Below are 57,671 nucleotides of genomic sequence, written 5' to 3'. Positions count from 1 at the left end.
ATATTCAGGAACAACTGGAGCAGGGCGATTTTTATCTGATTGACGTCAAAGTCGAAGAGATGGCCAATGGTCTTGGTTTGTCCGCAATTGGTCTTGATCGAGATGTCGCAGCTCTAAGTGGTGGACAACGTACCAAGGTGCTTCTTGCCAAGCTTCTGCTCGAGAAACCTACAGCTCTACTACTGGATGAGCCGACCAACTATCTGGATGTAGAGCACATTGAATGGCTGTCACGTTACCTGAAGGACTACCCGCACGCGTTTCTATTAATCTCCCATGACACGGAATTCATGAATGAAGTGGTAAATGTCATTTATCATTTGGAATTTGCCAAATTAACGCGATATGCAGCGAACTATAATAAGTTCCTGGAGATGGCTGATATGAATAAAGCTCAGCATATTGATGCGTACGAGAAACAGCAAGAGTACATCAAGAAGCAGGAAGATTTCATTCAGCGTAATAAGGCACGTGCTTCAACTTCAGGTCGAGCGAAGAGCCGGGAGAAGCAGCTGGACAGAATTGAACGTATTGATCGTCCAGATGAAGCGGCTAAACCAACGTTCAAATTCAAGGATGCCCGCGCGAGCAGCAAAACGGTCTTTGAGGGTATTGATTTTGAAATTGGATACACGTATCCTTTGCTGCCTAAGATGACGATGACGATTGAACGTGGTGAAAAAATTGCCATCGTTGGTTGTAATGGTGTGGGTAAATCGACACTGCTGAAAACCATTCTGGGCAAAATATCTCCACTCAGTGGAAAGACCTTTTTGGGAGATTACCTCGAAACGGCCTATTTTGAGCAGGAAGTCCGTGCTGGAAATATCACGCCGATTGAGGATGTCTGGAATGAGTTTTCACATTTGACCCAGAATGAGGTTCGGGGTCATCTCGCTCGCTGCGGGTTGAAAAATGAGCACATTACCCGTCCGCTTAATATGCTGAGTGGTGGAGAGCAAGCCAAGGTTCGTTTATGCAAACTCTTGATGCGTGAAAGCAACTGGATTTTATTCGATGAGCCGACAAACCATCTCGATGTCACAGCCAAAGCGGAGTTGCAGCGTGCTTTGAAAGAATTCAAGGGAACGGTGTTACTGGTATCTCATGAACCTGATTTCTACGAGGGTTGGGTTACCAAAACATGGAATGTCGAAGAGTGGTCTGAGAAAAACTAGATGATTTACGACAATGTTTAACAGAAATGACGGTGACAAAAAAATCCGTCTATGGTAACATAAACTACAACTTCATATGAACACTAGGGGGGCCGCACGATGCGGCTGAGATGGAAGAATGCGATTCCGGACCCTTTGCACCTGATCTGGATCATACCAGCGTAGGGAAGTGGCAAGCGCGTTTCAGTGAATGACATGAGCAAACGGCAACTCGAGAGTCCTTTCAATCGTCTGCTTAGCGAATTGAAACATGCAGTTCCGCGTTTAATGGTATGGCTATAAGTTTTATAGCTTTATTAACACGAACGAATTGAACTGTATGCATCAGTCAGTCATCTGATCCTAGCATTAATACGCAGCCACTCCCCTACGGGAGTGGCTTTTTTGTATTTTTATAGAATTCACACCTGGAAGGAGAGGGATGATACGGCATTTTCTCATGAACATGTTCACGAATTATTTGAATTGCATGTTGTATCTACGGGTGCAGGGGATCAAGCATCTTTTGTAAAAGCTGCAAAGGACGTTTGGCCATGGGTGGACTATATTCACATACGAGAAAAACAACTCACCTGGCAAGACAAGATCGGTTGGGCTGAAAGTCTGCGCAGCATTGGCGTTCCATCTTGCCGGATCGTCATCAATGGTTCAGAGTTGCCTTCACAGAATGACATCTATGGCGGTGTACATTGGGGGCAAGATGCGATACGAAACTATAACCCTGCTGTTATAAGCAATGTGCAACTCCTTCGTCTGGGTGTATCTGTTCATTCCATCGATGAGGCAAAAATCGCTGAAGAACGGGGAGCCGATTACCTTTTCTTCGGGCATGTCTACTCAACCAACAGTAAGCCTGATCTTGAACCAAGAGGATTATATGCTCTGGCTGAAGTGTGCTCTGGTGTCTCCATTCCTGTCATGGCGATTGGGGGCATCGAACCGGGAAACATTCACGCGATTCGCTCTGCAGGCGCACAGGGAGTTGCTGTGATCTCAAATGTATGGGCGAGCGATTCCCCGGATCGGGCGGCTGCATTATTAAGCCAGGCTATCGTTGCTACAGAAAGTCTGAGCCGCTGAATCAAGGAGATGAGAGGATGAAAAAGATCATTACTGATAAACCGGATAAGATTTATGCAGAAACGATTATTGTAGGTGGAGGCGTTGTTGGTTGTGCCATTGCGTATGAGCTGGCTTCCCGTGGACAGGATGTGCTGTTGCTGGAGCGTTCGGCGATTGCGGGAGGCACTTCTTGCGCGGCGGCTGGAATGCTGGCGGCAGATAGTGAGGATTTTGCTCATCCTTTGATGGCTAAGCTCGCCAAGCAGAGTAGACAGTTACTTATCGAGCAACAGGTGCTAATGGCTACACTCAGTGAGGTAGAGACTGGCCTGCAACGCCAGGGATTCCTAACTCCTTTTCGTTCATACAGTGAATTAAGTAGTTATAAGGACAATCGGAAGTCTGCGTTGTCTGCTTCTGCTGATGAGGTGTGGTGGGATCGTTCCGTTGTGCAACAGGAGGCATCATGGCTTAACAGAGATACGTATGGAGCCTACTACAGACCTTATGAGAGTGAGATTCTTCCAGTCCATCTAACGAAGGCATACGTCGAATCCGCTCAAGCATTGGGAGCACGGGTTATGGAGGACATACAGGATATACGTGTGCAAGCAAACGAACACGGCGTGCAGGGGATCACCACATCGATCGGCGAATTGAAATGCAAACATGTCATTATAGCGGCTGGACTACAGAGTGAAGAATTGATGAGATATGTGAATCTGAGCTTGCCTGTGTGGTCGGTAAAAGGAGAAATAGCTGCCGTTCGGTTCTCAGATGAACATGCAGGGTACAGACCTGACAGAACGGTGTATGCAGAGGATATCTATATTGTTCCCAAAGCCAATGGCGAAGTTTGGCTCGGGGCAACCAGTCTGCCAGGCAGAACGGATTTGAACGTTTCTGTACAGGCTGTTCGGAAGCTGCTAACAGCGGCTACTCACTGGGTGCCTGGGATGAAAGAAGCGCAATTTATACGAGCGTGGGCAGGCGTAAGACCGGCAACTCCAGATGGACTGCCTTATATAGGTACATGCAAGAGTATACCCGGGTTGTTCGCCGCCTTTGGGCATTACCGCAATGGTATCTTGCTTAGTGCCATAACAGGCAGGCTTATCGCTGAGTTGCTCGCTGGCAAAAGCTCAGAAGAACTCGGAATTGAGGCACTGAGCCCTGAGAGATTGAATAGAAAGGGAGTGGTGCAGTGAATATCATCGTTAATGGTCAACGGATGGAGATCGAAGACAGATTGAATCGTGTGGATAAATTGCTCCAATCTTTTGACCTGCAAGTCAAGACTGTCGTTGTTGAGCTGAACAGGCATATCTTAACGCGTGAGCACCATGAGTCAACGGCATTAAGAGAAGGCGATCGAATTGAGATTGTACATTTTGTAGGAGGCGGTTGATGATGTTGAACATTGGTAAATATGCGTTTGAGTCCAGATTGTTGCTCGGAACAGGCAAGTTTTCGGATCTGGAAGTGCAAAATCAGGCTGTGGAAGCATCTGAAACGGAAGTTTTAACCTTTGCTGTTCGTCGTCTGAATCTGGAGGAACGTAATCAGAAGCATTTCCTGGATACGTTGGATCTGGACAAATACACGCTTCTTCCGAATACGGCAGGGGCTTCCACTGCGGAAGAAGCGGTGCGGATTGCCGAGCTTGCGCGGGCTTCAGGACTTTGTGATATGATAAAAGTCGAAGTCATCGGAGATGGAATGACGTTACTCCCAGATCCGATTGAAACGTACAAGGCTTGCGAAACTTTGCTTGAAAAGGGCTTTACGGTATTGCCTTATATTTCGGATGATGTCATTCTGGCCAAAAGGCTACAATTGCTTGGCGTACATGCTGTAATGCCTGGCGCTTCTCCCATCGGAGCTGGCAGAGGCATCATCAATCCCTATAACCTTGAGATTATCATTGAGCAGGCCGTTGTGCCTGTAATTGTGGATGCAGGATTGCGCTCCCCAAAAGATGCTGCTTATGCGATGGAACTTGGTGCTGATGGCGTATTGTTAAATACAGCGGTATCCGGATCAGGGGATCCAGTGAGCATGGCTAAAGCGATGCGATTGGGGGTAGAGGCAGGTAGATTGGCATATGAGGCAGGCATGATTCCCGTAAAGCGTTATGCAGCAGCCAGTAGTCCGGTGGAAGGAATGGTTCATACATGACAGATCAATTAACATCCTCAGAACAGGCCGATCGTTATTCCAGACAGGAACGTTACGCGCCACTTGGCAAGGAAGGCCAGGCCAGATTAAAGGGCAGCAGGGTTTTAATTGTAGGCGCTGGTGCACTCGGAACAGGAATTGCAGAAACGTTAGTACGTTCAGGAGTTGGACACATAACGATTGTGGATCGTGATTATGTGGAGTGGAGCAACCTGCAGCGACAGCAATTATATGTAGAGCAGGACGCGATAGAGCGGATGCCGAAGGCGATGGCAGCGGAAAAACGTTTATCTGCCATTAATTCCACGGTTCATGTGGAAGGGAAAGTGTTGGACGTCAGAGTAGATGAGTTGGAAGAACTCGTTCAGCATACAGACTTGATCATGGATGCAACGGATAATTTTGATACCCGACTACTCATTAATGATATGGCACAGAAGCACTGTATTCCTTGGATTTATGGTGGATGCGTGGGTAGTTACGGCATCACCTATACGTTTATGCCCGGAGATACGCCATGTTTAAATTGTTTGCTTGGTGAAGTCCCTCTGGGTGGAGATACCTGTGATACGTCTGGCATCATACCTCAAGCGGTACAGATGGTGACGGCGAATCAGACAGCAGAAGCGATGAAGTTACTTAGCGGCAATGCACATGCATTGAGACGTAAGTTATTGTCATTTGACGTGTGGAGGAACGAATACATATCCATCAATGTGGATGGTGCGAAAAAGCAAGACTGTCCTTCCTGCGGTGCTTCGGCAACGTATCCATATCTTTCTGTGTCCAATCTGGAGAAAACCGATGTGTTGTGTGGCAGGGACACCGTTCAGATCCGACCTGCACGGCGAATGAATCTGGATCTTCAACATACAGCAGATCGCCTGAACAGGCTCCAAGAAGGAAGAGTGGAATCCAATCCGTTTCTGGTTTCTTTTACAACAGGAGTCCATAGAATGGTTATTTTCCAAGATGGACGTGTCCTCGTACACGGAACAAAAGACACAGCTGAAGCGCGTACACTCGTTCATCGCTATTTTGGTTAAAGCAAGAAAGAAGCAGAGTCTGTTCCCTTGAGGGAATGGACTTTTTCATTTTACGGCATGCTATCTGTACCAACCATTGCTGCGAGCAGTGGGGATAGAGACAGGCCGGGTGAAAAAGAGTGAAAACAGCCATTTTGCTGATTGGAGCAGGAGAGCAGGTCAGCCTTATTCAGGATGTTTTATGTAGCGAAGGGTATGAGGTGCAACGAATGGAGTGGTCCGAACTAAACCAATCCGTCGAGCCTTCGTTGCTGCATATTAACCTGATCATCCTGGTAGACCGGGAAGAGGGGAAGAAGAATTGTGGCCAGGATCAGAAATTAGAGTTAAAACGATGGATTGATAAAGGTAAAGTTATACCTCTACTGGTTATTACTTCAAATGTATCTCCTCAGTTCATCGTGGAATGGCTGGATTACGGAGCTAATGACGTGATGGAGGAACCTATCCACATGACCGTGATGCTTGCCAGAATACGGAATTTATTGCGTGTTTTTGCGAATGCAACACCAGAGGGTGAGGAAGTAATTGCAGTTCATGATCTTAAAGTGAATTTGCGTTCAAGACGGGTGAATCGTGCGGGTGAATACCTGACATTAACGCCAAAAGAGTATGAATTGCTGGAATTCCTGGCCCTACATGTGAATGAAGCATGTACCCGAAGTGATATTTTGCGGGAAGTATGGGGATATGAGTATGCCATGGATACCAACGTTGTTGATGTTTATATCAAACATCTGAGGGTTAAGGTGGATAAGGGAAGAAGTGTGAAACTGATTCATACGGTGCGTGGGATCGGTTATATGCTGCATGATAAAAATTAGATTACGAAGTTAGTTCCATGAATCACCAGTTTAGAGTGTGGCAAAAAGAGGGTAAAAATAAAAGACCGGATAATAACCTCCGGTCCTTACTGATTAGCTATGATGTGAATCTACAGTACACGACGAGCTTTAACATACGTTCTCTTCCAAGTACCAGAGTCAAGATCAGATAGGGTTACGCCTGGAGATCCGTACGTATGCAGAATCTTACCATTTCCGGCATAAACGCCTACGTGAGTGACATTGGAACCGGTAGAACGGCTACCACTGGAGAAGAATACCAGATCTCCGACTCGCAGATTAGCTTTAGACACAGCTTTACCTTCTTTGGATTGTTTCACGGAAGTGCGCGGCAAATCTACACCATACTTTTTGAAAATATATTTCATAAAAGAAGAGCAGTCAAAAACTTTGGTTGTTGATGTTGAAGCACCAAATTTATATGGAGTTCCAGTAAATTGTTTACCATAGTTAACAATCTGTTGACCTGTGGATACAGAAGCAGTTGCTGCCTGTGCAACAGGGGCGTTAGTCATTAATACAGCTCCAAAACCTAGTGTAGCGCACAACCCGACGGTTACGGCCTTTTGGACAAAGATGTTTGTTTTCATGTTAGTTAGTACCTCCAAAATTCGTTTTCGTTAAGTTGCTAGAGCGAGTATAACAGCTTTGTAACAGCCTAGAAATTGGATAGGGAAGTGTAATCCCTTGCGCCACAGTGGTTTGGGTATGTTTATTAAAATATGATTAAAAATGTCAAAAAATTAATCATTGACGGATGATAAACCAAAATGAAATAGAAAAGACCCTTGATATTCAAGGGTCTTTATGATGTGTGAACCTATTTTCTTATCGAAATCACTAGTTACAAAAACGTAATAAATAACTATGAACATACGAATAGATTCAATCTTTGCTCTGAATAATGAGTAATAAGCCGCTATCGATAGTGACTGTACCGGAGGAGCCCAAGAGCTGGTTGCTTACACCCAAGGATTGTCCCATGCGAATGGTGGCTTGATCTAGCGGATACATAAAACCATCTAGAGTTATTCCTGTAACTTCATGAGTCAAGGGGAGCAGAGAAACATATTTATAGTCGCGGTGCTCAACTACAGCTTTGGATGTGGTTAGTGTCATGTAATTGTGCTTGTCCTGAATGGCACAGGAGATATGATGCTGCATCGCGCGAACCATGATATGTACATTGGCGAGTGTGTGATCCATACGTGTACCTGTAGCACCTAACATTAAGATGTGAGATGGTTCGTAATCTAGCGCTGTCTCAAAAGCCATTTCTGTATCAGTAAGATCCTTATGAACAGGATCACATGTAATGAACCGAATACTATTGTTGCTTACGATGATACGTTCATCTTCGGTAATGGAGTCGAAGTCTCCAACTGCAATGTGAGGCTGAATGTCGTGTTCAATTAAAAATAACGCACCGCGATCGGCCGCGATGATCATATCATCTTCTCGTATTTCCTGAAGTAATTCTACAGATAAGTTTCCGCCTGTAAAAATAACTATCCGTTTCACCGTCATTTTATTTCATCCTTCCTAATTCAGAGAAAAATAGGTCATTGTTCAAATATAATGTTGGAACCTGTACAAATATATTCACCAAACCAGTATAATCCACAAAATGTGGTTGCACAATTTCGGTGCTCGCGGATACAATGGGTAGAGCGACATGGAGATGACTTGAAAAGTGAGGTTTGAACAGGTTGGACTTACACATTTTTGAAGTATTCAGTATTATAGGCACTATAGCATTTGCGATGTCCGGTGCCTTTGTGGCAATGGAAGAGGAGTATGACATTTTGGGTGTATTGGTACTTGGACTTGTCACGGCATTCGGAGGCGGGATTATCCGGAATGTACTTATAGGTATACCTGTAACGACACTGTGGAGTCAGGGATCACTTATTATGTTAGCCTTAGTATCTGTAGCGATTGCGTTTATATTGCCTCTCAAGTGGATTAGTCACTGGAAGCGAACAGAGGCGTTGTTTGATGCAATCGGACTCGCAGCATTTGCAATTCAAGGGGCGCTGTACGCGGCGAACATAGGACATCCCATTAGCGCAGTTATCGTTGCAGCAGTAATGACCGGTATTGGTGGAGGCGTTATTCGAGATGTGCTTGCTGGACGTAAACCGCTTGTATTGCGTGACGAAATTTATGCTGTATGGGCAATGACAGCCGGTTTTGTTATAGGTATGGGCTGGTTAACAACGAATGCCGAATTATTGCTTTGTTTCGCGGCCGTTGTCTTCTTCCGGATGTGTTCTGTACATTATAAATGGAAACTGCCACGTCGTTCGCTGGTACCATCTGAGACGGGGAACGTTAGTCCTCAACCGGAGAGCATTGTGACACAGCCAACATCGTCGGTACTTCAAGGTACGCTAAGCAAGGGGGATTAATATGATTAACGTTTTGTTTGTATGTCTGGGCAATATATGCAGATCACCAATGGCAGAAGCCGTTCTGCGTCACAAAGTCCTGGAGAAGGGGCTTGAACACCAGATTCGTGTGGACTCTGCGGGTACTGGGGACTGGCATGTTGGTAAACCTCCGCATGAAGGGACTCGAAAATTGCTGGATTCGTACCAGATTTCTTACGCCAACATGGCAGCGAGACAATTCGCCAGCGAAGACTTTACTCAATTTCATTACATTGTGTGTATGGACAATTCGAATGCAGATAATGTGCGCAACGTTCCAGGCGGAGCTGAGGCAGACATCATCAAGTTCATGGACATGCTTCCCGAGGAAAAACTCAGAGAAGTACCTGACCCATATTACACGGGCAATTTTGAAGAGGTGTACAAGCTGGTTAACGCAGGCTGCGATGTTCTGCTGAGAAAGATTGAAGAGGAACATTCCTTAGCCTAGTAAATAAATATGATCTGATATGTAACTTGTAATCGGACAAAGAAGCAGGAGTAGGTACTCAAGCAAGCAGGATATCCTGCTTCTTTTTCAGGTTGCAATTGTAAGCGGTATCATTGAGATGAAAAACAATAGCGGCATTTCAGCCGCCTGTTAATGTGGTCCTTTTATCTTTCTTGGAGAAAATAAAGTAATGCTTCGGGCAATTCCTTCTGCCAAAAACCCCATTGGTGTTTTCCGTCTTTCTCCTGGTAGGAGACGAGGGCACCACGTTTTTCCAGCAATTCTCGAGTATCCCGGTTTAATTGAACAAAATCATACGTACCCGTGTCTGCCTCGAAATCAGTCTCCTGCAAACCAACGATCATCCAGATCGAGAGCCAAGACAGATCTTCAGCTGCGGCATAGATTTCCTGTGAAGCAGAGTAGAAGGCGCCAGACATGCTGATCACACGTGTGAACAGATTCGGATATAACAGAGCAAGATGAAGCGAAACACTGCCACCGAGTGAGTCTCCAGCAAGAATGCGTTCCTGCGGAGAACGACGCACAGGATATTTCTCTTCTATATAGGGAATAATCTCTTCAGCGAAGCAAGCGGTATATGCCTTGAACCGATCTCCAAATGGGGCATATTCCTGCGTTCTCACAGGCACATCGACCTGAACCCCTACAATAATGAAAGGTTCGGCTCCTTCGTCCAAAATAATTTGGTTAGCTGTTGTGGCAATTCGTCCGAAATTAAAAAATTCTTCGCCATCCTGACAATATACGACAGGGTAGCTAAGCAATTCGTTATAGCCCGGAGGAAGGTAAATACGGAGCGTTCGCTTCTCTCCAAGATAGCGACTTTCAATCTCTTTCTTCACAATCGTGCGTTTCAAATAGCGGGAATCTGTCATAAAACGTCACCTTTCTCGGTTAATTTTTTGCATTCGACCGCGCAATACGGTAAGATTACCCTTGTGCGGGGTTAGGTCAAACACGCAATCATGTATTATGCTGTTATACCAATATTAATCCCCTGTTATACATACAATCCGGCAGGAAACATAAAAAAATTACGGATTTCTTTGACGTATGGAGTGAAACAGGTGTATAATAATATTATAACAGCGGAACTTGATATTCAAATTTTTTGTTGAGGTGAAGAAAAAAATGAGCAAGGTTCCTTATGAAGTGTATACAGAGGATGTAGAAGCTCTGTCCGTGCTGTCTCCTGACGGCGAAATTGTTAACAAAGACATGATGCCTACACTTTCCGATGATCAATTAAAAGAAATTATGTACCGCATGGTATTTACCCGTACTTGGGATGACCGTGCAGTAAACCTGGGCCGTCAAGGTCGTCTTGGTTTCTATGCTCCAGTATCTGGTCAAGAAGCTACAATGGTTGGTAGTGAATTTGCAATTGAAAAAGAAGACTTTGTATGTCCTGGCTATCGTGACATTCCGCAACTCGTATGGCATGGACTTCCTCTTTATCAAGCATTCTTGTACTCCCGTGGACACCAACATGGTGGACAAATTCCAGATGGCGTTAATGTATTGATGCCACAAATCATCATTGGTGCACAAATTCTGCATGCAATGGGTATTGCTATGGGTTACAAACTGAAGAAACAAAAACAAGTTGTTATCACGTACACAGGTGATGGCGGTTCTTCTGAAGGTGACTTCTATGAAGGTCTGAACTACGCTGGTGTATACAAACTGCCTGTTATCTTCTTCGTACAAAACAATGGTTATGCCATCACAACTCCTTTTGCTAAACAAACAGCAGCTCTGTCCATCGCTCACAAAGCGGTAGCAGCAGGTATCAAAGGTGTTAAAGTTGACGGTATGGACATCTTCGCTGTTATCAAAGCTGTTCAGGAAGCTGCTGAGCGTGGACGTAACGGAGAAGGCGCAACATTGATCGAAGCAGTAACATACCGTTTCCGTCCTCACTCCCTTTCGGATGATGCTTCCAAGTATCGTACAAAAGAAGAAGAGGCAGAATGGTCTGCTAAAGATCCTATCGCACGTTTTGCTAAATATCTGGAGAAAAAAGGTCTTTGGACTGAAGAAGATACAGCACGTGTGAAAGAAGAAGCAAAAGCTAAAGTAAATGAAGAGATCAAAAAAGCGGAAAAAACCGAGAAAATGACGATTTCAGGCTTGATCGACAGCATGTTCGAACAAACGCCTAAGCACTTGGAAGAGCAAAAAGCTGATTTCCAATAAGTTTTTTCCGATAAAGCATAAACATCCGAGACTTTAGTGTCCCGGTATACATGTACGAATTCAAATGTGAACTGTCAATGTTTAAGGAGGAAATGAAGCAAATGGCACAAATGAACATGAAAGAAGCAATCCGTGATGCGCTTCGCGTGGAGTTGAAACGTGATCCTAACGTTCTGCTTTTCGGTGAAGACGTAGGTAATGTAGGCGGCGTTTTCCGTGTAACGGAAGGTCTGCAAAAAGAGTTTGGCGAAGAGCGTGTATTTGATACACCACTGGCTGAATCCGCTATTGGTGGTCTGGCTGTAGGTCTGGGTGTACAAGGCTTCCGTCCGGTTGCTGAGATCCAATTCGTTGGTTTTATCTTCGAAGCCCTTGACCAAATGGTAGTGCAAGCTGCTCGTATGCGTTTCCGCTCCGGTGGAAAATACAATTCTCCAATCGTATTCCGTACACCATTCGGTGGCGGTGTAAAAGCGGCAGAATTGCATACAGATTCCCTGGAAGGTCTGCTCACGCAAACACCAGGTATCAAAGTCGTTGTTCCTTCTAACCCTTACGATGCAAAAGGACTGATGATCGCTTCTATTCGCGATAACGATCCTGTATTCTTCATGGAGCACTTGAACCTGTACCATGCTTTCCGTGCAGAAGTGCCTGAAGAAGATTACGTTGTTGAACTGGGCAAAGCGAACGTTGTTCGTGAAGGTTCCGATGTAACAATCATTACTTACGGTATGATGGTTCATACTTCTGTGAAAGCAGCAGAGGAACTCGAAAAACAAGGAATCAAAGTTGAAGTTATCGACCTTCGTACGGTTAGTCCGATCGACATCGATACCATCGTTGCTTCTGTTAAGAAAACAAACCGTGCAATTGTTGTTCAGGAAGCTCAAAAGAGCGCAGGTGTTGCAGCTGAAGTCATTGCCCAAATCAATGAAAAAGCAATCCTGCACTTGGAAGCACCGGTTCTGCGTGTAGCTGGTCCGGATACTGTATATCCTTTTGCACAAATCGAAGACACATGGCTGCCTAACCCGGCACGTATCGTTGCTGCGGTTAATAAAGTCGTAAATTTCTAATTTAATCATCTGACATGCCGCAAGGCGCAGTATGGTGATTCACACCGCAGCGCAGGCTGCACTGTAAACAGCCATTAGCCCCTTGAGTAACAGTTATTTGCATTAGCAGTAACAGTTGGTTCTTGGAGTTAAGGGTTGTTTTCAGGATTGAGCACATAATCAAGGAGGTTTTTCAGTTGGCTAAATTTGAATATAAATTCCCTGAATTGGGCGAAGGCCTACACGAAGGCGAAATCATCAAGATGCACATCAAAGTCGGTGATAAAGTAACTGACGACGATATCATCATGGAAGTACAGAACGACAAAGCGGTAGTAGAAGTACCTTGTCCGGTTAACGGAACAGTTACAGAAGTATTCGCTAAAGACGGCCAAATCTGCCACGTTGGTGAAGTTGTAGCGATCATTGATGCTGAAGGTGAAATTCCTGAGCAAGACGACGCTCCTGCTGGCGATCAAGGCGAGCAAGAGAAAGATGCAGCTCAAGGCGGAGCTGATACAAGTGGTTCTTCTGCAGCAGCTTCCAGCTCGGATGCAGCTAAAGAAGGCGGCAACAACAGCGTTCCGGCAGTACCTGCCAAAGACGTTCTGGCAACACCAAGCGTGCGTAAATTTGCTCGTGAACAAGGTGTAGACATCGCTCAGGTTAACGGCACTGGCAATAACGGTAAAGTAACCAAAGAAGATGTTGAATCCTTCAAAAACGGTGGCGGTTCTTCCGCAGCGGCATCTTCCGAAGCTCCGGCTCAAGAAGAGAAAAAATCCGCAGCACCAGCAGCATCTGCAGCTGATCAATACCTTGAAGAAGAGCGCGTACCATTCAAAGGTATCCGTAAAGCGATCTCTAATGCAATGGTTAAATCGGCTTACACAGCACCTCACGTTACAATCATGGACGAAGTGGACGTAACTGAATTGGTTGCTTTCCGTACTCGCATGAAACCAATTGCAGAGAAAAAAGGAACAAAAGTTACTTATCTGCCATTCATCGTTAAAGCACTGGTTGCGGCTTCCCGCCAATTCCCGGCTCTGAACGCTATGATTGATGAAGAAGCTAACGAAATTGTTTACAAAAAATACTACAACATCGGTATCGCAACAGATACAGACAACGGCTTGATCGTTCCTGTTATCAAAGATGCTGATCGTAAATCCATCTGGATGATCGCTGATTCTATCCGTGATCTGGCAGCTCGTGGCCGTGACGGCAAATTGAGCGCGAATGAAATGAGAGGAAGCACAATCTCCATCAGTAACATCGGTTCTGCTGGCGGTATGTTCTTCACTCCAATCATCAACTTCCCTGAAGTTGCTATTCTCGGAACAGGACGCATCAGTGAAAAAGCAGTGATTAAAAACGGCGAAGTAGTTGCAGCACCTGTAATGGCTCTTTCCCTGAGCTTTGACCACCGTATCATCGATGGCGCAACAGCACAAAACTTTATGAATTACATTAAACAGCTGCTCGCTAACCCTGAGCTGCTTGTTATGGAGGTGTAAGATATGGTAGTAGGCGACGCTTCTCTCAATATCGACACATTAGTAATTGGTGCGGGTCCTGGCGGCTATGTAGCTGCCATCCGCGCTGCTCAACTGGGCCAAAGCGTATTGATTGTGGACAAATCCGAACTGGGCGGTGTTTGTTTGAACCGTGGATGTATTCCATCCAAAGCCCTGATCTCTGCTGCACACCAATATGAGTCTGCACTTCACGGTGAAGCTTTTGGTATCTCTGCTGAGAACGTAAAAGTGGACTTCAGCAAAACTCAAGAGTTCAAAAACGGCGTTGTTAAGAAAATGACTGGCGGCGTAGCCGGTTTGCTCAAAGGCAACAAAGTTGAAGTTTTCAACGGTGAGTGCATGTTCATCAACGAAAACGAAGCTCGTGTATTCAATGACCACGAGTCTCCACGTTACAAATTTAAAAATGCAATTATTGCAACAGGTTCCCGTCCTATCGAACTGAAACCTTTCCCGTTTGGCGGACGCATTCTGTCTTCGACAGAAGCTCTGAACTTGCCTGAAGTACCAAAAAGCATGATCGTTATCGGTGGCGGATATATCGGTGCCGAGCTTGGTCAAATGTACTCCAAATTCGGTGCAAAAGTAACAATCATCGAAGGTTTGGACACAGTACTGCCAGGTTTCGATAAAGACATGACTAGCCTTGTGGCTAAAAACATGAAGAAAACAGGCATCGAAATCGTAACGGGCGCAAAAGCTGAAAGTGCTGAGCAAACGGATAAAGATGTAACTGTTAAGTACTCTGTGAATGGTGAGTCCAAAGAAGTAACTGCAGATTATCTGTTGGTAACGGTTGGACGTCGTCCAAACACAGATGGTGAGCTTGGTTTGGACCTGATCGGTGTAGACGTTGACGAGCGTGGATTCGTTAAAGTTGACCACCAAGGTCGTACCAGCATTCCTCACATCTTTGCTATCGGTGACATCGTATCTGGCTTGGCTCTGGCACACAAAGCTTCTTATGAAGGTAAAGTGGCTGCTGAAGCAATCGCAGGACAACCATCTGTAGTTGACTACAAATGTATGCCAGCTGTTGTGTTCACAGATCCAGAGTGCTCCAGCGTAGGTTACACTGAAAAAGAAGCTAAAGAAAAAGGTTACAAAGTAAAATCAGGCAAGTTCCCTTATGCGGGTAACGGCCGTGCTGTATCTTTGAACCACGCTGAAGGCTTCGTGAAAATCGTAGCTGACGAAGAAAGCGGCCTTGTATTGGGTTGCCAAATCGTAGGTCTGGAAGCTTCCAACCTGATTGCCGAGCTTGGTTTGGCAATTGAAATGGGCGCTACTTTGGAAGATCTGGCTCTCACAATTCACGCTCACCCAACTTTGGGCGAAATCGTGATGGAAGCTGCGGAATTGGTTATGGGTCACCCGATCCACATCATTTCCCGTTAAGATCATCTAGGCTTCGGATCCGTCCGGCATTATATGTATATCAGAAGAGACGAATGACGTTAACGCGTTATTCGTCTTTTTTTTCTGAGCAAAAGCTGAGAAATTTAAGATAGTTGTGTATATGATATGATGAAAAGTTACACGCTCAAAAATTTCAGTGAATTGATTTTATCCAACAACTCATTGTGGTACACTTTAGTAATGATCAGTCATGATGTGGCTCCAAGCCAATCATGGTCTATATATTTAGTTAAACTAACCTTTTACACGAGAACGTAGAGGACAGAAAAAACCTGAAGAAGCGGAGCTAAAAGCTTTCTGAAGGAAAGCTGCATCGGAAGCATACGCTTCGCCTTTATCCCCGGATTTTACCTTTGGAAAAGGAAATCAAAAAAATCTGGGGATAACAGCGATCGGAAGGTTGTTCTGTCATTGGAGTGGTAAGTGTAAATATTCTTTAGTTTAGTACGAATAATAGTGCGAGGGGATAACAACATGAAAAACTATCTCGATTTATTACAAGATATTCTGAACAACGGCGTGCATAAAGGAGACCGTACAGGAACAGGAACACAATCTGTATTTGGCAGGCAGCTCCGTTATGATCTCTCCGAAGGATTCCCGTTGGTAACAACCAAACGAATTCATCTCAAGTCCGTTATTCATGAACTGTTATGGTTTTTGAGTGGCGATACCAATATATCTTATCTGAAAGAAAACGGTGTGAAGATCTGGGACGACTGGGCGGACGAAAATGGAGATCTGGGACCGGTGTATGGCTCGCAGTGGCGTACATGGGAAGCACCAAACGGAGAAAAAATTGATCAGATCGCTGCTGTCATTGATTCGATCAAACATAATCCGGATTCACGACGTCACCTTGTCAGCGCATGGAATGTGGCTGAGATTAATAATATGAAGCTTCCACCTTGTCATTTCGCGTTTCAGTTTTACGTTGCAGAGGGTAAATTATCTTGTATGCTTACAATGCGTTCCGTGGATACGTTCCTCGGGTTGCCGTTCAATATCGCGAGTTATGCGCTCTTGACTCATATGATCGCCCAGCAATGTGATCTCGAGGTGGGTGATTTCATCTGGTCTGGAGGGGATGTTCATATCTACTCCAACCATGTTGATCAGGTTAAAACTCAGCTGGAACGTGAACCTTATGCTTTACCTAAGCTGGTAATCAAGCGTAAGCCGGATTCTATTTTTGACTATAAGTTTGAAGATTTCGAATTCGAGAACTATCAGCATCATCCGGGCATTAAAGCTCCAATTGCAGTCTAATTATGTATTCAATCTCGATAAGAGACTTGGATTGAAGGAGTGTATTACCCTTGAGTATTGAATTGGTATGGGCAATGGGGGAGAACGGTGTGATCGGATTGAATAATTCGATTCCATGGCGTTTACCCAAGGATATGGCCTTTTTCAAACAACGTACACTGAACAAAACAATTATTATGGGACGTAATACGTGGGAATCCTTTGGTGGTAAGCCGCTTCCTCAGCGCCGTAATATCGTAGTGACAAGAGATCTGAACTACAAGGTGGAACAGGCTGAAATCGTACATACGATTGAAGAGGGTCTGAGTGTAACCAAAGGTGAGGAACTGTGCGTAATTGGGGGTTCCCAAGTGTATCGTGAGTTCTTACCACTGGCTGATCGTCTTGTGGTGACCAAAATTCATGAGAATTTTGAGGGAGATACGTTTTTCCCTGAAGTGGATTGGTCCGAATGGGAACTGATTGAACAGATTGAAGGCGAACAGGATGAAAAAAATGTTCATGCGTATACATTCGAATTTTACGAACGTAAACGGTAAATGTGGCATAAGAAAATCCTGACTTCGGTCGAACCTGTATGATGAGAGGCGCTGATTGCGAAATATTCGTGAACAGCGCCTTTTCTTTATAAAAAATGAGTCACTTGTTTAAATCGGAATACATATAACATTAATATAACATGATTAATTGCTATTTATGTATATTATACATACGACAAAGCTTTAAATAGTGAAAAAAGTGTAAAAGTTTTGAGGTTTTAACGTTGTGCAGCCCTAAAATGGGTCTGGTATTCGGAATCGAGAACGATTTTAGCAAAATATGTTGGATTTGATGACAAATTATCTAACATTTACTTAACGTTTCGACCTTTTATTTCTTTAACACACACCAGATTTTGCAGTTCAAAACCACATTTAACACCAAAATAAGGGTATTGACCAGGGGCAGACTTGAAAGATATGATGTATAAAATACAAATAATTATGCGGATAATCCATTTAATATTAAGCACAGTAAATGCTACTATAATTGAAATATCTTCGAGAAGATTTTGTGATACAATAGACAAAAACTCAAGTAATGAGTAATCCATTTCATATAGAACCATGCACATGAAGGGATTAAGACAAGAACGGATGGGGGAAAACGTAAGATGTCTACACCTACTGGATTTATGGAATACAAACGTCAACTGCCAGCAGATCGTGAGCCAGCGGAACGGATCAAGGATTGGGAAGAGTTTCATAAACATATGGCAGAAGAAGAACTCAGAACACAAGGTGCACGATGCATGGATTGTGGTACCCCGTATTGCCATACAGGTATAGATATGATTGGCGGCACGTCAGGTTGCCCCGTGCATAACTTGATTCCGGAGTGGAATAATCTTGTATATCGCGGACTGTGGAGAGAAGCACTTGAGCGCCTTCACAAAACGAATAATTTCCCGGAGTTTACAGGTCGCGTCTGTCCAGCTCCTTGCGAAGGATCATGTACAGTTGGCTTAATCGGTCAGCCTGTAACCATCAAAACGATTGAAGAAGCCATTATTGAAAAAGGTTTCGAAGAAGGATGGGTTGTTCCGGAGCCTCCTGAGAAACGCACGGGTAAACGTGTAGCTGTGGTAGGTTCAGGTCCAGCGGGATTAGCTACTGCGGCTCAGTTGAATAAAGCAGGACACTCGGTAACTGTGTATGAGCGTTCGGACCGTGTCGGCGGATTGCTGATGTACGGTATCCCAACGATGAAATTGGATAAAAAAGTAGTTCAACGTCGTGTTGATCTGCTCGAAGCAGAGGGTATCCAATTCATTACGAACACCGAGATTGGTAAAGATATTGCAGCGCAACAACTGGTGGATGAATATGACGCTGTTGTGTTGTGCGGTGGTGCAACGAAGCCGCGTGAATTCAATATTGAAGGCAGCGACTTAAAAGGCGTTCATTACGCCATGGATTTCCTGAATGGTAGTATTAAGAGTTATCTGGACTCCAATCTGGAAGATGGTCAATATCTGTCCGCTAAAGATAAAGATATTATCGTCATTGGTGGCGGTGACACAGGATCTGACTGTGTGGCTACATCGCTGCGTCATGGTTGTCGTACCATTACTCAATTCGGTACACATACACAAGCGCCTATGGAACGTGATCGCATTAACAACCCTTGGCCGCAATTCCCGAACGTATATACACTTGATTATGCACAAGAGGAAGCCAAAGCGTTGTTTGGTCAAGATCCGCGTGAGTTCTCCATCATGACAACAAAATTTGTCGGAGACGATGAGGGGAACCTCAAAGAATTGCATACAGTACAGATCGAGCGTATTGTGGATGAGACGGGTCGCAAAATTTATCAGCCGATTCCAGGTACAGAGCGTGTATTCCCGGCTCAGATGGCCATGATTGCCATTGGTTTTGATGGACCGGAACAAACGTTGGTAGAGCAATTGGGACTTGCAACAGATCGTCGCACAAACGTTAAGGCACGTTACGGCAAATACAACACCAATGTGGATAAAGTATTTGCAGCAGGTGACATGCGTCGTGGTCAAAGCTTGGTTGTATGGGCGATTAATGAAGGCCGTGAGGCTGCTCGTGAAGTGGACAAATACTTGATGGGTGCTTCGGTTCTGGTGTAAAAGTATAGAACAAGAATAAGATATAAATGTCAACCTTCGCGATCAGCGAGGGTTGTTTGCTGTTATTTTAACAATGTGACTACATATTTCATGTAAGTGTGAGCAATATCATTGCTTTTTAAGTGATAAAGATTTATTATTATATTATAATGATTATAAATAAGAATTATCTGAAACCAACAATCCGTACGATAAAAGTAAAATTCAATGAATATAAACCGGAGGTGCGACCTGCTATGGCAAGTAACCGGGACAAGTCCATTTCAGAACAGATCTTTCACATTAAAAATCAATTGGTTGAAAAAGGATATAAGTTAACACAACAACGAGAAGTTACTGTACGGGTATTGCTTGAACATGAAAAGGATCATTTTAGCGCAGAGGAAGTATTTCTTCTGGTTAAGGAGCAGTTCCCTGAGATTGGATTAGCTACCGTATACCGTACTCTCGAACTGCTGAGTGACCTTCAGGTTGTTGAAAAAATTAACTTTGGTGACGGTGCTGCGCGTTTTGACCTGCGAAGTACAGACGGTTCCCATCATCACCATCATTTGATTTGTACAGAATGTGGTAAAGTGGAAGAGATTATGGAAGATGGTCTGCTTCGTTTGGAACAACAGATCGAGCGTCAGTATGGCTTTGCTGTTACAGATCATCGTCTGGATTTCCAGGGTGTATGCAAAGAGTGCAGACAAAAGCATGTATTAAAAGAACAGGCAGCAGGATAATTCATTTCGGGAAGGTGCTCCCGAATCCAAAATCTGATATAATGAGTTTCAGAAGCAAGGGGCTTCCGTCGGCGGAATGCCCCTTTTTGCCGTCATGCGGACGGTGAAGGAGGAGAGATGGACGGATGAAGACACTGGTTATAGCGGAAAAACCCGACATGGGTCGAACCATTGCCGCCGTCATAGAACCAAAGGCCAAGAACAATCGCACGTATCTGGAAGGTGAACAGTACATCATCACTTGGGCGATAGGGCATTTGCTCGGATTGGCTGAACCGGATGCCTATGATACAAAGTACAAGCGCTGGAATATAGCAGACCTGCCGATCATACCCGATCAGTTCAAGATTGTACCCAATCCGAGAACAAAAGATCAGCTCAAAATGATTGGAGAACTGGCAAAACGGGCCTCAGCGATCGTTAATGCTTGCGATGCAGGGAGAGAAGGCCAGTACATCTTCGCCCTCATACAGCAGCAATTGAAGCTGCGTCAGCCAGTAAAACGTTTGTGGATATCGGATTTGACGGCAGAGAGCATTAGACGTGGTTTTGATGGTCTGAAGGATGCCTCTGAATTTGAAAATCTGACCCACGCTGCTCGCGCCAGAAGTGAAGCGGATTGGCTGATCGGCATGAACGCCTCACGGGCATTTACAACCCGTCATAATGCATTGTTGTCTGTAGGCCGTGTGCAAACACCGGTACTTGCGCTAATCTACGATCGCGAAATAGAGATTGAAGCGTTCCAGTCACAGACCTTTTATGAAGTGGCCGCCTGGTTTCGGCAGGAGGGTGTGGAGTACCGGGGACTGCGTCAGGGAGACAAGTTGACCGATGCGGAAGCAGCAGAGGCTATTGCAGCCAGTGTGAAGGGCAAGACAGGGCAGATTACCAAATACGAAGCGAAGCAGACGAAGGAGTATCCATATCGTTTGTATGACCTGACCCTTTTACAGCGTGAAGCCAATGCCAAGTTTGGATATGGTGCCAAAAAAACACTGGATATCGCGCAGGCCTTGTATGAAAAACACAAGGTGATTTCGTATCCGCGGACCAACTCCAACTTTGTTACCGAACAGAATATTGAAGGAATGCACAAAACGCTAAACCTGCTTAAAAGTGGTACGTATAGTGAGCTTGCGCAAGGGGCCAAGCCAGAGCTTGTTCATAAGAATAATAAAGGGGTATGTAATCCAAGCAGGGTTGAAGATCACCATGCGATCTTACCTACACTGAAGCGACCGGGTACCTTATCCAAGGATGAACAGAATATCTATGATTTGATTGTAAGGCGTTTCTTGTCTCACTTTTATCCTCCGGCGGAGTATAAGCAACATACCGTGCTCACCGAAGTGGAGAAACATCAGTTTAAGACATCTGTCAAAGAGCTGTTGTCCCTCGGATGGAAAGTGGTTCTCGGTTCTGGGGACCAGGAACAGGGCGGTGCAGGCAAGAAGAAGACCAAGAAAAACGGCAATGAAGAAGAGGAAGCTGAAGAGTGGACGGACAAGGCTTTTGCTGTACAACCTGAATTGCCTGTTCAATGTACGAAGAGTGAGTTCAAGGAGAAGGCAACTCAGCCTCCCAAAAGTTATACAGAGGGAACATTGCTCAAAGCGATGGAAAGTGCAGGCAAACAGATTGAGAATGAAGAGTTGCGAGATGCGATGAAAGATAGTGGTCTGGGTACTCCGGCTACACGTGCGGCTACAATTGAGCGCCTCAAAAACGTTGGTTACATTACGCTGCAAGGGAAGAAAATGCAGTTAACGCTCAAAGGCAGAACGGCTATTGAGTTGATTCGCCGCGCAGGTGTAGATCTGTTAACTTCACCTGAGATGACAGGCCAATGGGAAAGAAGGTTATATCAGATTTCCAAAGGTGAGGCGGGGCAGGACAAGTTCATGGAGAACGTTAAGAAATTTACCTTGTCCATCATTGAGAAAGTGCGTGTACAAGCCCCAGCACCAGCAGATGCTTTTGGGGAAGATTCACGGGCAGGCAGGGGGAAAGGAAAAGGAGCCAGCACCCAGACTGGCAATACAAGGACATCTGCCAAGACAGCTAGTGGTGGTTCCGCTGTAAAAACGTCCCGTCAGACTTCGACATCTTCGTCCAGAGCTGGCAGTGGGAAAAGCACGACCACCAAGGCGCCGTCCTCAAGTGCAAGCCCATCGGGAGTGAGAGAGTTACTGGCACCTTGTCCTTCTCCCGGCTGTACAGGTCAGATTATAGAAGGCAAGAAGGGTTATGGATGCTCACGTTTCAAGGAAGGCTGTTCGTTTGTGGTCTGGAAAGAGTATGCGGGCAAGAAAATCACCAGTACGATGTTAAAATCGCTGATTGAGAAGGGGAGTACCCAGGTACTGTCGTTTAAACGAAAAGACGGGAGTACGGTGAAGGCACGGATTATTTTACAAGACGTGGTAACAGGCAAGTTATCTGGTGAGAAACAGGATGCTTGATGTTTCATTATAAAGTAAAAGGACCCTTATTAAAGGGTCCTTTTCTGTTGCTGCTGTTGTATATTTTCGTGTATGACTTTAGGGACTTCTTCCAGTGCAGTGATAGTATACATCGACGTTTCCGGATTAGGTTGAAGTTCTACGATGTTGTATTGCCATTCATTCGGTTGTTTGATATATATGCTGTGAATTCCGGCTTTTACAGCAGGCATAATATCTGTGCGTAGTGAGTTGCCAATCATCCATGTTGCACGACGATCAAACGGACCGTTAGACAGAATGCCTTCCAGTGCCTCGACGTTTTTGTGTTGTCGGATATAGATCCGATCATCAAAATAAGCCGAGAGTTTCATCTGATCAATCTTGCGCTGCTGGATCACGGTTTCGCCCCCGGTATATAAGTAGAGGGAATGTCCAGCACCTTTGAGGTTCTCAAGCGTTTCAACCATATGAGGGTAGGGTTCAACCTCCTGATCGTACACACTCATACCCAACTTGCTCAGATAAGACTCTTCTCTGGGAGAGGTTAATCTGGCGAACTTGCCGGAGAAATAACGATAGGTGTCAATCAGGGATTGCGGGAAATGATGACTCGCAAAACCAAGCTTGTTCACTCCGGTTACATCGATCTCAAGCTGTTTTTCCCGGATCTCTTGTGTTGTCAGAGAATGTCCATCAAACCACTCTTGCATATTCTCAAAGAATTCTCCCAAAATCAGGTTGAAGTACTTGTTGCAATATACGAGTGTATCATCAAGGTCAAACAAAATATGTTGTTTCATTAATTTCATGATCTAACTCACTCCTTGTAGCCAGCAACTCTGCAATGGTGCAACTAAATTATATGCGAATGTAGGATTCCAGAAACATATTCAATTCAGATACGCCATCTGGGCGAATACTGTATTTCTCTTTACGATTACTTCCGAGCAGATGGGTTCGTAGCAGACCTGCGATACGTAGCGCCATGACCTGATCTTTGACGGTGTCTTCGTCTTTATCCAATTCTTCACACATCTCAGCGAGAGACTTGGGTTCATCCGATACGTAACGAAGCAGGCGAAGTCTTTCGGGATCAGCCAGAGCATGGGTGAAACGTAAAAGGCATGTTGGTGGCTGGTCTTCGTTCTCTTCTGGTGCATCTACGGGATACTGCATGATCATCATACCCTCATAGAAGCAATACATATTAATAGGGCGATTGTGCACCGTGGGAAACAGAATGACTTCGTTCAGTCCAGGCATCGGTTCAACAAGAACTCCTGCTGTAGCATATTCAATAAGCAGTTCAGGGCCCATTTTATCAAGCAAAATACGTTTTTCTTCGGCATCTTCTTCCAGCCATACACGCTGATCTTCGCTGATATTCTGACAGTAGTGTTCATCCCATAGTCGCAATAATGGGACATAACTGTTCCGAATGCGCGTAGATTCTTCTATTGTAAGAGCCGGCAGAAGAGGAGACACACGTGCATACAGGTCTTCCGCTGTCATTCCGGCAAGCATGTCCAGAAAATCACGATTCTCCGATGTATCATTTTGATATGCTGCCCATGCAAACAAAACATCAAAATCATCAAAGGGCCAAGTGGCCGCAGGTGCGAGCGCAGCTCGTACATTGGAACTTAGTTTGCCTTCCACTTCCAGAATCCATTCAGGACCAATATCCAGATGCTGAATCCATTTTTTCGTGACATAAACCAGAAAGCTGTTAAGCATTTCATATATCGGTGAAACATCAATTTTCACATGATAAGCCATAATGTTGCAGAATCCTCCCGTCACATCTAAATGTACACAGCGACTTAGTACTATTATGGCTTGTTTTGCAGGGCGTTGTCCACTATAATGTTCAAGTCCGGGGCGAAGCCCCGATCTTTGATTAGCAGTTTAAAACCATATCTATAACATACAAAAGTCGTCAGCGATGGCGATTTTTCTTTGTGTGCTCGCAGGAGGAATGAATTCGTGTCATATATTACTCGTCCCAAACTATCGCACTCGACAGCCAACTATCTCATTTTGATTACGGTTATTGTGGTGGCGGGAATAAGTCAGGGGCTTTTGCTGCCTGTGCTTTCGATTTTTTTGGAGCAAAAAGGGGTTTCACCAGGTTTAAACGGATTAAACGCCGCGGCGTTGTATATTGGTTCATTTGCCATGACGCTTGTTGCGGAGCGACTACTGGGTGCATTCGGGTTCAAAAAGCTGATTGTAGGCGGCCTGTTATTGGTCATGGTTCCATTGATCCTGTTTCCTTATTTACCGGATATTAAAATATGGTTCATTTTGCGTTTGATCGTTGGAATAGGAGACAGCGCACTACATTATGCGGCCCAGCTCTGGGTGCTGCTTGTTACTGCACCTGAAAAGCGTGGACGCTACATATCATTATATGGCATGTCCTATGGACTCGGATTCAGTATTGGTCCATTGGGAATTAAGCTGCTTGGATTCGGTGATGCAGTCCCTTTCTGGGTCTTGTTCATATGTATTGCCGCAGTACTTGTACTGGTGTTAATGAAGCTTCCGGATACAAAACCGGAAAAAGCAGAGCATGGCCAACTGCCGGAACGTCGCTTCCGTCGCAGCCTGGCATGGGCCTGGTATGCACTGTTACCAGCACTTTTATACGGATATATGGAAGCAGGCATGAATAGTAACTTCCCCGTGTACGGCCTTCGGATTGGATTCGATACCAATCAGATTTCGTCGTTGCTTCCTTTTATCGGGATTGGAGGTTTGTTCCTTCAATTGCCTCTCGGAATGTTGAGTGACCGATATGGGCGTAAGAAGGTATTGATGTTTGCGGGGATCAGCGGGGGAATCATCTTCATGCTGGTTCCAGTCGCAGGTATGCATTTCTGGTGGACGCTTGTATTGTTAACAATCGCAGGTGGCTTGGTGGGATCCTTTTTCTCACTGGGCTTGGCCTATGCCGCAGATATTTTGCCTAAAGTGTTGCTGCCTGCAGCCAACGTTGTGGCATCTTTTCATTTCACGATTGGAAGTATTATTGGACCAAACCTGGGTGGTCAGATAATCAACTGGATTTCACCCGGAAGCATGTTCACCTTGCTCGGAATCCTGTACCTTCTTTTTGGCTTGGCGGGTATATTATTTCGTCGTAAACCTGAATTCGAATCTGTGTTAAAATAGAAGCTGGTGTTCGCATGGAAATTGATGTCCATTTCCGAGTACACTAGTGGTAGGGAAAAACATGGACAAGAGGAGACATCGCGATGATCAGAGTAGAGAATTTGAGTAAATCCGTTGGCGTGGACCGCGTTCCCGTTCTGCGGGATATTCGATTTGATATGCAACAGGGTGAAATGATAGCTGTAGTTGGCTCAAGCGGTAGCGGAAAAAGCATGTTGCTTAAATGTTTAGCCATGATGGAAAAATGGGATTCCGGGCGTTTTACGGTGGATGGTGCCGAGATTCTGAAAGAAGGCTGGTCCGGAAAACGGAAAATCAAACGGGAATGGGCATACTTGGAACAGAATCCAGAATTATTTCCTAGACGTACAGCTCTTAAAAATGTATTAATCGGACGATCGGGTCAGACTCCCGTATGGAGAATGGTAACCGGTATGGTACGTTCCGATGACTATATGGGTGCTATGGATTATCTCGAAGGATTGGGATTACTCGATAAAGCACATCAAATCGCAGAGAAGCTCAGTGGTGGAGAGAAGCAACGGGTTGCCATTGCAAGAGCACTTGCTCATGGTGCCAAAGTGGTTTTGGCCGACGAACCTGTGATTGGTCTTGACCCGCACACAGCAGATTCGGTGCTGGAAACGCTGCGCAAATTATGTGAAGAAGAACGTGCAACAGTCATTGCAGTATTGCCTATTGAACTTGCTGAGAAACATGCCACACGGATCTGGGGACTGGCAGACGGCAAGATCGCTTTTGATATTCGTGGACGAAGACTGACACAGCAAGAAAAAAACCAGATTTAAACTATTGAAAAGAGTGATGAGATTGTTTAATTCACGGTGGGGACGCTTCATTGCAGCAGGAACAATGGCAATTATGCTTGGTTCTGTTCTAAGCGGATGCACAGTCATAAGTGACCCCAAGGGTTTGATGAGAAAACCAATGATGTCCACCGATAAGGAGAAACTGTATAACGTGGTTCAGGTTAAACTGCCGCCAGAGAGCACGTTGATTCGTCCCAAGGATATGAATAATACCAGTATGATTCGAGTGGAAGACCTGAACGGGGATGGAACTCGGGAAGCGATTGTTTTTTATGAGACGCCAAATGAGAATGTGCGAATCCATGGCATGATTTTGGAAGAGCAGGGAGGCACATGGGTTAAAAAGCTTACATTTGATGTGCCGGGAAGTGAGTTGCAATCCTTTAAAGTATTGGATATTACGAATGACGGAAATCCGGATATTATTCTTGGTGTAAGTCTGCAGGAGCAGAAGGCCCTGACTGCATATTCCTACAAGGGCGGAGCACTGGAGCAGGTCTTGGGTGGAGTTCCGTATAATCAATATATCATTGATGATGCGCAGGGGAACACACTGGATTTGAGCGGAGATGGTAAAAGTGATTTTGTTATCATTTCGCTGAACAACAACGGTTTTGCAACGATTGCGTTGTACCAGTACGAAGATGGCAGCTTCAAGGAAGTTGATCGGGTGCAGACCGATTATACCGTTAAAGAAGTTTATAATGCTCTGGGCGGAGAGATCGCCAAAGGACAGACGGGTATTGTATTGGATGCAGAGTTGGATGATCGAAGCTCCTTCTCGCAAATTATGTATGTTAAGGATAACAAGTTAGTGAATGCTTTTAAATCACCGGATCAAACGTATAGAGATGACAAAATTTTAAGCGGTGATGTTGATAATGATGGTATTATTGAGTTTGGACTTAAAGAGACTCCAAAAGGTTGGGAGCATTACGTTTTTGACTCCAGGTTGTGGTTCTATACCTACTACCAATGGGATGGCAAAGAAGGCAAGAAATTTGTCTCGTTCCAATTCCGGGATGATGCTGATTTATTTCATCTAAATCTGAAACCAGAGTGGTACGGTAAGATTACTATTGATACCAAATCGGAGAAGGACAAATATATTCGATTTAAAATGATTGATACGGACGAAACCGTGGCAGAGATCAAATACTTCACCCTTCCCAAGTGGGAACAGGAGAAGGGTAAAAGCTGGAAGGAAATTACACGTACCAAAGATCGGGTTATTGCTTCAAGAGTAGCACAATCAGAGGCGGGTAAAGATGCATTGAGCAATACTTCACAGCTGAATAGAAAGGGAGAACTTAATGAGTAAAGTACTTATTCTTGAGGATGAAGAATCCATCCGCAGTTTTATAGTGATTAATTTAAAGAGAAACGGATTCGAAGTGCTTGAAGCGGGTGACGGTCATGAAGCGCTTCGCATACTGCAGACAGTACCGGATATTGATCTGGCTCTGCTGGATGTCATGGTACCAGGTATTGATGGATTCGAGGTGTGTCGACGGATCCGTGAAACCAATGAACGTCTGGGCATCATCTTTTTGACCGCGAAAGTGCAGGAACAGGATAAAGTGTACGCACTCTCCGTTGGTGCAGACGATCACGTTAGCAAGCCTTTCAGCCCAACAGAGTTGATTGCGCGTATTCAGTCTTTATTACGCCGTGTGAACGTGCATCGGGAAACTGCGGCGAAGGTTACGTTCCAGTCTGGGCCATTTTCACTGGACCTGATCTCGAAGCAATTCAAGAAACAGAATGAAGCCATTGAGTTGACTCCAACGGAGTTTTCCTTGATTCAGTTTTTCCTGGAAAAAGAAAATACACCGCTCAGCCGCGACGTCTTATTAGATCATGTATGGGGAAAAGAGTACATGGGTGATCCCAAAATTGTGGATGTTAACATTCGTCGTCTGCGTCAAAAAATTGAGAACAATCCTTCCGAGCCCGAATACCTGCAGACTGTATGGGGTCACGGGTACAAATGGAAGGGCCGGGAGCAATGATTAAAAAAGGCATTACACGGCAGATCGTACTACATTATTTCTTTGTAGTTTTTCTTGCTCTGCTGTTGGTCGAATTCGTATTCATGTTGGCAGTACAAAGGTATTATTATGAAAGTATCTACAATACGATTAGTACGCACATTTCCAATTCAAAGGACTTTTTCGAGCCGATTGCCCGTGAAAATAACACGGAAGACGGCAATAATCTGTCTAGATTGATTGTGAATTTGGCATTGTCCAATACAGAATTGGAAATTTTGGATCTGAACGGGCGCGTATTGGCGAGTTCAACTGCTTTTGAATCTGACCGTGCTGTGCTGCAAACCAGTGATATTATGCAGGCTTTGAACGGGGATATGGGACGCTGGATTGGAAGACAACCAGGTACTGGAGAATCTGTCATGGCCGTTTCACACAAGTTTGATCTGGGCGGCGAAAATACTTATGTTATTCGATATCTGACATCACTCGAAGATGTTAATTCAAAGCTGTTGAATATGGGACTACTTGCCGCTGCGGTCGGTGTTGCCGTGCTTGCGATTGTTCTGATCATCAGTATTGGTATGGCAAATTCCATTGTACGTCCAATTAACAACATCACCGCAGTATCTGCCCAAATGGCCAGAGGACGGCTGGATGTCAGGGTAAAGGGGAATTATAAGCACGAACTGGGCGAATTGGCATCGACGCTTAACTTCATGGCACATGAAATCGTGCGCAGTAATCAGATCAAGGATGATTTTATCTCTTCAATCTCACATGAATTAAGAACACCTCTGACCAGCATTAAGGGCTGGAGCGAGACACTCGACTCAGGCGGTTATGATCCGGAAGAGACCCGTATCGGTATGGGCATCATTTCCAAGGAAACCGAACGACTGATTGGACTTGTTGAAGAGATGCTGGATTTCTCAAAATTGCAGCAGAATCAGATGAAGCTGGTTAAAGGAACGGTCAACATTCGTGAAATTGTGCAGGAAACGATGTTGAATGTCTGGGCCAAAGCAGAACAAAAACAAGTTCATCTGAAGTTGGAAACAGACGAGACTCGTGCTTATAATGTCCATGGAGACGGCAACAGACTGAAACAAGTCTTCTTAAACGTTGTGGATAATGCGATCAAATTTTCACATGAGAATTCCTGGATCTTCTTGTCCGTCAAAGAGGAGAATGGTCAGATCATTGCAGCTGTTCAGGACACTGGTATCGGAATTAGTGAAGAACACCTAATCAAAGTACGGGACCGCTTCTTCCAGGTTAATCATCAAAATGGGGGAACGGGATTAGGTCTTGCGATTACGCAAGAACTGGTAGAACTGCATGAGGGAACAATCACGATGCAGAGTGAACTTGGATCTGGTACAACCGTTACGGTTATATTACCGGCCTTGTCTGAAGAGATGGTTCCAGAAGAATCTGTAACACAATCTGGTGATACTGCAGTCCCTGAAGAACGAGCAGCAACTGATGTGAAATTGGATCGAGAAAAATAATATCCATATCAACACAAAAAAAGGCGAGCCATCCGAGGCTCGCCTTTTTGTATAATGTCTGTTTCATTATGAAGAAAGTTCACCAGTGCGCAGGCGCCCACTCTTCTCATATACTTCTTTCAACATACGAACAGGTTGCGTACGAACAGCCGGTTTGGCAGAGATAATCTCGTTAGGTCCAACGACCACAATTTCATCCGCCGTACCTTTGACGATTGCACCATCCTTGATTATTGCACCTTCACCGATGATGGCGCGTTCGATGTGAACTCCACGGCCTATACGTGCATTAGGCATTACGACACTGTCTTTTACCTCTGAACCCTTACCTACTTCAGCACCGCAGAAGATTACAGAACGCTCTGCGTGACCTTCGATGGCACAAGAGTCGTGAATCATGGAAGCTACATGCTCAATCTTCGCTTGTCTAACCTTATAAGCACTTGGCTTAGAGCGCCATTCGCGGGTAAACATCGGCCAGTTCTCTTTTTGCAGACTCCAGTCTTCATCATTATGCAACAGATCCATATGAGCATCCCAAAGGCTTTTAACTGTACCTACATCTTTCCAATAACCATTAAAGTTATAGACAAAGAGGGGATTGTTTTCATTCAACATTTGTGGAATAACATCTTTACCGAAGTCATGGCTGGATTCAGGGTTAGCCGCATCTTCCAAGAGATGGCGTTTCAGATAATCCCATTTGAACATGTAGATGCCCATTGAAGCCAGATTACTTTTCGGTTCAGCCGGTTTCTCGGCAAACTCGGTTACACGCAGATCAGCATCGGCAGCCATAATCCCAAAGCGATGCGCTTCATCCCATGGAACTTCCATAACCGAAATCGTTGCTGCGGCATTATTGGCCTGATGAGCCTCCAACATATCACGATAATTCATATGATAAATATGGTCACCCGACAAAATTAGAACATTTTCGGGGTTTTGTTGATCAATATAGTCGATATTTTTATAAATAGCATCCGCCGTTCCCAAGTATTCGTCATTTCCTGTATGATAAGATGGAAGCAAGGAAATTCCTGCCTCACTTGAGTCGCCATGTCCCCATGGTTCTCCTTCACCAATGTGATCGTGTAACGATTCCGCTTGGTACTGCGTCAATACTCCTACAGTATCGATCCCTGAGTTTACGCAGTTACTGAGAGGAAAATCGATGATCCGGTAGTGCCCACCAAACGGTACAGCGGGTTTTGCGATACTTGAGGTTAAAGGGGCTAGTCGCTTCCCTTCTCCTCCCGCCAACAGCATAGCGATGCAATCTTTATTAAACATAATCGTTTCCCTCCCAAAATATTGTGCATTGTAGTACATCATTAACGCAAAGTAGAGCAAGTGAAACGATTGTTACTGTAAAAATTCAGAAAAAAGACAACATTTTCTAAACCACCGCATTTTTCTTTTCAACTTGGCTAGAATGGGGTAATGGTAACTGTTATATCTATTTTCTTGAAAAGAAGGTGATCTCTTGGCCATTCAACCGTTAGCACACTCGGATATATTGCCAGAGCATATTTATTTATTTCATGAAGGTAACCTTCATCACAGTTATCGAATGTTGGGCGCGCAGCCTGAGACTTGCGATGGCCGTCAGGGGTATCGCTTTACCGTATGGGCACCAAATGCCGCAGAAGTAGGACTGGCTCTGGACCGCAATGAATGGAAAGGCGAAAAGGAACCTTTATATAAGATACCCGAATCAGGATTTTGGAGTCGTTTTTTTCCGGAAATCAGCGAAGGAACTTTATACAAGTTTCGTATATTAACGGAAGATGGCACAGAATTGCTCAAAGCGGACCCATATGCGTTTCAAGCAGAGGTTCGACCTCAGACAGCCTCTGTCACCAGTTCAATCGAAGGGTACAAATGGAATGATGGAGCCTGGAGACGCAAACAACGTGCCATATATAACAAACCTCTACATATTTACGAAATGCACATGGGAACCTGGAGGCGCAAAGAAGATGGAAGTCTCTATAGTTATCGCGAGATGGCTGATTTGCTTGTTCCTTACTTATTAGAAATGAAATATACACATGTTGAAATGATGCCCCTCAGTGAGCACCCATATGACCTTTCGTGGGGCTACCAAAACACAGGGTTTTATGCGCCAACCAGTCGTTATGGGCATCCAAAAGATCTGATGTACCTGGTGGATACATTACATCAGGCTGGGATTGGCGTATTGCTGGATTGGGTTCCTGCACATTTTGCCAAAGACGCTCATGGCCTGCGTATGTTTGATGGTACGCCTTTGTATGAGTATGCAGATCCGATGTTAGCAGAGAAGCCAGGTTGGGGTACACTCAGCTTTGACTACTCGAAACCTGAAATTCGTTCATTTCTAATCTCCAATGCATTATATTGGATGGAGATGTATCATTTTGACGGACTCCGTGTTGATGCGGTTACGAGTATGCTTCGGCTTGATTTTGAGAAGCAGCCAGGACAATATCGTACCAATGATGAAGGTGGTCTTGAAAACAAGGAAGCTGTATCTTTCTTGCAGCAGCTCAATGAGACGGTGTTCAAGTATTTCCCTTATGCATTGATGATGGCTGAAGAATCAAGTGCATGGCCAATGGTGACTTTACCAGTACATGAAGGTGGTCTGGGCTTTAATTACAAATGGAACATGGGCTGGATGAATGATACGCTTGATTACATGGAATCTGATTTTCACGAACGTCCTTCCAAACATCATTTGCTGACTTTCCCGGTCGTATACTCCTTTGCTGAAAATTATGTGCTACCTCTGTCTCATGACGAGGTTGTTCATGGCAAAAAGTCGCTCCTCGACAAGATGCCAGGGACCTATGAACAGAAATTTGCTGGCATGCGTGCTTTTCTGGGCTATTTTATGACTTTCCCAGGGAAAAAGCTGTTGTTTATGGGTGGAGAATTTGGCCAGTTCATCGAATGGAAAGATGAGGATCAACTGGACTGGTTCTTGCTGGATTATGACAGTCACCGCAATTTGCATAAGTTTGAGCGTGAGCTGTCTAACCTGTACTTGAGCGAAAAAGCTTTGTGGGAGCTTGATCATTCCTTGGACGGTTATGAATGGATCACTCCGGATGATCAGGACCAGAGTGTCATTTCATACGTACGCAAAGGAAAAAAACCTGCGGATACACTCCTTGTGCTCATTAACTTCCAGCCGGTCAAGCGGGAGCGTTACCGGATTGGTGTCATGCGTCCCGGTATGTATACCGAAGTACTGAACAGTGACCATTCCGTTTATGGCGGTTCAGGCATTACTAATGATATGCAACTGCCTACCGAAAAGATTCCTTTTCATGGGCATCCGCATAGTCTCGAATTAGTACTGCCTCCGCTGAGCATCGTGATTCTAAAAAAGAACACGCGCCGGAAAACGGATGAATCGCCTGCGAGTATTACTTCCGTCAGTTCAAAAACAAAAAATAAAAATGAAAGCAACACGCTCAAACCGAAGAGGAGGACAAAGGCATGAATATTCTTTTTGCTGCTGCTGAAGTACATCCATTTATCAAAACAGGAGGCCTTGCTGACGTAATCGGTGCTCTGCCGTTTGCATTGAAAAAGAGCGGGGCAGATGTGCGGGTGATTATGCCGAAGTACAAAGGGATTCCCGATGAGTTTAAAGACACGTTACAGCCCGTAATTACAACGGATGTGCCTCTTGGCTGGCGCAGACCCTATTGTGGAATTGAAATGCTGGTTCATGATGGAATACCAATATATTTTGTGGATAATGAGTATTATTTTGGGCGTGATGGAGTGTACGGTTATATGGATGATGGCGAGCGTTTCGCCTTCTTCAACCGTGCAGTGCTCGAAGTGTTACCACAGATTGAGTTCAAGCCTGACGTGTTGCACAGTCATGACTGGCATGCGGGGATGATTCCTTTGGTACTTGAAGCCCATTACAGACATGATTCATTCTACAGTGATATTCGTACGGTATTCACCATACATAACTTGTTGTACCAAGGGGTATTCCCGCATGAGTTATTCAGTGAAATCCTTGAGTTGGACGATCGATATTTCACCGTAGATGGGGCCGAATATTATGGTAATGTCAATTTTCTGAAAGCAGGAATTGTGTATGCTGACCATGTGACAACTGTAAGCCCAACATATGCCCAGGAGGTGCAAACCTCTTATTATGGATACGGATTGGACGGACTGCTAAGCTCACTTGGAGATCGTTTCAGCGGGATTGTGAACGGGATTGATACCAAGAGCTACAACCCCGCAACGGACACCAAAATTCCAGTGAAATACAGAACAAGTCTGGCCAAAAAAACGGAGAACAAAATTGAGCTGCAAAAGGAACTTGGACTTCCAGTTCGTCCCGATGTACCTCTCATGGTGATGGTGACAAGGCTCGTGGACTCAAAGGGGCTTGATCTGGTATGCCGTATCCTGGATGAATTGCTGTACTATGATGACATTCAATTCGCAGTACTGGGAACAGGAGAGCAGGCATATGAACACTGGTTCCGGGAAGCGGCGAATCGTTATCCGCTCAAAATGTCTGCACAGATCACGTTTAACGACGGTTTATCCCGCCGCTTCTATGCAGGGAGTGATATCTTCCTGATGCCATCGAGATTCGAGCCATGTGGTATTAGTCAGCTTCTGGCTCTGCGTTACGGTAGTGTGCCTCTCGTAAGGGAAACAGGCGGTCTGAACGACACTGTGCAGGCATACAATGAGTTTACTGGAGAAGGGAATGGTTTCTCATTCACAAGCTTTAATGCACATGACATGATGAATACCATTCGGCGTGCTGAGGAGATCTACAAACAGCCAGAACATTGGAAGAAAATTGTGAAAAATGCAATGAGCGGGGAATACAGCTGGAACGTCTCTGCTGAGGAATATATGGATATTTATCGCCGGATCACAGTTGAGCCTGTAAACTGATGCAATCCTGAATAAGTCGCAGCATATCATGCTGTGGCTTTTTTAATCAAATAAACCAAAACACTTCCAAAGTTCAGAATGAAAGTCATCATCTGAGACGGTGGAAGTGTTTTCTCTTTTTTTAAATGACTGTTTGAATATAAACTTCAGTAGTGTTGGATCCTTGTCTGATCAAGCTGTCTATACAAAATTCGGTACCCATAGGGGTCAAGTTTAATATTCATCATTCCATCGGTTGGAAACACTGGCTCTTCCGTTAATGCATCCTTCCAGTCTTTCGTTTCCATGGGATGAGAAAGTGTTCGATCTTGAGGTGTATTGTTCATCCATACAGTAAAGTGGAGGTTGTCATCCACACGCTCGTATACAATGCAGGGGTCATTGTGATCCGCCTTAAGGAACCGGAAGCGTCCTTTGCGCAGGGCTTCATTGCTTTTGCGTAAATCGATCATCAGACGATAGAAATCATACAGTTCTCTGTCTTGCTTGGCGGGGTCCCATTCCATACATTTTCGACAATCCGGGTCAGCATCACCACTAATTCCCACCTCATCGCCGTAGAAAATACAGGGTGTACCGATATAGGTGAAAAGAAATACAACAGACAATTTTAATCGGCGTTTGTCTTCTCCTAACCGGGTGAGCAGTCGTGGGGTATCATGGCTGCACAGCATATTAAATATCACTTCGTTGGTTTGTTGCGGATAGCGCATAATCAGTGAACCCATCTCGTTGGCAAAGTTATAACCATCCATTGAACCACAGAAGAACTGAAGCACTTTGTCGGCAAATGGATAATTCATGACGGAATCGAATTGATCTCCCATAAGCCAGGTCAGGGAGTCACTCCATACTTCACCAACAATATAGGCTTCCGGATTCGCTGCCTTAACAACCTTGCGAAAATCACGCCAGAAATGGTTGTCCACTTCATTGGCTACATCCAGACGCCAGCCATCCAGCTTGATTTCCTTAATCCAGTACTCTGCTACATCGAGCAGATATGCTTTAACCTCAGGGTTCGCTGTATTAAACTTGGGCATGTTGCCATAGAAACCAAATGTATCGTACGTAGGAATACCGTCCTTGATCTGAACCGGATATTCATTGATGTGGAACCAATCGGCATACTTGGAGTTTTTTCCATTCTGGAGCACGTCTTGAAAAGGAGGGAAGTCTTCGCTGCAGTGGTTAAACACCGCGTCAAGCATGACACGTATACCCAGGCGATGGCATTCTTCTGTCAATTGTTTGAGCAGGGCATTAGTACCGAAATGAGGGTCGACTTTTTTATAGTCAATGGTGTCGTATTTGTGGTAGGAATTGGCCTGGAATAACGGGGTAAAGTAGATGGCGTTCACGCCAAGTTCAGTCAAGTCATGCAAATGATCCAGCACACCTTGCAGATCTCCGCCAAAATAATTGTCCAACTCCGGTTTGCCACCCCATTCATGGGTTTCTACTGGATTCAGCTGGGGATCTCCATTAGCAAACCGTTCCGTCATGATCTGATAAAAGACGGCTTCTTTGGCCCACTCTGGTACCTTAAAGACATCGATTTCATGTATATACGAGAACTCATAATATCCTCCTGTTGGATAGGGGTTCTCATAATGTATTCCGTTATCTGCAAGAAAAACATCTTCCGAACCGGCAGTTATCCGAAATATATAGGTAAGACGTTTGAACTGTGGCTTGACGGCAGCCTCCCAGTAATCAAACATGTTATCCGAAGCAGCCTTCTCGAGTTGAATTTCCTTGTAGGTACCGTTCCAATTGTACTTATCTCCGGTCAGTGCAGTCACATATTGCACATCATTACGTTTGGTTCGTACGCGCAGATGTATGGTAGATGAATTATAGGCATAAGCCCACTTGTCACGAGGAACATGATACATGGCTTCGAGTAGCATGACAGCACCTCCTGAATATAGGATAAGTTATAGTTATATTTAACCAAGTTAGCCAGCAAATGAATCACATTTACTGTAATAAAATGAATTATTTTCATCGTTTTCAAAGGTTTCTTTCACAGCATCTCCAGCTTCTTGCTGATTATACGTACAGTTAATTAAGAAAAAGGTACCCAGAACAGCATGAAATTCAAGTCTGTTTAGGGTACCCCTATATAACATGTTGAAAGTGAATCTTAGCGAATAGCTTGCTCAAATTCCGTTCGGATGGTTTGAAGCAGCCCTGGCTGACTCAGGACGTCATAGGCTGTTGTAGCAAGTGCTTTTGCTCCCAGAATCATGCCGTCCAGCGCGCGCTCCTGAAGTGCAAGGTCACGGAAAGCTATGGAGTGAAGGGTATGAACCTCATCCACAACACGAATGTAAGGGTGGATCGCTGGACATTTCAGGGAAACGTTACCGATGTCCATGGAGCCATGATCGTTACCACTCACAATCTCTTCTTGCGGGATGCCCAGTTCCATCAGATTTTGACTAAACGCAGCCGAGAATGCTTCATTGGTAACCATCTCATCATAGGACGTTTCATAGTTGGATGTCACCAGCTTACAACCTGTCTGGAGAGCAGAACCTTCAGCGATCTGAATCACACGTTCTGTGAGGATATTGAGTTCTTTGCGAGTTGCTGCCCGTACATAAAATTGTGCAGAAGCGTAGTCAGGAATGATATTTGCTGCCTGACCTCCGTTGTTGATCACACCATGAATCCGAACGGTGCTTTTCACTTGTTGACGGAATGCATTGATTCCGTTGAACGTTTGAATAACGGCATCAAGAGCATTAATGCCTTCGTGCGGACTTGCAGCAGCATGTGAAGATCGGCCATGGAATTCAAATTGCACAGCATCAATAGCCAGCGAGCTGCCTGACTTTTCGTAGGCATAATATGGATGCGCCATAAGAGCAACATCACAGTCATCAAACAAGCCTGCTTCCGCCATTGGAACTTTGGCACCACGTGTCTCTTCTGCAGGCGTACCAAACACTTTGATCGTTCCACCTACTTCATCCAGTATGGATTTCAGCCCAACAGCAGCTCCAAGACTCATCATGCAGATCAGATGGTGACCACAAGCGTGACCAATCTCCGGCAAGGCATCATATTCGCACAATAATGCAACGGTAGGACCGGGTTTGGCAGCGGTATAAGTTCCGATAAAAGCTGTCTCCAGTCCAAGGATGGGAGCCTCTACAGTGAAACCGTGGAAGACCAGTTCTTCTTTTAAACGGGCAGAAGCGAGATACTCTTCATTTCCCAGTTCGGGGTTGGCACCGATATATGATGAAATGGCTTTAAAACGGGAAGCATATTGATCAATAACCGTCAGAATATGTGATTTGTTAGCTGTCATTAGTAAACTCCTTATGCAAAAATGAAAATAATTCATTGATTATATCATGTTTGCTGTATTTTTTCAGAAACAAGTCAAGATTTGTAATGATAAAATGCATTGCATAATCATGCATTGTACTTTATAATGACTCAGTCATCAACATGAGAAGCATACAACGTATTGTAAGGGGAGAGAAAAAGGTTGAAATTGATAAGTCGTTACACCATGATGCTGTTGACCTTTGTTATTCTGCTGACGACTGCCGTTCCTGTGGCACTTGCAAGTGGGACTACAGATAATTCAAGCAGTAAAAAGCTGGTGCTCGGTACAAGTGCCGATTTTGCACCCTATGAATTCCATAAAGTGATTAATGGCAAAGATGAAATCGTCGGTTTCGATATTGAGATCGCCAAAGAGATCGCCAAAGATCTGGGCGCTGAGCTTGTGATTGAGGATATGGGCTTCGACGGCCTATTGCCTGCATTGCAAAGCGGGCGTGTTGATCTGGTCGTTTCAGGCATGACGCCGACGGATGAGCGGAAGAAAAGTATCGATTTTTCCGACACCTATTATAAATCAAAACAAGTCATTATGGTTCGCAATGTGGATAAAGACAAATATCCAACCATGACCGAACTTGAAAATGCGAAGATTGGCGTTCAGAAAGGTTCCATTCAGGAAACGATCGGACAGAGTATTCCAGGAGCGAAGCTTACTGCGCTTGATAAAATCTCGGATATCGTGCTTCAACTGCAAACCAAACGTATTGACGCGGCAATCGTAGAAGATACCGTGGCTGCAGGTTATCTGGACGATATCATTGGACTTGCTGCTGCTGTTCCGGACGAAGAGCAAGCAGAAGCGGCAATCGGGATTCGTAAAGGCAATACCGAGCTGCTAGCAGCCGTAAATGGAACACTGGAGCGATTGAAAAGCGAAGATAAAATCAATCAGATGGTGACGGACGCCAGCCTCTTGATGGCGGACAAAGCAAACAAATCACAAAATATTTTCCAAGTATTCTGGCAGTACAAAAGTTTCTATGCTACAGGTATAGGCTACACACTTCTGTTGTCTGCACTTGGGGTTATCTTCGGGGTAATTATTGGATTGATCATCTGTTTGTTCCGTTTGCATGACGCTGCAATCTTGCGGTGGATCGGTACAGCTTACGTTGAAGTGATCCGTGGTACACCAATGCTGGTACAATTAATGATCATTTACTATGGTTTTTCCCTAAGCTTTGGCATTAACTTTACTGCACTTCAGGCAGGTATCATTACACTTTCTATTAATAGTGGTGCTTATCTGGCAGAGATTTTCCGTGCAGGTATTCAAGGTGTGGATCGGGGTCAGTTGGAAGCAGCTCGTTCCCTGGGAATGGGTAGAGGGGCAGCAATGCGTTATATTATTTTACCGCAAGCCTTCAAAGCTGTATTACCAGCGATCGGTAATGAATTCATAACCATCATCAAAGAATCCTCCATTATCTCCGTTATCGGTATGGTGGACATTATGTATCAGGCAAGTGTGGTCAAAAACATTACGTACCAAGGCTTGAGTCCATTTTTGATTGCAGCAGCCATCTACTTTGTAATGACGTTCATTTTGTCCAAGCTGCTGGGACGACTGGAAAGGAAGTTGAGTGCAAGTGATAGACGTTAGACAATTACACAAATCTTATGGTAATAACGATGTGCTTAAGGGCATTAACGTGACGATTGGCAAAGGTGAGGTTGTCGTGGTCATTGGTCCTTCCGGTTCGGGAAAAAGTACATTCTTGCGTTGTTTGAACCTGCTGGAACAGCCTACCTCTGGTGAGATTGATTTTGAAGGCGTGTCAATCACCGATCCGAAGCACAACATCAACGCAACTCGTGAGAAAATGGGCATGGTGTTTCAGCACTTCAACCTGTTCCCACACAAAACGGTAGAGCAAAACATTACGATTGCTCCGATTAAAGTGAAGAAACAATCCACTCAGGAAGCGGAGAAAATTGCTGCTGATCTGCTTAACACCGTGGGCTTGTACGATAAAAAAGATACATTCCCGAATCAGCTGTCCGGTGGACAGAAGCAGCGGATCGCCATTGCTAGAGCATTGGCCATGCAACCGCATGTGATGCTGTTTGACGAGCCTACTTCGGCACTGGACCCCGAGATGGTTGGCGAAGTGCTGGATGTCATGAAACGTCTTGCAGAAGGCGGGATGACCATGGTCATCGTGACACATGAGATGGGTTTTGCACGTGAAGTGGGAGACCGAATCCTGTTCATGGATGGCGGGGTTATTGTAGAAGAGGGAACACCTGATGAGGTGTTTGGAGCACCGAAAAATTCACGTACACGTGATTTTCTTGCCAAAGTACTCTAAATGAAGTGATCAATAGCGCTACTGACTTCGAGTCGGTAACGCTATTTTTTTATGGATAATAATCATGTATGTATTCTGAAAAGTAACTATTCTGTTACCAAATGTAAAGGAATCCGGTCGTCCAACAATTCTAAATTAACCAGTATTCATACATATGATGACATGCTAAAAACCATTTGGTAAGAATTACTACAAGTTCAGGTTACAAAATTGTGATATATTGGACTCTGCCGAAACTTCCGGATAGGGAGTGCGGGGGATGTAACGATGCAGATTGTGCAGGGGGAAGATCTACAGCACACTGCTTGGGGTGAATTAGGGGTACATAACGTTTCAAATGTAATGAAAAACCTATAGGGTGGGCTCCTCATCCGAATCCGACAACTAACTTCGCAGGCACAATGAGGGAGGAAGACCATGATTAACAAGAAACGTATAGCCAAAACAGCAGTAGCATTATTGACAACAGCAATGCTCATTCAAGCCGTTCCGGCTCACGCCGATTCAGTTCATGTGGCCAAAGAAGGGGATACCTTCTACACCTTATCAAAACAATATGGAGTAGCACTCAACACGTTGGTTAAAGCAAATAACGACATTTCGCCTTACAACATTTATGGTGGTTTGAAAATTAAGATTCCCGGTAAGGCAAACAATGTAGCGACTGCTGCGGCAGCGGAGAGCAAAACCCAAGCGAAGACTGTTACTACAGCAAGCTTGGACGTTAACGCAGATAACAAAGTGGTTCAAGCCTGGGGAAAAACATTCGATTACAGTAAAGCAGTGAACGTAAAAGCAACCGCATACTCTGCAGATCCGTCCGAAAATGGAGGATGGGGTGCTGTGGATTACTTCGGCAATGATCTTGAACTGGGTACGATTGCAGTCGATCCAAGCGTGATTCCACTCGGAACCAAAGTACTGGTAACTGGTCATAGCCATCCAGGATTGCCAAAACAGGCTTTTGTCGCCACAGCGCGTGATGTAGGCGGTGCAATCAAGGGTCATCGGATTGATATCTTCATCCCGGGTAGCAAACAATCTGTAAGCACATTTGGATTTCAGGATATCGAGCTGTATATTCTGAAGTAAGAGTAAATTACATCTAATTCAAACAGGGTGTCTGTCAATCGCTACTTGCGATTGAACAGGCACCCTTTTAACATCATCAACATTCTTTATAATGGACATCCTAATCCTTGGCCTTTGGCAATCCCAGCATTTCGTCCAAGGTGACCAGTTCATACCCCCGATTACGTAGTTCCTCGATAATTTCAGGCAATGCCTCAATCGAGCCGTTCAGGTTTGAACCTACACCACCTCCAGCATGTTGCAGAACGATGGAGCCAGGTTTTACGGCAGACAGGATGTTATCTTTCACCTGTTCTTTAGAAAGGCCTTTCCAGTCCAGGGAGTCTACGTTCCAGTTCACAATGCTATAGTGCTGTTTCGCAGCCCATCTCAGCTGTTCTTCATTAATGTCTCCATAAGGAGGCCGAATCATCTTGGGCGTGTATCCCGCCAAACGTCGAATGATATCCCCGGTATGTAAAATTTGTTTGCGAAAGGCATTCATCGACAGCTTACTGAATTCAGGATGATTGTAGCTGTGATTACCAACCATATGCCCTTCCTTAACGATGCGTTTCACCAGACCTGGATGTTTCTCAGCACGACTACCCACGATAAAGAATGTTGCTCTGACATTGTATTTCTTCAATACATCCAGCACCTGTGGAGTAAACCGTGGATCAGGTACATCATCGAAAGTCAGTGCAACCTTCTTTGTTGAAGGACCATTGGTTTTGAACGTATCGGCATATTTTTGACGTAACTGTCCCAATGTCAGTTGTTCTTCTTCCACAGAATTTGATTCACTTGGCGGGCTTGAAACATTCCGCGATGAAACTGGAGCATGATATCCTCCGAGGAAAATAACGATAACCATCAGTATAATGAGGCGTACGCGCATAATAACGGCCTCCTTTTCTAAAATGACGTTCTCCTTGGTATGCCCTGGGGTTCTATGAAATATGCGCAGTGTGAGAAGTTTCATTGCGGATTCAGCTTATGACAGCCATAATTCCTCCATATATAACATATAGAAAAGGATAGGTGGATAGTCTATGAGTACATATGATTTGAAATCCATACGTTTACAAGTGATTGAAGCAGGAGAGGATAAGGTTTTTCTCGTTACCGGAGGAAAGGCGCATATTGGCGCGGTAGCCACGTTCTACGTGGAACATGAGCGCGTAAGCGGGACGACGGTACATATACCTGGGCATAAGGAACAAGAGCTGTGTGAGCGGCTTGCCCGAAAGGCTGCATCGCAGCTGAAAGTAACCGTTACGGTGATCATGGGTATGCATTTTGATTCCATCACGCGGATGCAGATCGACGAAATCGTGCAGACTGCAGAGAGGTTGATGGAGGATCATCTGAACCAAGATAAACGATCTTCCTGACATAGAGCCATCGAATGTTTTGATTTTATTTGCTAAAATTGAAACGAGTTGCAGATTGTTACGTATGTATGTTTATATACGATGTAATCGACTAGGAGGAATAACATAATGTCCATTTTCAAACGTTTGCGTGATCTAACCATGTCTAACATCAATGCCATTATTGACAAGGCGGAAGATCCAATCAAGATGACGGACCAATATATCCGTGACATGCAAGAGGATCTGGAAGATGCGGAGAAAGCAGTAGCTCAACAGATCGCGATTGAGAAGAAATTCAAGCAGTTGTTCGAAGAGCAGGAAGCTCTTGTGAAGAAACGTGAAGAGCAGGCGCATACGGCGGCACGTGCTCAGAATCTGGATTTGGCTCGACGTGCCCTGGAAGAGAAAAAGGCTGCTGAAGAGAAGATGGCTGAATACAAAACCAGCTATGATCAAAACAAGGCTTCTGCAGATAACCTGCGTGGCAAGCTCGACGAGATGCGTAAGCAACTGACTCAAATGAAGAACAAACGCGAAACATTGGTAGCCCGCTACAATGCAGCAAAAGCGCAAACGGAAATCAACAAAGCGTTGAATGGGTTTGGTTCAGATACTGCAAGTGCTGGAATGAAGCGTATGGAAGAGAAAATGATGCAGATGGAAGCACAGGCAGAAGCAAGCAACGAAATGTCTTCCAAAGGCAAGTCTTTGGATGAAGAGTTCGAGAAGTTGGGTAAAGATCAGGCTGTTGAAGATGAACTCGCAGCATTGATGAAACAGTACGACAATAAGAACTAATTACCTTGGTTGTCAGCAGGGTTAACCAGCGGAGGAGAAGAGCATTTCTCCTTCGCTTTTAAATGCGGTTCATGTTGATATGTGGGGGCTGTGTAAATGGATTTGAATATTTTGGCGATGCTGGTCTGGACGGTATCTGGTGCGGTTTTGCTGTTTGTTTTGATGTATGTCGACTCACTGTTCACGAAATATAAGGATTTTGCTGAAGTTAAGGCTGGCAATATGGCCGTTACTACACGTATGGTGATGAAATTATTTGCACAAGGGTATGTACTCGCTACGTCCATTTCTACGGCGGGTCACCTTGGTGAAGCATTATTGGTCTCCGTTGTATCCTTTATCATTTTGTTGATTCTGGAGAGTGTTGTACACTTTATGATTCGCAAATGGGCCAATCTCGATCTGGATACCGGAATTCAGCAAGGGAAGACAGGATACGGGTTGTTCTCTGGCGCTTTACACATCGTGGGCGCACTGATTATTGCAGCTTGTTTATAAGATAAGGAACAGGAGTAATTCTGATGAGTGTATGGAAACGAATTAAAGGAATACTAACGAAACCTGAACCACCGCAGGCAGAGAAAACGATGCTTCAGCTTGCACCTGGTGATATCTGTGAGGTTTCTCTGGTCACTTATGAAGTCGTTGGTCGGGTACAAAATCGCGCTCGAAATGCAGTTGTGCTAACGCTGCAGGATGGTACCGCATTTCGATATTTGCATATCGAAGAACGGGAACTCACACGTTACGCCCTATATACACCAATTGATGGCAGGCTTGATGCACCTGATGAGGTGCCCACCTTGCTGGACCTCGATGGACGCGCATATCATCTGGAGGAAGAGTATGGAGGCATGGTATCAACGGCAGGCAGAACTCCGTATGGTCAGGCTGGAGAACAATTGGTATGGCAGTATCAGTCGGATGATAATATGCTTCTTCGCGTGGAGTGGCAAGACAGAAGATTTACACTGTATGAGGGTGAGTCCATTCTTCCTGCGGATATCAAAGTGATTCGTTCGAGCTAGGAGAGGTTCCCAATGAAAAAACGCTTGGCATATGGATTAAAATTAATGCTGGTCCTCAGCCTTGTGATGTCTCTGTTGTCCGCGTGCGGGGCACCTTCTGTTCAGGACACATATCCGCTTGAGTCGGTTAACGGCAGTGGTAACTCAACGTCCTATGTGTACCGGGCTTCGGACCGCACCGTTCCGGAAGTGGCTCTGGAATTGTCTGACCAAAGGCAACCGGATCAGATCTCGGCAGAGAACACAGAGCGTATGTTCCTCGTGTATCAGGAGGAGTATTATCACTTGCAACAAGACCCGAACAAGCCGGAGGATACCTTGGTTGAGGTGGACTCCAAGGAATATGTTCGGCAGAACTACGATTCATCTTTTTTACAAGGTTACCTCACCGCTACATTAATTGGTAATCTGTTCGATTCTTTTGGCGGGCGAGGTTATGGCAACTATCGAGGATATACCAATAAAGATACGTATAAACCGAGCGCAGGATCTTATCGAGCACCAACTAGTAATGACAAGAAGCTTGCTCCACCGATTACTGTTGATCGGAAAGGTACGATTACAAGGCGCGGAAGCGATAAAGATTCAAGCGTAGGATCGGGCGGAGGATTATTCAACCGTAACAAGGATCAGAGCAAGGGAACCATTGATCGCAACAAGAGCAGTGGTGGGTTGTTTGATTCACCTAAGAAATCCTACAAAAAACCGAAAACCAGAGTGGGCGGTGGCCGAATTAAGAGGCGAAGATAATAAGCATCTAATCATAAGGATGGCTGTCAATCGCATAATTCATTTAAGAACAGTGAAAAGGGAAGGCGGATTCACCTCGCCGGCACATGACCTTTGAACTGTTCTTTTTGGTTTACGATTTGCGAACATGATTGGATTTGCGTACGCGGGGAATCGTTGAAGCAGGCTGTTTGCGAATCCAGCGGATAAATGGAATCATTCGTTCATCCTGTCTCAGGGATTGCAGGTCCGTGAGTCCAAGCGTTACAATGTCGCGATTGGTGTATAGCGAATGAATCTGTTTGTGACAGGGAATGCACAGATTGGCCGTTGACAGAAATGTCCCTCCCATTTCTTTGGGTGTCAGATGATGAATGGTTGTGTTCACAGGTTCTCTTCCGCATAATTCACATCGTTTACTCATGATCATCGCCTCCCTTTGTCAATTATATTATGGGCATACAAGATGCCTTTCATGTTGAATATAGGTCAACGAACGTTACACCTGTAAGAAATAAGATTTTGTCACAGGATTCAATGAGTAATGTACTTGTTATCTTACAGCATTCGGGCTACACTTTTTTAAAAGATGATATGTCTCTAGGAGGTAAGAATACTTTTGAAAATGAACTCACATTCACATGATATGACAACTGCCAAATTTAATCGTACAGCTGTACAGGTACCGGATGCTCAGGCGAAAATAGCTGCAAGAGTTACTGTAGGCTCCATAGAGAAAGTTCATCTTGAATCTGCTCATGGCCGCACACTTGCAGAGACGATTCAGGCACCTCATCCGTATCCATTCTTCCGGAGGTCGGGTATGGATGGATTCGCGATTATAAGTACAGATACCATAGATGCATCGAGTGATCATCAAATTTGGTTTCGAGTAATTGATGAAATTCCTTGCGGCTACACCTCGGACCAAACCATTGTTTCAGGTACGACGGCTCGAATTATGACCGGTGCACAGGTTCCAGAAGGTGCAGATGCGGTAGTCATGATGGAGATGACCGAGAGCAAGGTAGTGGACGGAGAACAGTGGATTGCATTGAAACGGCACATATTGTGGGGTGCTAACATCACCCCAATCGGACTGGAAGTCCAAGAGGGACAGCAACTGCTCGAAGCAGGAACGATCATCAGGGCAGGGGAGCAGTCCGTGTTAGCTACGTTTGGCATAGCAGAAGTCCCCGTATTTCAACGTCCAAAGGTGGCGATATTCGCAACCGGCACGGAATTGCTTGATGTAGACGAGCCCCTGCAACCGGGCCGGATTCGAAACAGCAACAGCTACATGCTGCGCTCTCTGGTCGTTGAAGCGGGAGGAGAGCCGGTAATGTATGGTTCTATTGCAGACGATGTGAATATGGCAAGGGCCAAACTGGAAAAAGCCATTCAAGATAATGATATTGTGGTGACCACAGGTGGTGTATCCGTCGGGGATTATGATATTATGGGCGAACTTGTACTGGAAGAACATGTAGAGATGTTGTTTAACAAAGTGACGATGCGACCAGGCAGTGTGACCACAGCTGCTGTATATAAAGATAAATTGCTTTTTGCACTTTCGGGTAACCCGGGGGCTTGTTTTGTGGGTTTTGGTCTGTTTGTTCGTCCAACCATTCGTTCCATGCAGGCGGATGCTCATCCTTATATGGAAGAATGGACTGCGATCTTGGAAGAAGAGTACACCAAAGTGAATAATTTTACACGGTTCGTACGTGGACGCACAGAGATCCGCAATGGCGTGGTGTACGCGATACCGGCTGCTGCCCGTGTAGATGAATCCAGCGTGATGATCACCATTAAGGACAGTGATTGCCTGATTGTTATCCCACCTGAGAAAAAAGGTATTCCTGCGGGTGAGCAGGTACGTATTCTCAAACTGCCCTCAGGTCATGTGAGGTAGTGGTAGATGACTACTATGAGTGATACAAAGCCACATATCATACAGATTGTTGGATACAAAAACACGGGCAAGACAACCCTGACAGCCGCGCTGATCGGGCACTTTTCTTCCATGGGACTTAAAGTAGCAGCAATTAAGCATGATGGACATGACCATTTTGAGATGGATCAAGAAGGAACGGATTCGTATCGATTTGGAGAGGCTGGGGCCTCGGCGGTGGTTGTCATGTCCGAGAAACGTACTGCGATTATGGAGCGACAGGCAACCAAGCTGGAGGATATGCTGAGCTATCTGTCCGGCTATGATTGGATTGTCATTGAAGGATTCAAGGATGCTTCCTATCCCAAATTCGTGATGGTTCGAGAAGAGAAAGATCTGACCTTGGTTGATCAACTTGAAGGGGTACTGGGGATGATCTCATGGCTACCTTCAGAGCAGTTTATAGAGCGGAGCACTTTTAGCAGAAATATAACATGTTACTCGTTTCATGAAACTGAGGATATAGCCAAAGCGTTATTAGCGATGGTTGAGAGCGAGTGTAGGCAGAATGGTGAAGTCGAATCGTAGAAACGTCAAGAAGTGGAAAATTATAATCGCTATACATGATGGAATGTACAGAGTGCATGATTAATTGTTATTAAATATAACGTAATTTTTATTATGTAAACTAAAAAACAAAAAAAGCAGCAGACCTTTCTCGGATCGAAATCCTTGATGTGGTTTGCTGCTTTATGCTGTTAAAAATGTTACATCCCGTCCTCAGTACGACGTTCGATGGCTTCGGACATCGTTTTGTCGGTAAGGTGAGCATAGATCTCGGTCGTTTCCGTAGAAGCGTGTCCTAACTGCTCTTTCGTTTTGTAAATATCATTTTGCAAATAATAGTCGGTTGCGAATGAATGGCGTAATTTGTGCACGGTCAAGTATGGTTTGCCAAAGCGCTTGGCGTATTTCATGATCATGGCCTGGATTGCTCTTTTGGTCATTCGGCTTCCTTCTGAATCTCCGTTACGCAAAGCAATGAACAGACCTTTCTCCCGCTTGGGCGTCCGGTACCGTGATTGCCGCAGGTTCATATAAGTCGCGAGTTCGTCCTTGGCCTGTTCCCTGAAATAAACAGGTGTTTTGTACGTCTCATCATTGTTACCTTTGCGATAAACATAGAGGAGTTTGTTGTTCAGATCGAGGTCATCAACGTTTAGGTTCACGACCTCCGACACCCGTAAACCTGAATTGAGAATCAGGCTGGCAATACAGGCGTCCCGTTCTTTGTTGAGCTCATGGGAATACAGCGCCTGTTTGTTCTTCTCCATATCAACAGCGTAACCTTCAAGGATATAGCCGATAAATTCCAGCAGTTCCTCTTCCTCCAGGATTTTACCTTTGAGTTTTGCAGCGGTGTCCTTCGGTTTATGGGTACGCTTGATCTCGATTTTGGCCATAATGTTCCGCTTCAGCAAAGGATAAAAGTCTTCATCTTCCGCAATCTGGCTCAGGTAATGAAAAAGGGAGCGAAGGGAAGAGAGTTTGCGAGAGACGGTAATTCTGGAATTGGTTCCTTCCCGTTTGGTTGTGAGAAATAAACGATAGGCGGTAACCGAATCCATGCGAAGGACTTCCAGTTCATTCAACGTTACTTCTTTATTAGAGCTTGCCTCGGACAGCCCTTCTGCTCGCAACCATCCGAAGAAAGCTTCGTAATCTCTCAGATATTCGAGCAGGGTAGAGGGAGACAGGTCAGGCAGCTTGTAGTCCATGAATTGCTGAACGAACCAAGGCATGGAAGGTAGTTTGTCATCCAGCTTGCGTCGATCAATCTCTTTTTGCACGTTGGTCAAGTTCGACACCTCCATGTGAAAACATATAAGATTAATATTCAATTTAATCGTATTCTCTGCTCTAGTGTACCATAATTTACATGCTCACAGTTTGTTCACCAAAGCAGGTAGTAAGGTAGGGGATGCTTCCTTGCCCTTCGGCGCGTAAACCTTTAAAGTAATCAGTATACGTAGAGCAGAGGAGGTGAACCGGATGAATATGAAAATAGAGCTGGTTCCCCGGGAACGCAGTCAGGTGATTCGACATTTAATGCAATTTTATCTATATGATTTTACCAAATATCTGAATATTGATGTGGACAGCAACGGTATATTTCCGGAATATCCGGGTCTGGAGGCATTCTGGACAGAAGAAGACCGCAAGTTTCCTTTTTTGATTACAAGTGATGGGGCACCTGCTGGATTTGCTCTGGTGGAGAAATTGGAGCCTGGAAGTAAGGATAACGACTACTATTTGACTGAGTTTTTTGTGATGCAAAAATATCGGCGCAGTGGAGTGGGTACTCGGGCAGCATATGAGCTGTTTAAACGTTTTCCAGGGAGGTGGAAAGTGACCCAGGTTCGGAACAATGTCATTGCCCAGGCGTTCTGGCGAAAAATTATAGGGGACTATACCGGAGGCCGTTTTCGAGAAAAGTTCCATCCGGAACTGGGCAATCCAAGCCAGTATTTTGTAACCTGATCCCAATCGGGATTTAACTTACATATAAAACATTTGCATGATTGCTATATAAGTAAACGGATCATTTAATTGATAACGGTGAGGACAGAAAAAATCCTAAAAAAGCGAAGCTAAAAGCTTTCTGGAAGAAAGCTGCATCGGAAGCATACGCTTCGCCTTTATCCCCGGATTATCCCCTTCGGGAAAGGGATCAAAAAAATCTGGGGATAAGAGAAATTGGAAGGTTATTCTGTCATCGTAGTGTCAGTGTAAATAATCTTTTGTTTAATTTATATAGGATATTTAATGAAGGAGTGAGTAACATGAACGCACCCACATTCCATCTCGATGGACAGACAGCACTGGTGACAGGTTCAGGGAGAGGGATCGGAAAAGCAATTGCGATTGGACTAGCCCAATCAGGCAGTGACGTTGTCCTTGTATCCCGAACAATGAAAGAAATTGAGGAAACAGCCGCTTACATTTATGAACAGACAGGGCGTAAAGCGCTCGCTTTAACTGCGGATGTGACATCAAGAGAACAAATGGAAGAGACGTTTCAAGAGGCAATCTCGGAGATGGGGGGGATGGACATTCTGGTGAATAACGCAGGCATGAACATACGGACACCAGCACTTGAAGTAACGGACGAGCAGTGGGAAACCATCATGCAGACAAACTTAAAATCGGCTTTCTTCGCTTCGCAATTGGCGGGTCAGCATATGAAAGAACGTGGGACTGGGAAGATCATTAACATCTCTTCGGTAGGTGGGCATACGGCTTTGCGGACAGGGGTCGTATATGGCGCGACCAAAGCTGCGTTAATTCATATGACCAAAGTGCTCGCACTGGAATGGGGCAAGTATGGAATCCGAGTCAATTCAGTAGGGCCATGGTATTTCCGAACACCTCTGACCGAAAAACTGTTGGATGATCCCCAGTATTTGCAGGAGATTGTAAGCCGTACACCGTTACAGCGGGTGGGAGAACTGGAAGAAGTGGTAGGGCCGGTTGTATTCCTGGCATCAGATGCAGCGGGATACATAACGGGTCAGACGTTATTGGTTGACGGTGGAATGTCCATTTATGGCTTCTAAATAAATGAAGTTGGTTGCAGTCTGGGAAAGTGAGTGGCATAACCATTTCATGGGTAATAACATAGGGAGAATTAATCTGTATTTCTATTTATCTGTACCCAATTCACTGAACTTGGAGGAAGATAACCATGGAAACGCGCAAGTATGGTAATACTGGCATGAACGTAAGTACACTTGGATTTGGCGGAGCGGAAATCGGCCAAAATGTATCCAAAACGGATGTCGAAAAATTGCTGAATAGTGCCCTCGATGCAGGATTAAACGTAATTGATACGGCTGAATGTTACGGTGACAGCGAGGAATTAATCGGAGAGGTGCTGTCACATCGGCGTGATGACTACTATTTGTTCACCAAATGTGGACATGCTGCCGGGATCGAAGGTCCCGATTGGGATGCAAAAGTACTGGAGCAAACGATTGATCGCAGTCTGAAAAGGTTGAAAACGGACTATGTGGACATTATCCATTTGCATAGCTGCTCTGAAGAAGTACTCCGACATGGAGCAGTGATCGAAGTACTACAGCGTGCCAAGGAATCAGGAAAGACTAGATTCATCGGATATAGCGGGGATACATCAGATGCGTTATATGCGATTCAGACCGGATTATTTGACAGTCTGGAGACTTCATTAAATATCGCAGATCAGGAAGCGATTGAACTTACGTTGCCTGAGGCAAGAAAAAGAAACATGGGGGTAATCGCCAAAAGACCTATTGCCAATGCGGCCTGGACATATGAAACACTTTCGGAAGAGGCGTATCCATTTATATACTGGAAGCGCTTAAATGAACTTAACTATGGTTTTCTGGGTGAAGATGCCCAGGCAGCGGTAGAAACTGCACTGCGATTTACGCTAAGTACTGAAGGCGTAGATACGGCTATTGTAGGAACAGCCAAGCCCAATCGTTGGCAGCAAAATGCCGACCTTGTGGCTAAAGGGCCACTACCACAGGAATTATATGATGAAATTAGAGCACGTTGGAAAGAAATCGCCGGAGCAGATTGGACTGGCCGGACCTGATTCTTTGCATTTGCCAAAATGGATTTTATTTTGCGAAGCTGCCAATAGGCAGCTTTCTTTTTGTCATAAGCATTATATTTTCAACATATGAAAAATTCATAATAATTAACATTATAACTATTTCGTAAAATGTTCAAATCATCTTAAGCATACTACTTTAATTTTGAGACAACAATAAACGGTAACTGTGTTGGCACTAAAAGCTAATTCGCCGCTAATTATAATATTTCAATATATGAAAAATTCACAATAGAAAAAACAAACACCGCTGTTACTTCCCATCTTTTAGTTACGATTCAGCACGCCCCGCGACTAAATGAACTGCCATCCTTCACGGTGAAAGTCAAATGATTTCTGATTAACAAAATAATATATATTTCAGGAAAGTACCTGCAGCAGCGTATGGAAAAGGAATCAAAAGAAAAGGTTGTCCCTTTTTCAGGAGGAACAACCTTAATTTCTCGAAAAAATCTACTGAAATAGAAGCCACAGTGCCAATACAAATTTATATAAAAAGTAGAACGAGAAACCCAGCAAAAGGACTCCAGCCATGGCAGAGACAGCTTGTATCATTTTTTTGCTCATTACTTTTCGTGTCACAGATACAATGGAGAGCAGACCCAGGTCATGAATGAGAATTCCACACAGTACGCCAAATGCTGCAATGATAAAACTCAGCTTACCGGTAGATTGGTATGAATCAGATAATACAACACCAAAAACAGATATCCAAAAAATAAGATTGCCAGGGGAGACAGCTACCAATAAGCCATTGCGGTATGTCCTCCAGAACGATTTTTTGATTTTTCCGTTCGTATGATCTGATGTTGCCATATCCAGATCGGAGTTCCGGATCGAATCGTATCCCAGAAAGGCCAGAAATCCAGCTCCCGCAAGCCATAGTGGAATTTGTACATAAGGAAGAGATAAGACGGAAGCAAATCCGAAGTACATAGCCAGGATTAAACCAGCATCAATTGTCATGCCTCCAAGACCCACGGCCCAGCCATGGATAAACCCATTTCTCAATCCCTGCTTGGTCATCTCTACCGTAATTGCTCCCACTGGCATGGCAATAGCGAGACCAATCAGGAAGAACTTAATATAGATTTCCATTGTCATTTCCTTTCTGTCAGTAATGAATTCTTATTTCGATAGGGCTTGTCCGGTTGTTTATGTAGTTATAGCGAGTATGGAGCACAAGGCTCTCCTCCTACAAATGGGTGGTATAGAGTTTATTCGGAGGAGAGTATTTTTAGAATCGATTTAAGCTATTCAATTACTTTGTCCTGCTGAAAGGATCGAAGAAACGGGCATTTGGAAGGAGCGGTATCGTCATCGCGCAAAAAATATTGTTTATACTCCAGATTGCCTTGTGATCCGTATTGCTTTAATTCAGGATGTGCCGGTATGGTATCGTAGGCAGCCAAGCGTTCGCGGATTCTTGGAGCAATCGCTGCAGCTTTCTGAGGTTGTGCGTTCCATATATCGAGCACCCATCGCGGTGTTAGAGCTAACATGAAATAAGGAAAGTGGCGACTTTGTCGTGATACATGGGCTGGCGTCCCACAGTAGACAAAATACCGTTCGTCATTGTAACAAAACTCCCACATGGGATGCTCCGGGTCTTCTGGAATATCTTTTGGCCAAGGCTTGTTATCCAACTGTCTAATCTGGCTTAATAAATCCCAGAAGGCTGTTTCATAGGCCAATACATCCCGGACTTGTTTTTCCTTATCAAAAAATAAAATCAATGAAGAATATTCTCCGAATGAACGAGAGCATTCTCCATATTCCTTGAGTATGTCTGATACGTTACGTTCTGCAGACTCGTCTCCGAAATTAGAAACAAAGCCATATCGGAGGTGACCCAGGGCAAAAGCCTGTGTAGCCGGAATACAGGGAAATCGAGCCTCCCGGTCACTCATTTTCGAAGAGAATAAACGGTAAGCATCTCTTTTCCAGGCTTCGAGAGGGATCTCCTCATTCTCAATATCAGAAGATGAAAACAACAACGACATGAATAGTCCTCCTTTTACCTATAGGATATAACCCAAGGGAAAAATGGTGACAGTCCAACTTATTTTTGTTACGGAGACATGCAAGTGATCGATGTAATACACATACATATCACTTATCTAAAACGGATGAGGTGATATGTTGTTTTTTAATATCAAGGAATTGCAATATCATGCCAAGCCGGATCGACCCGACCCCGTGTTCGCCAGAAAACTACAAGAAGTACTGGGAGGACAATTTGGCGAAATTACCGTAGCCATGCAGTATTTATTTCAGGGCTGGAATGTCCGTGGAGATGGGAAATATAAGGACCTTCTTATGGATACGGGAACCGAAGAACTCGCTCATGTTGAGATGCTGGCTACGATGATCGCTCGCTTGCTGGACAATGCTCCATTAACCACACTGGAAGAGGCTGCCAAAGACCCAGTTATTAATGCGATACTCGGTGGAAGTAATCCGCAACATGCCATTGTAAGCGGACTTGGAGCAGCCCCAACCGATAGTAATGGATATCCATGGAATGCAAAGTACACAATAGCAAGTGGTAATTTATTAGCTGATTTCAGACATAATCTAGCAGCAGAATCTCAAGGCAGACTTCAGGTTGCCAGGTTATATGAAATGACCAATGACCGCGGTGTAAAAGACATGTTATCGTGGTTGCTTGCTCGGGATACCATGCATCAGAATCAGTGGATTGCAGCGATAAGAGAACTTGAAGAAAAAGAAGGAATTGTTGTACCCAGCACGTTCCCGAAAGAACTTGAGAAGAGAGATGTTGCGTATGTTCTCTTTAACTTCTCTCGTGGTGATGAGAGTGCAACCGGACGGTGGGCTCACGGTCCAAGTATGGATGGGCAAGGTACTTTCCAATATGTTCAGCATCCTCAGCCTTTGGCACCTGCACCTAAACTTCCCCCAGCGCCGCCGTATATTTTTGATACCCCACCTGAGGTTCTAAGAAAAGGAAGTTCAGCGGATATCCCACCGTTTATGCCATAGGCAATGGATTGTACAGCGGAGAAGAACAAAAAAGGAACCCAATGCTGGGTTCCTTTATGTGTTTCATGAAGATGTTACTGCGGACGTTGTTGATTCGAATACGTGCCAAAGGATTGACCATTAGTTGAGATATTAGGAGTGTTATATGGCTGCTCCAAGTAAGATGCATGTTGTGAAGATGAGTGTGCAAGTTGTTGTGCAAGACTGGAGATTTGTTGTAATTGCTGGATGGCGGTTTGATGTCCTTGCAGTGCGGTTTGGATCATATGTGCAGCTTGTTGCTCACGTTGTGCCAATTGCTCCAGTTGTTGAGCGTTGCTTTGTTCTTGTCTAAGTAGTTGTTGGTATTGCATAGAAGCCTGTTGTGTTTGTTGTGTAAGTTGTTGAGCCAACTGCGTAATTTGCTGCGATTGAGAGAACTGATTCATGTGTAAACCCTCCTGTTTGTTTTGATGTACCTGTGTATTATGTAATACGGTTCTGAGAAATATTCAATCTATCCTGTTCCATTCAAATGAGGATTATTTAATGAACATGATTCGCTGTGGATTGGGAAGGCTACCTTTAGTGACCTAGAATGATACAGAAAAGGAATGACAACATGAGTAAAGCATCGACTAACGCTACAGAAGAAAAGAAACTGAAATGGTGGCAATTAAGCCTACTAGGTGTGGCAGGAACAATTGGTACAGGTTATTTCCTGGGTTCCAGCCTTGCAATATCGATTGGTGGTCCAGCTGTGCTGCTGGCCTATATCTTGGCGGCCTTGGGTACATATGTAGTTTTTGATGCGCTTGCGAGGATGACAGCAGACCATCCGGAACAAGGGTCCTTCCGTTCGTATGCTAAGAAGGCCTTTGGAAGTTGGGCAGGCTTTGCCAGCGGATGGTTCTATTGGTTTTCGGAGTTGCTCATCATGGGGAGTCAGCTAACCGCATTGTCCATTTTCTCTAGGTTCTGGTTTCCGGCTGTTCCACTCTGGATATTTGCTGCAGGGTTCGGAATTTTGGGTCTTTGTATTGTATTCTTTGGTAATAAGGGATTTGACCGGGTTGAAAATGTACTGGCTATCATTAAAATTGCAGCGATCATCATGTTTTTGGTGCTTGCCATCGCTCTTCTTGCAGGATGGATTGGTGGAACCAAGTATGAACATAAAGTACCTTTGGATATGGCAGCGATTTTTCCAAAGGGGGGCATCGGATTGTGGTCTGCGTTTCTTTTTGCGTTCTATGCTTACGGAGGTATTGAAGTGCTTGGCATTATGTCATATCGGCTTCAGAAACCGGAGGATGCCCCAAAGGCAGGAAAAGTCATGCTCATTGCACTATCCACAGTGTATGTTGTATCCATTGGACTGGCGTTAATTATGGTTCCTTTGAATGCATTCAATCCCAAGGAGAGTCCATTTGTACTGGCACTAAGTAGTGACCACCTTGCTTTTGTCCCACATTTGTTCAACGGGGTGCTCATTGTAGCCGGATTTTCAACGATGACAGCTTCCCTCTATGCGGTGACGTCTATGATTATTACCCTCGCTCAGGAGGGAGACGCCCCGCAGTTATTTTCTCGAAAGTGGAAAACGAAGTATCCGTTATTTGCCTTGTCCCTCATTGGTTGTGGGTTAGTTGGTACGATCATCATGTCTCTCTTACTCCCAGGCAAAGTCTATGAATACATCACGACTGCAGCTGGTCTGATGCTTCTATACAACTGGTCGTTTATTTTGTTATCCTCCGGCAAATTGTTGAAATCAGGCAAGTTTGATGTGATCAAACGCTGGATTGGCCTATTGTTGATTGCTACTGCAGTCACTGGAACGCTTTTTCATTCACTTAGCAGACCAGGGTTCTATATTAGCTTATTGCTTGTCTCTCTCATTGCCATTAGTGACGTCATTGTACAACGGATTCGCAAAAAGAAGTTTACGAGCAAAACATCATCAAACGCTGAGAAGGGCGAAAATGAAGAAAATGAGCAGTATTCTCCAGGTATAAGCAGTTATCACATTACGGGTATTCGGCTACGAAAAAAAAACAAACTCAAATAAAGAAGAGAAATTGTATGGCTTTATATCCAAAGTAACAGCCAAAACCGACTAAAGACAAACCGGAAATGAGAGCAATTCCTTTAAGCACAGTAGTAGTGAGATATTTGCGAAAAAAACTCGCGGCAGTCGCCATGAATAGATCCCACAGAAGTACGCCAAAGATGATAGCTCCACTATAAATCAACAATTGATCCATAGGGGAATCATTTACAGCCTTCGCCAGAACAGAGCCGTAAATTCCTAGCCAGAACATGATGGAAAGGGGATTAAATAGAGACATCAGAAATCCTTGAAGAAATGACTTGGTAAGCTCCGAATCATCTCCTCTCATTTGAGAAGGGGCAAGGGTTCCTGCATTTTTAATACTTTCTACACCTGTATAGATCAGTACAAAACAACCAAACATCCAAAGGAAT

55 protein-coding genes and 2 riboswitches (2 of these 57 cut by a window edge) are annotated in these 57,671 nt (G+C 44.7%); of the genes, 40 read left to right on the top strand and 15 right to left on the bottom strand.

Going from position 1 to position 57,671, the window contains the following annotated elements:
- The 7 genes from ABTV53_RS16430 to ABTV53_RS16400 form a co-directional block, all read left to right on the top strand.
- Positions 1–1,178, top strand: the 3' portion of a protein-coding gene (locus ABTV53_RS16430) for an ABC-F family ATP-binding cassette domain-containing protein (protein WP_433744271.1). Its footprint begins 373 nt before the window's first position; only the last 1,178 of its 1,551 coding nucleotides appear in the window; its start codon lies off the left edge, out of view; it ends in the stop codon at positions 1,176–1,178.
- Positions 1,179–1,253: 75 nt separating this feature from the next.
- Positions 1,254–1,363: riboswitch (TPP riboswitch) on the top strand.
- Between the two features lie 199 nt (positions 1,364–1,562).
- Entirely contained in the window at positions 1,563–2,258 is a 696-nt protein-coding gene (locus ABTV53_RS16425) for a thiamine phosphate synthase (protein ID WP_433744268.1), read from the top strand.
- Positions 2,259–2,275: 17 nt separating this feature from the next.
- A complete protein-coding gene (gene thiO, locus ABTV53_RS16420; protein WP_433744265.1) occupies positions 2,276–3,448 on the top strand; it encodes a glycine oxidase ThiO in 1,173 nt (390 codons plus the stop codon).
- The gene (thiS, locus tag ABTV53_RS16415) at positions 3,445–3,648 is read left to right on the top strand and encodes a sulfur carrier protein ThiS (protein WP_339297121.1); all 204 of its coding nucleotides are present in this window, start codon (positions 3,445–3,447) and stop codon (positions 3,646–3,648) included. Before thiO ends, thiS begins: the two co-directional genes overlap by 4 nt.
- Positions 3,649–3,650: 2 nt before the next feature.
- Positions 3,651–4,418 (top strand): thiazole synthase, encoded by a 768-nt coding sequence (locus ABTV53_RS16410; protein WP_433754245.1) that lies wholly within the window; start codon positions 3,651–3,653, stop codon positions 4,416–4,418.
- Positions 4,415–5,464 (top strand): ThiF family adenylyltransferase, encoded by a 1,050-nt coding sequence (locus tag ABTV53_RS16405; RefSeq protein ID WP_433744262.1) that lies wholly within the window; start codon positions 4,415–4,417, stop codon positions 5,462–5,464. Before ABTV53_RS16410 ends, ABTV53_RS16405 begins: the two co-directional genes overlap by 4 nt.
- 119 nt (positions 5,465–5,583) lie before the next feature.
- Positions 5,584–6,288, top strand: coding sequence for a winged helix-turn-helix domain-containing protein (locus ABTV53_RS16400; RefSeq protein WP_433744260.1), 705 nt, complete (start codon positions 5,584–5,586; stop codon positions 6,286–6,288).
- A gap of 110 nt (positions 6,289–6,398) precedes the next feature.
- Here ABTV53_RS16400 and ABTV53_RS16395 read toward each other — a convergent pair whose 3' ends face one another.
- The gene (locus ABTV53_RS16395) at positions 6,399–6,899 is read right to left on the bottom strand and encodes a C40 family peptidase (protein WP_091029367.1); all 501 of its coding nucleotides are present in this window, start codon (positions 6,897–6,899) and stop codon (positions 6,399–6,401) included.
- Between the two features lie 295 nt (positions 6,900–7,194).
- A complete protein-coding gene (locus ABTV53_RS16390) occupies positions 7,195–7,836 on the bottom strand; it encodes a thiamine diphosphokinase (protein WP_433744257.1) in 642 nt (213 codons plus the stop codon).
- Between the two features lie 182 nt (positions 7,837–8,018).
- Between ABTV53_RS16390 and ABTV53_RS16385 the strand changes: the two genes are divergently transcribed.
- Positions 8,019–8,720, top strand: coding sequence for a trimeric intracellular cation channel family protein (locus ABTV53_RS16385; protein ID WP_433744254.1), 702 nt, complete (start codon positions 8,019–8,021; stop codon positions 8,718–8,720).
- Position 8,721: 1 nt separating this feature from the next.
- Complete coding sequence (locus ABTV53_RS16380; RefSeq protein WP_433744251.1) at positions 8,722–9,192, top strand: low molecular weight protein-tyrosine-phosphatase; 471 nt, start codon at positions 8,722–8,724, stop codon at positions 9,190–9,192.
- Between the two features lie 164 nt (positions 9,193–9,356).
- On the opposite strand, the gene ABTV53_RS16375 is transcribed toward ABTV53_RS16380, so the two are convergent.
- Entirely contained in the window at positions 9,357–10,091 is a 735-nt protein-coding gene (locus ABTV53_RS16375) for an alpha/beta hydrolase (protein ID WP_433744249.1), read from the bottom strand.
- Between the two features lie 256 nt (positions 10,092–10,347).
- On the opposite strand from ABTV53_RS16375, the gene pdhA reads away from it, so the two are divergent.
- The 9 genes from pdhA to ABTV53_RS16330 all read left to right on the top strand — a co-directional run bounded on the left by pdhA (position 10,348) and on the right by ABTV53_RS16330 (position 22,536).
- Positions 10,348–11,415, top strand: a complete 1,068-nt coding sequence (gene pdhA, locus ABTV53_RS16370; RefSeq protein WP_017688072.1) for a pyruvate dehydrogenase (acetyl-transferring) E1 component subunit alpha — start codon at positions 10,348–10,350, stop codon at positions 11,413–11,415.
- A 101-nt stretch (positions 11,416–11,516) separates the two neighbouring features.
- On the top strand, positions 11,517–12,494 hold the full coding sequence (locus ABTV53_RS16365; RefSeq protein ID WP_433744246.1) for an alpha-ketoacid dehydrogenase subunit beta: 978 nt from the start codon (positions 11,517–11,519) through the stop codon (positions 12,492–12,494).
- 176 nt (positions 12,495–12,670) lie between these two features.
- Entirely contained in the window at positions 12,671–13,993 is a 1,323-nt protein-coding gene (locus tag ABTV53_RS16360; protein ID WP_433744244.1) for a dihydrolipoamide acetyltransferase family protein, read from the top strand.
- Positions 13,994–13,996: 3 nt separating this feature from the next.
- On the top strand, positions 13,997–15,412 hold the full coding sequence (gene lpdA, locus ABTV53_RS16355; RefSeq protein WP_433744242.1) for a dihydrolipoyl dehydrogenase: 1,416 nt from the start codon (positions 13,997–13,999) through the stop codon (positions 15,410–15,412).
- A 495-nt stretch (positions 15,413–15,907) separates the two neighbouring features.
- Positions 15,908–16,702: a thymidylate synthase gene (thyA, locus tag ABTV53_RS16350; protein ID WP_433744239.1), complete on the top strand. Its 795-nt coding sequence runs from the start codon at positions 15,908–15,910 to the stop codon at positions 16,700–16,702.
- 50 nt (positions 16,703–16,752) lie between these two features.
- Positions 16,753–17,241 carry a dihydrofolate reductase gene (locus ABTV53_RS16345; RefSeq protein WP_036613663.1) on the top strand — a complete coding sequence of 163 codons (489 nt, stop codon included), beginning with the start codon at positions 16,753–16,755 and terminating at the stop codon, positions 17,239–17,241.
- 614 nt (positions 17,242–17,855) lie between these two features.
- Positions 17,856–19,343, top strand: coding sequence for a glutamate synthase subunit beta (locus tag ABTV53_RS16340; RefSeq protein WP_150366716.1), 1,488 nt, complete (start codon positions 17,856–17,858; stop codon positions 19,341–19,343).
- 236 nt (positions 19,344–19,579) lie between these two features.
- The gene (locus ABTV53_RS16335; RefSeq protein WP_036613667.1) at positions 19,580–20,071 is read left to right on the top strand and encodes a Fur family transcriptional regulator; all 492 of its coding nucleotides are present in this window, start codon (positions 19,580–19,582) and stop codon (positions 20,069–20,071) included.
- Positions 20,072–20,196: 125 nt separating this feature from the next.
- Complete coding sequence (locus tag ABTV53_RS16330; protein WP_433744234.1) at positions 20,197–22,536, top strand: DNA topoisomerase 3; 2,340 nt, start codon at positions 20,197–20,199, stop codon at positions 22,534–22,536.
- A 29-nt stretch (positions 22,537–22,565) separates the two neighbouring features.
- Here ABTV53_RS16330 and ABTV53_RS16325 read toward each other — a convergent pair whose 3' ends face one another.
- Together ABTV53_RS16325 and ABTV53_RS16320 are read right to left on the bottom strand one after the other, a co-directional pair.
- Positions 22,566–23,327, bottom strand: a complete 762-nt coding sequence (locus tag ABTV53_RS16325) for an HAD family hydrolase (RefSeq protein WP_433744231.1) — start codon at positions 23,325–23,327, stop codon at positions 22,566–22,568.
- Between the two features lie 49 nt (positions 23,328–23,376).
- Entirely contained in the window at positions 23,377–24,297 is a 921-nt protein-coding gene (locus ABTV53_RS16320) for an ArsR/SmtB family transcription factor (protein WP_433744229.1), read from the bottom strand.
- 207 nt (positions 24,298–24,504) lie between these two features.
- On the opposite strand from ABTV53_RS16320, the gene ABTV53_RS16315 reads away from it, so the two are divergent.
- The 5 genes from ABTV53_RS16315 to ABTV53_RS16295 all read left to right on the top strand — a co-directional run bounded on the left by ABTV53_RS16315 (position 24,505) and on the right by ABTV53_RS16295 (position 30,030).
- On the top strand, positions 24,505–25,695 hold the full coding sequence (locus tag ABTV53_RS16315; RefSeq protein ID WP_433744226.1) for an MFS transporter: 1,191 nt from the start codon (positions 24,505–24,507) through the stop codon (positions 25,693–25,695).
- 83 nt (positions 25,696–25,778) lie between these two features.
- Complete coding sequence (locus ABTV53_RS16310) at positions 25,779–26,504, top strand: phosphonate ABC transporter ATP-binding protein (RefSeq protein ID WP_091020744.1); 726 nt, start codon at positions 25,779–25,781, stop codon at positions 26,502–26,504.
- 22 nt (positions 26,505–26,526) lie between these two features.
- Complete coding sequence (locus ABTV53_RS16305; RefSeq protein ID WP_433744223.1) at positions 26,527–27,846, top strand: hypothetical protein; 1,320 nt, start codon at positions 26,527–26,529, stop codon at positions 27,844–27,846.
- On the top strand, positions 27,839–28,537 hold the full coding sequence (locus ABTV53_RS16300; protein WP_017688086.1) for a response regulator transcription factor: 699 nt from the start codon (positions 27,839–27,841) through the stop codon (positions 28,535–28,537). The genes ABTV53_RS16305 and ABTV53_RS16300 overlap by 8 nt, the downstream gene beginning before the upstream one ends.
- A complete protein-coding gene (locus ABTV53_RS16295) occupies positions 28,534–30,030 on the top strand; it encodes an ATP-binding protein (RefSeq protein ID WP_433744220.1) in 1,497 nt (498 codons plus the stop codon). The genes ABTV53_RS16300 and ABTV53_RS16295 overlap by 4 nt, the downstream gene beginning before the upstream one ends.
- Before the next feature lie 66 nt (positions 30,031–30,096).
- Here the strand turns inward: ABTV53_RS16295 and ABTV53_RS16290 are convergent, their stop codons facing one another.
- Positions 30,097–31,323, bottom strand: a complete 1,227-nt coding sequence (locus ABTV53_RS16290) for a glucose-1-phosphate adenylyltransferase (protein WP_433744217.1) — start codon at positions 31,321–31,323, stop codon at positions 30,097–30,099.
- A gap of 193 nt (positions 31,324–31,516) precedes the next feature.
- On the opposite strand from ABTV53_RS16290, the gene glgB reads away from it, so the two are divergent.
- Together glgB and glgA are read left to right on the top strand one after the other, a co-directional pair.
- Entirely contained in the window at positions 31,517–33,523 is a 2,007-nt protein-coding gene (glgB, locus tag ABTV53_RS16285) for a 1,4-alpha-glucan branching protein GlgB (RefSeq protein ID WP_433744214.1), read from the top strand.
- Positions 33,520–34,962: a glycogen synthase GlgA gene (glgA, locus tag ABTV53_RS16280; RefSeq protein WP_433744211.1), complete on the top strand. Its 1,443-nt coding sequence runs from the start codon at positions 33,520–33,522 to the stop codon at positions 34,960–34,962. Before glgB ends, glgA begins: the two co-directional genes overlap by 4 nt.
- Positions 34,963–35,108: 146 nt before the next feature.
- Here glgA and ABTV53_RS16275 read toward each other — a convergent pair whose 3' ends face one another.
- Positions 35,109–36,875, bottom strand: a complete 1,767-nt coding sequence (locus ABTV53_RS16275; protein ID WP_433744208.1) for an alpha-glycosidase — start codon at positions 36,873–36,875, stop codon at positions 35,109–35,111.
- Between the two features lie 236 nt (positions 36,876–37,111).
- On the bottom strand, positions 37,112–38,287 hold the full coding sequence (locus ABTV53_RS16270; protein ID WP_433744205.1) for a M20 family metallopeptidase: 1,176 nt from the start codon (positions 38,285–38,287) through the stop codon (positions 37,112–37,114).
- 183 nt (positions 38,288–38,470) lie between these two features.
- Here ABTV53_RS16270 and ABTV53_RS16265 point away from each other — a divergent pair, with 183 nt between their 5' ends.
- The 3 genes from ABTV53_RS16265 to ABTV53_RS16255 all read left to right on the top strand — a co-directional run bounded on the left by ABTV53_RS16265 (position 38,471) and on the right by ABTV53_RS16255 (position 41,735).
- Complete coding sequence (locus ABTV53_RS16265) at positions 38,471–39,934, top strand: ABC transporter substrate-binding protein/permease (RefSeq protein ID WP_433744202.1); 1,464 nt, start codon at positions 38,471–38,473, stop codon at positions 39,932–39,934.
- Complete coding sequence (locus tag ABTV53_RS16260; protein WP_036613682.1) at positions 39,921–40,643, top strand: amino acid ABC transporter ATP-binding protein; 723 nt, start codon at positions 39,921–39,923, stop codon at positions 40,641–40,643. The genes ABTV53_RS16265 and ABTV53_RS16260 overlap by 14 nt, the downstream gene beginning before the upstream one ends.
- Positions 40,644–40,861: 218 nt before the next feature.
- A riboswitch (cyclic di-AMP (ydaO/yuaA leader) is annotated at positions 40,862–41,058 on the top strand.
- Between the two features lie 2 nt (positions 41,059–41,060).
- Positions 41,061–41,735 (top strand): 3D domain-containing protein, encoded by a 675-nt coding sequence (locus tag ABTV53_RS16255; RefSeq protein WP_433744197.1) that lies wholly within the window; start codon positions 41,061–41,063, stop codon positions 41,733–41,735.
- 100 nt (positions 41,736–41,835) lie between these two features.
- Here ABTV53_RS16255 and ABTV53_RS16250 read toward each other — a convergent pair whose 3' ends face one another.
- Positions 41,836–42,615, bottom strand: coding sequence for a polysaccharide deacetylase family protein (locus ABTV53_RS16250; RefSeq protein WP_433744194.1), 780 nt, complete (start codon positions 42,613–42,615; stop codon positions 41,836–41,838).
- Positions 42,616–42,769: 154 nt separating this feature from the next.
- On the opposite strand from ABTV53_RS16250, the gene ABTV53_RS16245 reads away from it, so the two are divergent.
- The 5 genes from ABTV53_RS16245 (at position 42,770) to ABTV53_RS16225 (ending at position 45,669) form a co-directional block, all read left to right on the top strand.
- Positions 42,770–43,111: a hypothetical protein gene (locus ABTV53_RS16245; RefSeq protein ID WP_433744191.1), complete on the top strand. Its 342-nt coding sequence runs from the start codon at positions 42,770–42,772 to the stop codon at positions 43,109–43,111.
- A 108-nt stretch (positions 43,112–43,219) separates the two neighbouring features.
- Positions 43,220–43,891, top strand: a complete 672-nt coding sequence (locus tag ABTV53_RS16240) for a PspA/IM30 family protein (RefSeq protein WP_076210133.1) — start codon at positions 43,220–43,222, stop codon at positions 43,889–43,891.
- A 96-nt stretch (positions 43,892–43,987) separates the two neighbouring features.
- Positions 43,988–44,389: a DUF350 domain-containing protein gene (locus ABTV53_RS16235; protein ID WP_433744188.1), complete on the top strand. Its 402-nt coding sequence runs from the start codon at positions 43,988–43,990 to the stop codon at positions 44,387–44,389.
- Positions 44,390–44,412: 23 nt separating this feature from the next.
- Positions 44,413–44,919, top strand: coding sequence for a DUF4178 domain-containing protein (locus ABTV53_RS16230; RefSeq protein WP_076317633.1), 507 nt, complete (start codon positions 44,413–44,415; stop codon positions 44,917–44,919).
- Between the two features lie 12 nt (positions 44,920–44,931).
- Complete coding sequence (locus ABTV53_RS16225; RefSeq protein ID WP_433744184.1) at positions 44,932–45,669, top strand: DUF4247 domain-containing protein; 738 nt, start codon at positions 44,932–44,934, stop codon at positions 45,667–45,669.
- 112 nt (positions 45,670–45,781) lie between these two features.
- Here ABTV53_RS16225 and ABTV53_RS16220 read toward each other — a convergent pair whose 3' ends face one another.
- A complete protein-coding gene (locus tag ABTV53_RS16220; protein ID WP_433744181.1) occupies positions 45,782–46,072 on the bottom strand; it encodes an HNH endonuclease in 291 nt (96 codons plus the stop codon).
- A 201-nt stretch (positions 46,073–46,273) separates the two neighbouring features.
- Between ABTV53_RS16220 and ABTV53_RS16215 the strand changes: the two genes are divergently transcribed.
- On the top strand, positions 46,274–47,563 hold the full coding sequence (locus ABTV53_RS16215) for a molybdopterin molybdotransferase MoeA (protein WP_433754243.1): 1,290 nt from the start codon (positions 46,274–46,276) through the stop codon (positions 47,561–47,563).
- A gap of 6 nt (positions 47,564–47,569) precedes the next feature.
- Positions 47,570–48,130, top strand: coding sequence for a molybdopterin-guanine dinucleotide biosynthesis protein B (gene mobB / locus ABTV53_RS16210; protein ID WP_433744178.1), 561 nt, complete (start codon positions 47,570–47,572; stop codon positions 48,128–48,130).
- Between the two features lie 179 nt (positions 48,131–48,309).
- Here mobB and xerS read toward each other — a convergent pair whose 3' ends face one another.
- A complete protein-coding gene (xerS, locus tag ABTV53_RS16205; RefSeq protein WP_433744175.1) occupies positions 48,310–49,416 on the bottom strand; it encodes a tyrosine recombinase XerS in 1,107 nt (368 codons plus the stop codon).
- A gap of 178 nt (positions 49,417–49,594) precedes the next feature.
- On the opposite strand from xerS, the gene ABTV53_RS16200 reads away from it, so the two are divergent.
- The 3 genes from ABTV53_RS16200 (at position 49,595) to ABTV53_RS16190 (ending at position 52,181) form a co-directional block, all read left to right on the top strand.
- Entirely contained in the window at positions 49,595–50,083 is a 489-nt protein-coding gene (locus tag ABTV53_RS16200; RefSeq protein WP_017688107.1) for a GNAT family N-acetyltransferase, read from the top strand.
- A gap of 302 nt (positions 50,084–50,385) precedes the next feature.
- Positions 50,386–51,159, top strand: a complete 774-nt coding sequence (locus ABTV53_RS16195; RefSeq protein ID WP_433744170.1) for an SDR family NAD(P)-dependent oxidoreductase — start codon at positions 50,386–50,388, stop codon at positions 51,157–51,159.
- A gap of 128 nt (positions 51,160–51,287) precedes the next feature.
- Positions 51,288–52,181 carry an aldo/keto reductase gene (locus ABTV53_RS16190; protein WP_433744167.1) on the top strand — a complete coding sequence of 298 codons (894 nt, stop codon included), beginning with the start codon at positions 51,288–51,290 and terminating at the stop codon, positions 52,179–52,181.
- 471 nt (positions 52,182–52,652) lie between these two features.
- On the opposite strand, the gene ABTV53_RS16185 is transcribed toward ABTV53_RS16190, so the two are convergent.
- On the bottom strand, positions 52,653–53,297 hold the full coding sequence (locus ABTV53_RS16185) for a LysE family translocator (protein WP_433744164.1): 645 nt from the start codon (positions 53,295–53,297) through the stop codon (positions 52,653–52,655).
- Between the two features lie 155 nt (positions 53,298–53,452).
- Positions 53,453–54,202: a YqcI/YcgG family protein gene (locus tag ABTV53_RS16180; RefSeq protein ID WP_433744161.1), complete on the bottom strand. Its 750-nt coding sequence runs from the start codon at positions 54,200–54,202 to the stop codon at positions 53,453–53,455.
- A 139-nt stretch (positions 54,203–54,341) separates the two neighbouring features.
- On the opposite strand from ABTV53_RS16180, the gene ABTV53_RS16175 reads away from it, so the two are divergent.
- Positions 54,342–55,205 carry a manganese catalase family protein gene (locus tag ABTV53_RS16175; protein WP_433754241.1) on the top strand — a complete coding sequence of 288 codons (864 nt, stop codon included), beginning with the start codon at positions 54,342–54,344 and terminating at the stop codon, positions 55,203–55,205.
- 74 nt (positions 55,206–55,279) lie between these two features.
- Here ABTV53_RS16175 and ABTV53_RS16170 read toward each other — a convergent pair whose 3' ends face one another.
- Positions 55,280–55,633 carry an AMP-dependent synthetase and ligase gene (locus tag ABTV53_RS16170; protein WP_433744158.1) on the bottom strand — a complete coding sequence of 118 codons (354 nt, stop codon included), beginning with the start codon at positions 55,631–55,633 and terminating at the stop codon, positions 55,280–55,282.
- A gap of 173 nt (positions 55,634–55,806) precedes the next feature.
- Between ABTV53_RS16170 and ABTV53_RS16165 the strand changes: the two genes are divergently transcribed.
- Positions 55,807–57,255, top strand: a complete 1,449-nt coding sequence (locus ABTV53_RS16165; RefSeq protein ID WP_433744155.1) for an amino acid permease — start codon at positions 55,807–55,809, stop codon at positions 57,253–57,255.
- On the opposite strand, the gene ABTV53_RS16160 is transcribed toward ABTV53_RS16165, so the two are convergent.
- A protein-coding gene (locus ABTV53_RS16160; RefSeq protein WP_433754239.1) for a LysE family transporter crosses the window boundary here: on the bottom strand, positions 57,248–57,671 show its 3' portion. Its footprint extends 209 nt past the window's final position; the window shows 424 of its 633 coding nt (coding positions 210–633); its start codon lies beyond the right edge, outside the window — the gene reads right to left on this strand; it ends in the stop codon at positions 57,248–57,250. The genes ABTV53_RS16165 and ABTV53_RS16160 overlap by 8 nt on opposite strands.

Source organism: Paenibacillus amylolyticus, assembly GCF_050990605.1.
In the GTDB taxonomy this organism is placed as follows: domain Bacteria; phylum Bacillota; class Bacilli; order Paenibacillales; family Paenibacillaceae; genus Paenibacillus; species Paenibacillus amylolyticus_H.
The sequence above is the reverse complement of the archived record's forward strand: the minus strand, read 5'-3'. Positions and strand labels throughout refer to the sequence as shown.

Excerpts from the sequence above, each read along its gene's own strand:
- thiO (WP_433744265.1), top strand. The coding sequence starts at position 2,276 with ATGAAAAAGATCATTACTGATAAACCGGATAAGATTTATGCAGAAACG.
- ABTV53_RS16410 (WP_433754245.1), top strand. The coding sequence starts at position 3,651 with ATGTTGAACATTGGTAAATATGCGTTTGAGTCCAGATTGTTGCTCGGA.
- ABTV53_RS16405 (WP_433744262.1), top strand. The coding sequence starts at position 4,415 with ATGACAGATCAATTAACATCCTCAGAACAGGCCGATCGTTATTCCAGA.
- ABTV53_RS16395 (WP_091029367.1), bottom strand. The coding sequence starts at position 6,899 with ATGAAAACAAACATCTTTGTCCAAAAGGCCGTAACCGTCGGGTTGTGC.
- ABTV53_RS16390 (WP_433744257.1), bottom strand. The coding sequence starts at position 7,836 with ATGACGGTGAAACGGATAGTTATTTTTACAGGCGGAAACTTATCTGTA.
- ABTV53_RS16380 (WP_433744251.1), top strand. The coding sequence starts at position 8,722 with ATGATTAACGTTTTGTTTGTATGTCTGGGCAATATATGCAGATCACCA.
- ABTV53_RS16375 (WP_433744249.1), bottom strand. The coding sequence starts at position 10,091 with ATGACAGATTCCCGCTATTTGAAACGCACGATTGTGAAGAAAGAGATT.
- pdhA (WP_017688072.1), top strand. The coding sequence starts at position 10,348 with ATGAGCAAGGTTCCTTATGAAGTGTATACAGAGGATGTAGAAGCTCTG.
- ABTV53_RS16365 (WP_433744246.1), top strand. The coding sequence starts at position 11,517 with ATGGCACAAATGAACATGAAAGAAGCAATCCGTGATGCGCTTCGCGTG.
- lpdA (WP_433744242.1), top strand. The coding sequence starts at position 13,997 with ATGGTAGTAGGCGACGCTTCTCTCAATATCGACACATTAGTAATTGGT.
- thyA (WP_433744239.1), top strand. The coding sequence starts at position 15,908 with ATGAAAAACTATCTCGATTTATTACAAGATATTCTGAACAACGGCGTG.
- ABTV53_RS16340 (WP_150366716.1), top strand. The coding sequence starts at position 17,856 with ATGTCTACACCTACTGGATTTATGGAATACAAACGTCAACTGCCAGCA.
- ABTV53_RS16335 (WP_036613667.1), top strand. The coding sequence starts at position 19,580 with ATGGCAAGTAACCGGGACAAGTCCATTTCAGAACAGATCTTTCACATT.
- ABTV53_RS16330 (WP_433744234.1), top strand. The coding sequence starts at position 20,197 with ATGAAGACACTGGTTATAGCGGAAAAACCCGACATGGGTCGAACCATT.
- ABTV53_RS16325 (WP_433744231.1), bottom strand. The coding sequence starts at position 23,327 with ATGAAATTAATGAAACAACATATTTTGTTTGACCTTGATGATACACTC.
- ABTV53_RS16320 (WP_433744229.1), bottom strand. The coding sequence starts at position 24,297 with ATGGCTTATCATGTGAAAATTGATGTTTCACCGATATATGAAATGCTT.
- ABTV53_RS16310 (WP_091020744.1), top strand. The coding sequence starts at position 25,779 with ATGATCAGAGTAGAGAATTTGAGTAAATCCGTTGGCGTGGACCGCGTT.
- ABTV53_RS16300 (WP_017688086.1), top strand. The coding sequence starts at position 27,839 with ATGAGTAAAGTACTTATTCTTGAGGATGAAGAATCCATCCGCAGTTTT.
- ABTV53_RS16295 (WP_433744220.1), top strand. The coding sequence starts at position 28,534 with ATGATTAAAAAAGGCATTACACGGCAGATCGTACTACATTATTTCTTT.
- ABTV53_RS16290 (WP_433744217.1), bottom strand. The coding sequence starts at position 31,323 with ATGTTTAATAAAGATTGCATCGCTATGCTGTTGGCGGGAGGAGAAGGG.
- glgA (WP_433744211.1), top strand. The coding sequence starts at position 33,520 with ATGAATATTCTTTTTGCTGCTGCTGAAGTACATCCATTTATCAAAACA.
- ABTV53_RS16275 (WP_433744208.1), bottom strand. The coding sequence starts at position 36,875 with ATGCTACTCGAAGCCATGTATCATGTTCCTCGTGACAAGTGGGCTTAT.
- ABTV53_RS16270 (WP_433744205.1), bottom strand. The coding sequence starts at position 38,287 with ATGACAGCTAACAAATCACATATTCTGACGGTTATTGATCAATATGCT.
- ABTV53_RS16255 (WP_433744197.1), top strand. The coding sequence starts at position 41,061 with ATGATTAACAAGAAACGTATAGCCAAAACAGCAGTAGCATTATTGACA.
- ABTV53_RS16250 (WP_433744194.1), bottom strand. The coding sequence starts at position 42,615 with ATGCGCGTACGCCTCATTATACTGATGGTTATCGTTATTTTCCTCGGA.
- ABTV53_RS16245 (WP_433744191.1), top strand. The coding sequence starts at position 42,770 with ATGAGTACATATGATTTGAAATCCATACGTTTACAAGTGATTGAAGCA.
- ABTV53_RS16240 (WP_076210133.1), top strand. The coding sequence starts at position 43,220 with ATGTCCATTTTCAAACGTTTGCGTGATCTAACCATGTCTAACATCAAT.
- ABTV53_RS16235 (WP_433744188.1), top strand. The coding sequence starts at position 43,988 with ATGGATTTGAATATTTTGGCGATGCTGGTCTGGACGGTATCTGGTGCG.
- ABTV53_RS16230 (WP_076317633.1), top strand. The coding sequence starts at position 44,413 with ATGAGTGTATGGAAACGAATTAAAGGAATACTAACGAAACCTGAACCA.
- ABTV53_RS16225 (WP_433744184.1), top strand. The coding sequence starts at position 44,932 with ATGAAAAAACGCTTGGCATATGGATTAAAATTAATGCTGGTCCTCAGC.
- ABTV53_RS16220 (WP_433744181.1), bottom strand. The coding sequence starts at position 46,072 with ATGAGTAAACGATGTGAATTATGCGGAAGAGAACCTGTGAACACAACC.
- ABTV53_RS16215 (WP_433754243.1), top strand. The coding sequence starts at position 46,274 with ATGAACTCACATTCACATGATATGACAACTGCCAAATTTAATCGTACA.
- mobB (WP_433744178.1), top strand. The coding sequence starts at position 47,570 with ATGACTACTATGAGTGATACAAAGCCACATATCATACAGATTGTTGGA.
- xerS (WP_433744175.1), bottom strand. The coding sequence starts at position 49,416 with ATGGAGGTGTCGAACTTGACCAACGTGCAAAAAGAGATTGATCGACGC.
- ABTV53_RS16200 (WP_017688107.1), top strand. The coding sequence starts at position 49,595 with ATGAATATGAAAATAGAGCTGGTTCCCCGGGAACGCAGTCAGGTGATT.
- ABTV53_RS16195 (WP_433744170.1), top strand. The coding sequence starts at position 50,386 with ATGAACGCACCCACATTCCATCTCGATGGACAGACAGCACTGGTGACA.
- ABTV53_RS16190 (WP_433744167.1), top strand. The coding sequence starts at position 51,288 with ATGGAAACGCGCAAGTATGGTAATACTGGCATGAACGTAAGTACACTT.
- ABTV53_RS16185 (WP_433744164.1), bottom strand. The coding sequence starts at position 53,297 with ATGGAAATCTATATTAAGTTCTTCCTGATTGGTCTCGCTATTGCCATG.
- ABTV53_RS16180 (WP_433744161.1), bottom strand. The coding sequence starts at position 54,202 with ATGTCGTTGTTGTTTTCATCTTCTGATATTGAGAATGAGGAGATCCCT.
- ABTV53_RS16170 (WP_433744158.1), bottom strand. The coding sequence starts at position 55,633 with ATGAATCAGTTCTCTCAATCGCAGCAAATTACGCAGTTGGCTCAACAA.
- ABTV53_RS16165 (WP_433744155.1), top strand. The coding sequence starts at position 55,807 with ATGAGTAAAGCATCGACTAACGCTACAGAAGAAAAGAAACTGAAATGG.